The sequence below is a fragment of the Aeromonas aquatilis genome, assembly GCF_054052405.1.
The window spans coordinates 1-55,133 of record NZ_JBSTYP010000024.1 but is presented as its reverse complement, the minus strand read 5'-3'; the positions used below and the strand labels follow the sequence as shown (position 1 = coordinate 55,133).

Annotated in this window: 61 protein-coding genes and 3 tRNA genes (1 of these 64 running past the window's edge); 36 read left to right on the top strand and 28 right to left on the bottom strand. The window is 55.6% G+C overall.

The features are described from left to right. The 3 genes from ACW5W8_RS11630 to ACW5W8_RS11620 all read right to left on the bottom strand — a co-directional run. Positions 1-1,328 carry the 5' portion of a methyl-accepting chemotaxis protein gene (locus ACW5W8_RS11630; RefSeq protein WP_498628018.1) on the bottom strand. Its footprint begins 649 nt before the window's first position, so the window shows 1,328 of its 1,977 coding nt (coding positions 1-1,328); its start codon is at positions 1,326-1,328; its stop codon lies off the left edge, out of view. Between the two features lie 226 nt (positions 1,329-1,554). Continuing rightward, complete coding sequence (glpK, locus tag ACW5W8_RS11625; protein WP_139746556.1) at positions 1,555-3,057, bottom strand: glycerol kinase GlpK; 1,503 nt, start codon at positions 3,055-3,057, stop codon at positions 1,555-1,557. Between the two features lie 54 nt (positions 3,058-3,111). Beyond that, positions 3,112-3,960 (bottom strand): MIP/aquaporin family protein, encoded by an 849-nt coding sequence (locus ACW5W8_RS11620; protein ID WP_005350866.1) that lies wholly within the window; start codon positions 3,958-3,960, stop codon positions 3,112-3,114. A 489-nt stretch (positions 3,961-4,449) separates the two neighbouring features. On the opposite strand from ACW5W8_RS11620, the gene glpT reads away from it, so the two are divergent. The 9 genes from glpT (at position 4,450) to ACW5W8_RS11575 (ending at position 14,364) form a co-directional block, all read left to right on the top strand. Continuing rightward, on the top strand, positions 4,450-5,808 hold the full coding sequence (gene glpT, locus ACW5W8_RS11615) for a glycerol-3-phosphate transporter (RefSeq protein ID WP_005337540.1): 1,359 nt from the start codon (positions 4,450-4,452) through the stop codon (positions 5,806-5,808). Positions 5,809-5,910: 102 nt separating this feature from the next. Then, the gene (locus ACW5W8_RS11610) at positions 5,911-6,669 is read left to right on the top strand and encodes a DeoR/GlpR family transcriptional regulator (protein WP_498628014.1); all 759 of its coding nucleotides are present in this window, start codon (positions 5,911-5,913) and stop codon (positions 6,667-6,669) included. A gap of 317 nt (positions 6,670-6,986) precedes the next feature. Continuing rightward, positions 6,987-8,474, top strand: a complete 1,488-nt coding sequence (gene glpD, locus ACW5W8_RS11605; RefSeq protein ID WP_005350869.1) for a glycerol-3-phosphate dehydrogenase — start codon at positions 6,987-6,989, stop codon at positions 8,472-8,474. Between the two features lie 106 nt (positions 8,475-8,580). Beyond that, positions 8,581-9,669 (top strand): glycerophosphodiester phosphodiesterase, encoded by a 1,089-nt coding sequence (gene glpQ / locus ACW5W8_RS11600; RefSeq protein ID WP_498628012.1) that lies wholly within the window; start codon positions 8,581-8,583, stop codon positions 9,667-9,669. Between the two features lie 218 nt (positions 9,670-9,887). Continuing rightward, a complete protein-coding gene (gene eco / locus ACW5W8_RS11595; protein ID WP_139401359.1) occupies positions 9,888-10,370 on the top strand; it encodes a serine protease inhibitor ecotin in 483 nt (160 codons plus the stop codon). A gap of 298 nt (positions 10,371-10,668) precedes the next feature. Further along, entirely contained in the window at positions 10,669-11,043 is a 375-nt protein-coding gene (locus tag ACW5W8_RS11590) for a MaoP family protein (RefSeq protein WP_350236548.1), read from the top strand. Beyond that, entirely contained in the window at positions 11,043-11,915 is an 873-nt protein-coding gene (gene hdfR, locus ACW5W8_RS11585; protein WP_498628009.1) for an HTH-type transcriptional regulator HdfR, read from the top strand. Before ACW5W8_RS11590 ends, hdfR begins: the two co-directional genes overlap by 1 nt. A gap of 171 nt (positions 11,916-12,086) precedes the next feature. Further along, a complete protein-coding gene (locus ACW5W8_RS11580; RefSeq protein ID WP_498628007.1) occupies positions 12,087-13,028 on the top strand; it encodes a hypothetical protein in 942 nt (313 codons plus the stop codon). Positions 13,029-13,173: 145 nt separating this feature from the next. Further along, positions 13,174-14,364 (top strand): amino acid aminotransferase, encoded by a 1,191-nt coding sequence (locus tag ACW5W8_RS11575; RefSeq protein ID WP_498628005.1) that lies wholly within the window; start codon positions 13,174-13,176, stop codon positions 14,362-14,364. Positions 14,365-14,478: 114 nt separating this feature from the next. On the opposite strand, the gene ACW5W8_RS11570 is transcribed toward ACW5W8_RS11575, so the two are convergent. Then, complete coding sequence (locus tag ACW5W8_RS11570; protein ID WP_498628049.1) at positions 14,479-14,982, bottom strand: DUF2062 domain-containing protein; 504 nt, start codon at positions 14,980-14,982, stop codon at positions 14,479-14,481. Further along, the gene (locus tag ACW5W8_RS11565) at positions 14,976-15,494 is read right to left on the bottom strand and encodes a DUF2062 domain-containing protein (RefSeq protein ID WP_498628004.1); all 519 of its coding nucleotides are present in this window, start codon (positions 15,492-15,494) and stop codon (positions 14,976-14,978) included. The genes ACW5W8_RS11570 and ACW5W8_RS11565 overlap by 7 nt, the downstream gene beginning before the upstream one ends. Positions 15,495-15,521: 27 nt before the next feature. Here ACW5W8_RS11565 and ACW5W8_RS11560 point away from each other — a divergent pair, with 27 nt between their 5' ends. From ACW5W8_RS11560 to ACW5W8_RS11510, 11 genes are all read left to right on the top strand, one after another. Beyond that, complete coding sequence (locus ACW5W8_RS11560; RefSeq protein WP_498628003.1) at positions 15,522-17,723, top strand: DNA internalization-related competence protein ComEC/Rec2; 2,202 nt, start codon at positions 15,522-15,524, stop codon at positions 17,721-17,723. 104 nt (positions 17,724-17,827) lie between these two features. Then, positions 17,828-19,591 carry a lipid A ABC transporter ATP-binding protein/permease MsbA gene (gene msbA, locus ACW5W8_RS11555; protein WP_498628002.1) on the top strand — a complete coding sequence of 588 codons (1,764 nt, stop codon included), beginning with the start codon at positions 17,828-17,830 and terminating at the stop codon, positions 19,589-19,591. Further along, positions 19,591-20,586, top strand: a complete 996-nt coding sequence (gene lpxK / locus ACW5W8_RS11550; RefSeq protein ID WP_498628001.1) for a tetraacyldisaccharide 4'-kinase — start codon at positions 19,591-19,593, stop codon at positions 20,584-20,586. The genes msbA and lpxK overlap by 1 nt, the downstream gene beginning before the upstream one ends. 121 nt (positions 20,587-20,707) lie before the next feature. Then, positions 20,708-20,896, top strand: coding sequence for a Trm112 family protein (locus ACW5W8_RS11545; protein ID WP_498627999.1), 189 nt, complete (start codon positions 20,708-20,710; stop codon positions 20,894-20,896). After that, entirely contained in the window at positions 20,893-21,642 is a 750-nt protein-coding gene (gene kdsB, locus ACW5W8_RS11540; protein WP_498627998.1) for a 3-deoxy-manno-octulosonate cytidylyltransferase, read from the top strand. The genes ACW5W8_RS11545 and kdsB overlap by 4 nt, the downstream gene beginning before the upstream one ends. Positions 21,643-21,854: 212 nt before the next feature. Next, a complete protein-coding gene (uvrY, locus tag ACW5W8_RS11535) occupies positions 21,855-22,499 on the top strand; it encodes a UvrY/SirA/GacA family response regulator transcription factor (RefSeq protein WP_005337448.1) in 645 nt (214 codons plus the stop codon). Positions 22,500-22,626: 127 nt separating this feature from the next. Further along, positions 22,627-24,480 (top strand): excinuclease ABC subunit UvrC, encoded by a 1,854-nt coding sequence (gene uvrC / locus ACW5W8_RS11530; RefSeq protein ID WP_498627996.1) that lies wholly within the window; start codon positions 22,627-22,629, stop codon positions 24,478-24,480. Between the two features lie 201 nt (positions 24,481-24,681). Next, positions 24,682-25,236: a CDP-diacylglycerol--glycerol-3-phosphate 3-phosphatidyltransferase gene (gene pgsA / locus ACW5W8_RS11525; RefSeq protein WP_031227442.1), complete on the top strand. Its 555-nt coding sequence runs from the start codon at positions 24,682-24,684 to the stop codon at positions 25,234-25,236. Between the two features lie 181 nt (positions 25,237-25,417). Next, positions 25,418-25,493: transfer RNA gene (locus ACW5W8_RS11520), tRNA-Gly, on the top strand. Positions 25,494-25,528: 35 nt separating this feature from the next. Continuing rightward, positions 25,529-25,602 (top strand) — tRNA-Cys (locus ACW5W8_RS11515). A gap of 41 nt (positions 25,603-25,643) precedes the next feature. After that, a tRNA-Leu gene (locus ACW5W8_RS11510) sits at positions 25,644-25,730 on the top strand. Between the two features lie 24 nt (positions 25,731-25,754). On the opposite strand, the gene ACW5W8_RS11505 is transcribed toward ACW5W8_RS11510, so the two are convergent. From ACW5W8_RS11505 to ACW5W8_RS11430, 16 genes are all read right to left on the bottom strand, one after another. Beyond that, positions 25,755-26,630, bottom strand: a complete 876-nt coding sequence (locus ACW5W8_RS11505; RefSeq protein ID WP_498627994.1) for a tyrosine-type recombinase/integrase — start codon at positions 26,628-26,630, stop codon at positions 25,755-25,757. Positions 26,631-26,824: 194 nt separating this feature from the next. After that, positions 26,825-27,013: a DUF4224 domain-containing protein gene (locus tag ACW5W8_RS11500; protein ID WP_498628048.1), complete on the bottom strand. Its 189-nt coding sequence runs from the start codon at positions 27,011-27,013 to the stop codon at positions 26,825-26,827. Next, positions 26,928-27,413: a hypothetical protein gene (locus tag ACW5W8_RS11495; RefSeq protein ID WP_498628051.1), complete on the bottom strand. Its 486-nt coding sequence runs from the start codon at positions 27,411-27,413 to the stop codon at positions 26,928-26,930. The genes ACW5W8_RS11500 and ACW5W8_RS11495 overlap by 86 nt, the downstream gene beginning before the upstream one ends. A 147-nt stretch (positions 27,414-27,560) precedes the next feature. After that, positions 27,561-28,352, bottom strand: a complete 792-nt coding sequence (locus tag ACW5W8_RS11490; RefSeq protein WP_498627993.1) for a hypothetical protein — start codon at positions 28,350-28,352, stop codon at positions 27,561-27,563. Positions 28,353-28,664: 312 nt separating this feature from the next. Continuing rightward, positions 28,665-29,243, bottom strand: coding sequence for a phage N-6-adenine-methyltransferase (locus tag ACW5W8_RS11485; protein WP_498627992.1), 579 nt, complete (start codon positions 29,241-29,243; stop codon positions 28,665-28,667). Between the two features lie 19 nt (positions 29,244-29,262). Then, positions 29,263-30,351, bottom strand: coding sequence for a hypothetical protein (locus tag ACW5W8_RS11480; RefSeq protein WP_498627990.1), 1,089 nt, complete (start codon positions 30,349-30,351; stop codon positions 29,263-29,265). Positions 30,352-30,410: 59 nt separating this feature from the next. After that, the gene (bet, locus tag ACW5W8_RS11475; protein WP_498627989.1) at positions 30,411-31,382 is read right to left on the bottom strand and encodes a phage recombination protein Bet; all 972 of its coding nucleotides are present in this window, start codon (positions 31,380-31,382) and stop codon (positions 30,411-30,413) included. Continuing rightward, positions 31,379-32,221, bottom strand: a complete 843-nt coding sequence (locus ACW5W8_RS11470; protein ID WP_498627987.1) for a PD-(D/E)XK nuclease-like domain-containing protein — start codon at positions 32,219-32,221, stop codon at positions 31,379-31,381. The genes bet and ACW5W8_RS11470 overlap by 4 nt, the downstream gene beginning before the upstream one ends. Then, entirely contained in the window at positions 32,218-32,583 is a 366-nt protein-coding gene (locus ACW5W8_RS11465; protein ID WP_498627985.1) for a hypothetical protein, read from the bottom strand. Before ACW5W8_RS11465 ends, ACW5W8_RS11470 begins: the two co-directional genes overlap by 4 nt. Before the next feature lie 2 nt (positions 32,584-32,585). Continuing rightward, positions 32,586-32,777, bottom strand: coding sequence for a hypothetical protein (locus tag ACW5W8_RS11460; protein ID WP_498627984.1), 192 nt, complete (start codon positions 32,775-32,777; stop codon positions 32,586-32,588). Between the two features lie 289 nt (positions 32,778-33,066). Beyond that, positions 33,067-33,564 carry a hypothetical protein gene (locus ACW5W8_RS11455; protein ID WP_498627982.1) on the bottom strand — a complete coding sequence of 166 codons (498 nt, stop codon included), beginning with the start codon at positions 33,562-33,564 and terminating at the stop codon, positions 33,067-33,069. Beyond that, positions 33,561-33,845 carry a helix-turn-helix domain-containing protein gene (locus ACW5W8_RS11450; protein ID WP_498627981.1) on the bottom strand — a complete coding sequence of 95 codons (285 nt, stop codon included), beginning with the start codon at positions 33,843-33,845 and terminating at the stop codon, positions 33,561-33,563. Before ACW5W8_RS11450 ends, ACW5W8_RS11455 begins: the two co-directional genes overlap by 4 nt. Before the next feature lie 101 nt (positions 33,846-33,946). Then, positions 33,947-34,423 (bottom strand): DUF4411 family protein, encoded by a 477-nt coding sequence (locus ACW5W8_RS11445; RefSeq protein WP_498627980.1) that lies wholly within the window; start codon positions 34,421-34,423, stop codon positions 33,947-33,949. Continuing rightward, positions 34,410-35,558, bottom strand: coding sequence for an ImmA/IrrE family metallo-endopeptidase (locus ACW5W8_RS11440; protein ID WP_498627978.1), 1,149 nt, complete (start codon positions 35,556-35,558; stop codon positions 34,410-34,412). Before ACW5W8_RS11440 ends, ACW5W8_RS11445 begins: the two co-directional genes overlap by 14 nt. A gap of 363 nt (positions 35,559-35,921) precedes the next feature. Then, complete coding sequence (locus ACW5W8_RS11435; RefSeq protein ID WP_498627976.1) at positions 35,922-36,167, bottom strand: hypothetical protein; 246 nt, start codon at positions 36,165-36,167, stop codon at positions 35,922-35,924. 437 nt (positions 36,168-36,604) lie between these two features. Beyond that, positions 36,605-37,225 (bottom strand): helix-turn-helix domain-containing protein, encoded by a 621-nt coding sequence (locus ACW5W8_RS11430; RefSeq protein ID WP_498627975.1) that lies wholly within the window; start codon positions 37,223-37,225, stop codon positions 36,605-36,607. Between the two features lie 133 nt (positions 37,226-37,358). Here ACW5W8_RS11430 and ACW5W8_RS11425 point away from each other — a divergent pair, with 133 nt between their 5' ends. The 4 genes from ACW5W8_RS11425 (at position 37,359) to ACW5W8_RS11410 (ending at position 40,800) form a co-directional block, all read left to right on the top strand. Further along, positions 37,359-37,574, top strand: coding sequence for a Cro/CI family transcriptional regulator (locus ACW5W8_RS11425; protein ID WP_075115294.1), 216 nt, complete (start codon positions 37,359-37,361; stop codon positions 37,572-37,574). A 38-nt stretch (positions 37,575-37,612) separates the two neighbouring features. After that, positions 37,613-38,011 (top strand): hypothetical protein, encoded by a 399-nt coding sequence (locus ACW5W8_RS11420; protein WP_498627974.1) that lies wholly within the window; start codon positions 37,613-37,615, stop codon positions 38,009-38,011. 553 nt (positions 38,012-38,564) lie between these two features. Next, entirely contained in the window at positions 38,565-39,398 is an 834-nt protein-coding gene (locus ACW5W8_RS11415; protein ID WP_498627973.1) for a replication protein, read from the top strand. Continuing rightward, on the top strand, positions 39,388-40,800 hold the full coding sequence (locus ACW5W8_RS11410; protein WP_498627971.1) for a replicative DNA helicase: 1,413 nt from the start codon (positions 39,388-39,390) through the stop codon (positions 40,798-40,800). The genes ACW5W8_RS11415 and ACW5W8_RS11410 overlap by 11 nt, the downstream gene beginning before the upstream one ends. A gap of 712 nt (positions 40,801-41,512) precedes the next feature. Here the strand turns inward: ACW5W8_RS11410 and ACW5W8_RS11405 are convergent. The 5 genes from ACW5W8_RS11405 to ACW5W8_RS11385 all read right to left on the bottom strand — a co-directional run bounded on the left by ACW5W8_RS11405 (position 41,513) and on the right by ACW5W8_RS11385 (position 45,895). Then, on the bottom strand, positions 41,513-42,520 hold the full coding sequence (locus tag ACW5W8_RS11405) for a DUF4917 family protein (protein ID WP_498627970.1): 1,008 nt from the start codon (positions 42,518-42,520) through the stop codon (positions 41,513-41,515). A gap of 107 nt (positions 42,521-42,627) precedes the next feature. Then, positions 42,628-43,182, bottom strand: coding sequence for a hypothetical protein (locus ACW5W8_RS11400; protein ID WP_498627968.1), 555 nt, complete (start codon positions 43,180-43,182; stop codon positions 42,628-42,630). Positions 43,183-43,328: 146 nt separating this feature from the next. Further along, positions 43,329-43,907, bottom strand: a complete 579-nt coding sequence (locus ACW5W8_RS11395; RefSeq protein WP_498627966.1) for a hypothetical protein — start codon at positions 43,905-43,907, stop codon at positions 43,329-43,331. An 80-nt stretch (positions 43,908-43,987) separates the two neighbouring features. Beyond that, positions 43,988-44,950 carry a hypothetical protein gene (locus ACW5W8_RS11390; protein WP_498627965.1) on the bottom strand — a complete coding sequence of 321 codons (963 nt, stop codon included), beginning with the start codon at positions 44,948-44,950 and terminating at the stop codon, positions 43,988-43,990. A 141-nt stretch (positions 44,951-45,091) separates the two neighbouring features. Next, positions 45,092-45,895 carry a hypothetical protein gene (locus ACW5W8_RS11385; RefSeq protein ID WP_498627962.1) on the bottom strand — a complete coding sequence of 268 codons (804 nt, stop codon included), beginning with the start codon at positions 45,893-45,895 and terminating at the stop codon, positions 45,092-45,094. A 676-nt stretch (positions 45,896-46,571) separates the two neighbouring features. Between ACW5W8_RS11385 and ACW5W8_RS11380 the strand changes: the two genes are divergently transcribed. Beyond that, on the top strand, positions 46,572-46,940 hold the full coding sequence (locus ACW5W8_RS11380) for a hypothetical protein (protein WP_498627961.1): 369 nt from the start codon (positions 46,572-46,574) through the stop codon (positions 46,938-46,940). Between the two features lie 43 nt (positions 46,941-46,983). On the opposite strand, the gene ACW5W8_RS11375 is transcribed toward ACW5W8_RS11380, so the two are convergent. Both ACW5W8_RS11375 and ACW5W8_RS11370 read right to left on the bottom strand, forming a co-directional pair. Then, positions 46,984-48,093 carry an HD-GYP domain-containing protein gene (locus ACW5W8_RS11375; RefSeq protein ID WP_498627960.1) on the bottom strand — a complete coding sequence of 370 codons (1,110 nt, stop codon included), beginning with the start codon at positions 48,091-48,093 and terminating at the stop codon, positions 46,984-46,986. 263 nt (positions 48,094-48,356) lie between these two features. Beyond that, complete coding sequence (locus ACW5W8_RS11370; protein ID WP_498628050.1) at positions 48,357-48,593, bottom strand: hypothetical protein; 237 nt, start codon at positions 48,591-48,593, stop codon at positions 48,357-48,359. A 116-nt stretch (positions 48,594-48,709) separates the two neighbouring features. On the opposite strand from ACW5W8_RS11370, the gene ACW5W8_RS11365 reads away from it, so the two are divergent. From ACW5W8_RS11365 to ACW5W8_RS11315, 11 genes are all read left to right on the top strand, one after another. After that, positions 48,710-49,351 carry a Rha family transcriptional regulator gene (locus tag ACW5W8_RS11365; RefSeq protein WP_498627959.1) on the top strand — a complete coding sequence of 214 codons (642 nt, stop codon included), beginning with the start codon at positions 48,710-48,712 and terminating at the stop codon, positions 49,349-49,351. After that, positions 49,348-49,791, top strand: a complete 444-nt coding sequence (locus ACW5W8_RS11360) for a recombination protein NinB (protein WP_498627958.1) — start codon at positions 49,348-49,350, stop codon at positions 49,789-49,791. Before ACW5W8_RS11365 ends, ACW5W8_RS11360 begins: the two co-directional genes overlap by 4 nt. Beyond that, positions 49,788-50,105, top strand: a complete 318-nt coding sequence (locus ACW5W8_RS11355) for a Ref family recombination enhancement nuclease (protein WP_498627956.1) — start codon at positions 49,788-49,790, stop codon at positions 50,103-50,105. The genes ACW5W8_RS11360 and ACW5W8_RS11355 overlap by 4 nt, the downstream gene beginning before the upstream one ends. Continuing rightward, entirely contained in the window at positions 50,102-50,527 is a 426-nt protein-coding gene (locus ACW5W8_RS11350) for a hypothetical protein (protein ID WP_498627955.1), read from the top strand. Before ACW5W8_RS11355 ends, ACW5W8_RS11350 begins: the two co-directional genes overlap by 4 nt. Next, positions 50,490-50,828: a BRO-N domain-containing protein gene (locus ACW5W8_RS11345; protein WP_498627954.1), complete on the top strand. Its 339-nt coding sequence runs from the start codon at positions 50,490-50,492 to the stop codon at positions 50,826-50,828. Before ACW5W8_RS11350 ends, ACW5W8_RS11345 begins: the two co-directional genes overlap by 38 nt. Next, positions 50,825-51,601 (top strand): phage antirepressor KilAC domain-containing protein, encoded by a 777-nt coding sequence (locus ACW5W8_RS11340; RefSeq protein ID WP_498627953.1) that lies wholly within the window; start codon positions 50,825-50,827, stop codon positions 51,599-51,601. Before ACW5W8_RS11345 ends, ACW5W8_RS11340 begins: the two co-directional genes overlap by 4 nt. 12 nt (positions 51,602-51,613) lie before the next feature. Then, on the top strand, positions 51,614-52,312 hold the full coding sequence (locus tag ACW5W8_RS11335; RefSeq protein WP_498627952.1) for a TIGR02642 family protein: 699 nt from the start codon (positions 51,614-51,616) through the stop codon (positions 52,310-52,312). Positions 52,313-52,540: 228 nt separating this feature from the next. Continuing rightward, positions 52,541-52,867: a helix-turn-helix transcriptional regulator gene (locus ACW5W8_RS11330; protein ID WP_498627950.1), complete on the top strand. Its 327-nt coding sequence runs from the start codon at positions 52,541-52,543 to the stop codon at positions 52,865-52,867. Continuing rightward, entirely contained in the window at positions 52,861-54,177 is a 1,317-nt protein-coding gene (locus tag ACW5W8_RS11325) for a type II toxin-antitoxin system HipA family toxin (protein WP_498627948.1), read from the top strand. Before ACW5W8_RS11330 ends, ACW5W8_RS11325 begins: the two co-directional genes overlap by 7 nt. Before the next feature lie 159 nt (positions 54,178-54,336). Then, a complete protein-coding gene (locus tag ACW5W8_RS11320) occupies positions 54,337-54,546 on the top strand; it encodes a hypothetical protein (protein ID WP_498627946.1) in 210 nt (69 codons plus the stop codon). Continuing rightward, positions 54,546-55,037 carry a lysozyme gene (locus tag ACW5W8_RS11315; RefSeq protein WP_498627944.1) on the top strand — a complete coding sequence of 164 codons (492 nt, stop codon included), beginning with the start codon at positions 54,546-54,548 and terminating at the stop codon, positions 55,035-55,037. Before ACW5W8_RS11320 ends, ACW5W8_RS11315 begins: the two co-directional genes overlap by 1 nt. Positions 55,038-55,133 lie beyond the last annotated feature (96 nt).

The following is a 55,133-nucleotide window of genomic DNA, read 5'->3' as shown; positions in this document are numbered from 1 at the left end:
TGGGTCACGTCGTTGACCCCTTCCGAGCGGCTGGCGATCTGCTCGGCGTTGTCACCGATGGTGGTGACCACAGTGGTCAGCTCCTGAATGCTCTGGGCCTGCTGGCACGCTTCTCCTGCCAGTGCCTGGGCCTGTTGCATGGATTGGGACGACTGCGCGGAGAGGGCGCTGCCTGACTGCTGGAAGCGGGAGAAGCTCTGGTTCAGGCTCTGGATCAGCCGATTGAAGCTTTGGGCCATCAGCCCCAGCTCAGACTCGTCAGAGAAGTCGAGTCGGGTCGCCAGATCCCGATCGGCAGTGATGTGGTGCATGCCATCGGCAGCCTGACGAATGGGGCGGCTGATGGAGTGGGCGAGCCAAGCCGAAGCCAGCATTGCCAGGGTGCCGATGGCGAGAGAGACCATGATGATGAGCTGGCGGGATTCCTGCAGGCCCTCTTCCAGCTCGGCGCTGTTGATCTCGCCAATCAGCAGCCGGTTGAGGGTCGGGATGTAACGCACCGCGATGAGGTAGGTTTGCCCCTCCAGTGTTAGCGCCTCTACGGCCACCTGTTCCCGGGCATTGGGAATAAGCCGTTTGACGGTATCGAGGAAGGATTGCTGGTGGTGGGCGGCGCCTTCCACCTCCTGCTCGGGGTGGATCTCGATATTGCCCTCCATGTCCGCCAGATAGACCTGACCACTCTTGCCGATCCGGTAGCCGCTGATGAGCTTGCTCAGGGCGCTCATGTTGATGGAGGTGCCTGCCACCGCCAGGGTCTTGCCCTCGTGGGTGACGGCGGTGTTGATATAGAGGGAGGCGTGCTTGTCAAAATCGGAGATGTCGAGGTTCAGCTCATAGGGTTTGCTGCGTTTGAGAAAGCCGAAAAACCACCCATCTTTCGGATCCGATTCGCTCAGCGATTTCTGGGCGGTGGGGCCGCCGCTGAAGTTGATCAGGGTGTTGCTCTGGCGGGGGGCGATAAAGACGTTGCCGCCGATACGCCGTTGCAGATCCTGAAAGTAACGCTCCATGGCGGGCCACTCTTGCTCTGGCATGCCAGCGGTCAGCCAGTCGATGACAAAACGGTTGCTTGCCAGCGCCTGCGCTTCGGTCAGGTGCTGGATAAGCTGGGCGGTCAGCTGGTTGGCAATGCGATCCACGCTGCTTGGCAGCTCGTAGCGTTCGACCCGCTGCTGGGCCTGATTGTGGGATATCTGCTCGAGGATCAAGGTGATGCAGCTGATGGCGATGGCCATCAGTATCGCCACGCCAGCGAGGATCCGGGTGCGGATCCCGAGCCCTGACCAGAGTGATTGCAGTGTAAAACGGTGTATCGCCCTCTCCATATCGCTCTCCTCATAAATAAGGTCGCATATGCGACCCAGATGATGATTATAGATAGAGAGCTCAATTGTGTTGTGGCGGATGGTGACAACAGAGGGCTGCAGAAAAACAGGAGGGAGCAATGAGGAGGGAAGGGGGTAGAAACCGGCAAGGGAAAGCATAAAAAGAGAGGCCGACATAGCGGTCGGCCTCTTGGGGGTTTCTCTCAAAGGAATGTCGGGCGCCCGATCAATCCTCTTCAGCCCAACGGCGTGAACGCTCAACCGCTTTTTGCCAGCCGCTGTAACGTTTGGCGCGATCGTCTCTGTCCATCTGCGGGATGAACTCGCGGTCCACGCTGAACTTGTCTTCCAGCTCGTCCGAGCTCTTCCAGAAGCCGACGGCCAGACCTGCCAGGAAGGCGGCGCCCATGGCGGTAGTCTCGATGCGGGTCGGACGCACCACCGGGGTGTGCATCATGTCAGCCTGGAACTGCATCAGGAAGTCGTTGGCTACGGCGCCGCCGTCTACCTTGAGAGCTGCCAGCTTGATGCCGGAGTCCTGCTGCATGGCATCCAGCACATCGCGGCTCTGATAGGCGATGGATTCCAGCGCGGCACGGATGATGTGGTTGCGGTTGGCGCCACGGGTCAGACCGACCATGGTGCCGCGAGCATAGGGATCCCAGTAGGGTGCGCCCAGACCGACGAAGGCCGGTACCAGATAGACGCCGTTGGTATCGCCCACCTTGGAGGCGAAGTAGTCGGTATCGCGGGCATCGTGAATGATCTTCAGCTCGTCACGCAGCCACTGGATGGTGGCGCCGCCCATGAATACGGCACCTTCCAGCGCGTAGTTCACTTCCCCTTTCGGGCCGATGGCAACGGTAGTCAGCAGGCCGTTGCTGGAGCGAACCGGCTCGGTGCCGGTGTTCATCAGCATGAAGCAGCCGGTGCCGTAGGTGTTTTTGGCCATCCCTTTTTCAAAGCAGAGCTGGCCGAACAGGGCAGACTGCTGGTCACCAGCGATACCGGCGATGGGGATGCGGGAGCCGCCACCACGGGTGGTGTAGCCGTACACTTCGGAAGAGGGTTTCACTTCTGGCAGCATGGACATGGGGATGCCCAGCTCGTCCAGCATGCGCTGATCCCACTTCAGGTCGCGGATGTTGTAGAGCATGGTACGGGAGGCGTTGGTCGGGTCGGTGACGTGCACTTCGCCATTGGTCATCTTCCAGACCAGCCAGGTGTCGATGGTGCCGAACAGCAGCTCGCCGTTCATCGCCTTCTCGCGGGCACCTTCCACGTTGTCGAGGATCCACTTCACCTTGGTACCGGAGAAGTAGGCATCCAGCACCAGACCGGTGTTCTCGCGAACGTACTCTTCCAGACCGCGTGCTTTCAGCTCTTCGCAGATGGCGGCGGTGCGGCGGCACTGCCAGACGATGGCGTTGTAGATGGGCTTGCCGGTGGCCTTTTCCCAGACAACAGTGGTTTCACGCTGGTTGGTGATACCGATGGCGGCGATCTCTTCGCTGCGCAGGCCGGTCTTGGCCAGCACTTCGGTAAAGACGGAGGATTGGGTTGCCCAGATCTCCATCGGGTCGTGCTCTACCCAGCCCGCTTTCGGGTAGTGCTGGGTGAATTCGCGCTGGGAGGTGCCAACGATATTGGCATCCTGATCAAACACGATGGCGCGGGAAGAGGTGGTTCCCTGGTCCAGAGCGACGACATATTTCTTTTCAGCAGACATGATGTTCTCCACGTTTCTATTTTCCACGTTTTTATACGTTGGAGGGGGCCGCTCTTATGCGGCAGCCTCTTCTTTGGCGGTTTGGGTAGCTTGCTCGGTGGTGACGACACGGTTGCCCGGGACGCAGGGAGCCAGCACTTTGACATACAGAGCGGTACCAATCTGAGCGCCAACGATGGGGCCAAGGATCGGAACCCAGAAGTAGGGGTTGTCACGACCACCGGTCAGGGCAACATCACCCCAGCCAGCAAAGAACGCGAACAGTTTCGGACCAAAGTCACGGGCCGGGTTCATGGCAAAACCGGTTAACGGGCCAAGGGAGGCGCCGATCACCGCGATCAGGATACCGATCAGCAGGGCGGCCGCGAAGCCTTTGGGGGCGCCGTTGTTGTTGTCACCCAGCGCCATGATCCCCAGCATCAGCACGGCGGTGATCACCAGCTCGACGGCGAAGGCTTGCATGTTGGTCAGCAGGGCATTGGGGTAGGTGGAGAAGATCCCGGCGGTGCCGAGGCTCTCGACGCTGCCGCGCACCACGTTATGGGTCACTTCCCACTGGGTGAAAAGGTTACCATAAAGGAAGTAGACAAGGGCGGCGAAGCAGAAGGCACCGGCCATTTGGGCGATGATGTAGGGTACCACCTTGCGCTTGTCGAACCCGCAGAAGGTCATCAGCGCCAGGGTTACAGCCGGGTTCAGGTGGGCACCTGAAATGCCGCCGGTCACATAGATAGCGATGGCTACACCCAGACCCCAGGTAATGGAGATTTCCCATTGCCCGAAGTTGGCGCCTGCCAGCACCAGTGCCGCCACACATCCGACGCCGAAAAATATCAGCAGGCCGGTTCCGATAAACTCGGCGATGCACTCGCCAAGCAGGGTATTGGGTCTTTGTATGCTCATACTCTTGTTCCTTATATCCACCCGTAGAGGTTTGATGTTCCGTTTTATCTTTTTGTGTCTATCCGTTGCTGCCGAAAACGTTTCCTTGTTGTTTTTGCGTCTTGCGCAAACGTTATGCTCGTTTGCGCTCGTTATCGGCCGTGACAGAAAATAACCCTTCCCAATAATTTCACCATCCCCCCTCCATAGGAAATGTGGACAAGATCCCACTCATTGCTAAGAAAATGTGACGTAAAGCATCTTGATAACTACCAGTTACCACTTAGGGGGTAGCTTGCAACCCTTGCCACACAAGGGTTGGCGCTTGCTGAGTGATTTCTCATTTGGAGCTTTTATTTGTAATAAAACTGCAATATTTGAGCATGCATCACAGATTAAATGAGCGCATATGAGCACAATAGGCTCGCTTACGAATCAGCGGACTCACATGATTCGTTGGAATGGTCAGGGCATCCTCAACCGCCCATAACAACAATAAGGAAGCAGAACATGCTTAGTCTCTTCAGGCCTGCGGCGCACATCGACAGGCTCCCGGCTGACAAGGTCGACCCCTTCTACAAACGCATGCGTTGGCAGGTGTTTTTCGGGATCTTCTTCGGTTACGCCGGCTACTATCTGGTACGGAAAAACTTCAGTCTGGCGATGCCCTATCTGATCGAGCAGGGCTTCTCCCGTGGTGATCTCGGTTTCGCGCTCTCCGGGGTCTCCATCGCTTACGGTTTGTCCAAGTTCCTGATGGGGAACGTCTCCGACCGTTCCAACGCCCGTTACTTCCTCTCCGCCGGTCTGCTGCTCTCGGCTGCCATCATGTTCATGATGGGTACCATGCACTGGGCCACCTCCAGCATTGCCATCATGTTTGTGCTGTTGTTCCTGAACGGTTGGGCACAGGGTATGGGCTGGCCGCCCTGCGGTCGCACCATGGTGCACTGGTGGTCACAGAAAGAGCGCGGCGAAGTGGTTGCGGTCTGGAACGTGGCACACAACGTGGGTGGCGGCATGATTGGCCCGCTGTTTATCCTCGGGATGGGCTGGTTCAACGACTGGCGCAGCGCCTTCTATGTGCCTGCGGCAGCTGCGGCCGCCATCGCGGTGATCGCCTTCTTCGTGATGCGTGATACCCCGCAATCGGTCGGTCTGCCTCCTATCGAGGAGTACAAGAACGACTATCCGAAGGATTACAACGAGAGCCACGAGCAGGAGTTCTCCGCCAAGGAGATCTTCGTCAAGTACGTGCTGCACAATAAACTGCTGTGGTACATCGCGATCGCCAACGCTTTCGTTTACCTCATTCGTTACGGTGTGCTGGACTGGGCGCCAACCTACCTGAAAGAGGCCAAGCACTTCACCGTCGACAACTCCTCCTGGGCTTACTTCCTCTACGAGTGGGCCGGTATTCCGGGCACCCTGCTGTGTGGCTGGATCTCTGACAAGATGTTCCAGGGCCGCCGTGCCCCGGCCGGTATCCTGTTCATGGTGCTGGTGACTCTGGCTGTGCTGGTTTACTGGTTCAACCCGGCCGGCAACCCGACCATCGACATGATGGCGCTGGTGGCTATCGGCTTCCTGATCTACGGCCCTGTCATGCTGATCGGCCTCTATGCTCTTGAGCTGGCACCGAAGAAAGCAGCCGGTACTGCGGCAGGTTTCACCGGTCTGTTCGGTTATCTGGGCGGCGCCGTGGCAGCCAACGCCATGCTGGGTTATACCGTTGACCACTTCGGTTGGGATGGCGGCTTCATGGTGCTGACCGTCTCCTGTGTGCTCTCCATCATCCTGCTGGCGATGACCCTCAAGCACGAGAACATTGCTGTTGCGGCCAAGAAAGCGGCTGCCCATAAGGCATAAAACGTGATCCTCAGCTTATTGATCCCAAAGGGGATCAGGTAAACTGCCAAAAGGCCCCGCATCTGCCGGGGCCTTTTTTTGTCTCATCATCGGAGTGCAAGCGTGAAGCAAACCCAACGACATCTGGAGATCCTGGACGTCCTGACGCGGCAGGGATTTGTCTCGACCGACGATCTGGTGACCCACTTTGACGTCAGCCCCCAGACCATTCGCCGGGATCTGAACGATCTCGCCGAACAGAACAAGGTCCGGCGCCATCATGGCGGTGCCTCCCTGCATTCGAGTACCGTCAATACCGCCTACAGCGCCCGTAAAGTGATGCAACTCAAGGAGAAAGAGCGCATCGCCCGCGAGGTCGCGGCCAATATTCCCGACGGCTCATCGCTCTTTATCGACATAGGTACCACCACCGAGGCGATCGCCCGCGCCCTGCTCGATCACCGTGAGCTGCGCATCGTCACCAACAACCTCAACGTGGCCAGCATCCTGACGGCGAAGGATGACTTCACCGTCATCATCGCCGGTGGCGAGATCCGCAACCGCGATGGCGGTATCGTGGGGGAGGCGACCCGCGACTTTATCGGTCAGTTTCGCATGGACTATGGCGTCATCGGGATTTCGGGGATCGACAACGACGGCTCCCTGCTCGATTTCGACTATCACGAGGTGAAGATTGCCCAGGCCATCATAGCCCACTCCCGTCAGGTGTTCCTGGCCGCTGACCACACCAAGTTCGGTCGCAATGCCATGGTCAACCTGGGCAATCTCAGCCAGATCCACGCCCTCTTTACCGATCAGGAACCACCGGAAAAGCTGGCGCGATTGATGGCGCAACACCAGATCGCCTGCCACATCTGCTGACGGCGAAACACGCCAAGGCTGTGCCGGTCGCCCGTCAGGGCGGCCTCCTTTCTCTTTCTCTCCCCTATCCCTGCACCCATCTCACCCCTTTATGGGTATTGCCAAAACCACTATTCAATCTGGTTTTTTTGGCTATTAACCCGCCGATGTTGACCCGACGCCATTTGCTCCGCTGACCTGTCCCCTTTGCCACCTCTGGCTGGCTGTGGCGATCACACTTTCGCCATAAAATGTTCGTTTGTTGTATTTTCATGTTCTAAAATGAGCGAAATCAAACATTGCTGTTATAGCAATCATAAAAATGAAAGTAGGTGAACATGAGCGAACATTATGATCTGGTCGTCGTCGGTGGCGGCATCAACGGGGTTGGCATCGCAGCCGATGCGGCAGGACGGGGTCTGAAAGTGGCCCTGTTCGAGGCGCAAGATCTCGCCTCTGCCACCTCGTCCAACTCCAGCAAGCTGATCCACGGCGGTTTGCGCTATCTCGAGCATTACGAATTCCGGTTGGTGAAAGAGGCGTTGGCGGAGCGGGAGGTGCTGCTCGGCATGGCGCCTCACATCGCCCGTCCCATGCGTTTTCGCCTGCCGCACCGCCCGCACCTGCGTCCGGCCTGGATGATCCGCGCCGGTCTGTTCCTCTATGACAATCTGGCCAAGCGCGACAAGCTCAAGGGGAGCTGCGGCGTGCGCTTTCTGCCGCAAGATGGTTTGACCGCGGGGATCAACAAGGGATTTGAATACTCGGATGCCTGGGTCGACGACGCCCGGCTGGTGGTACTCAACGCCATGATGGCCCGTGACAAGGGGGCCGATGTGCAGACCCGCACCCGCTGTATCAAGGCGGTGCGCGGATCCAAACACTGGACGCTCACTTTGGAGCGGGAAGGGGGCGAGCAGTTCACCGTCACCTGCCGTGGTCTGGTCAATGCGGCTGGCCCCTGGGTCAAGACCTTCTATGACGAGAGCCTGCACGAGAAATCCCCCCGCGGTATTCGCCTTATTAAAGGCAGCCACATGATAGTGCCGCGCATCCATGAGCGCGAAGAGGCCTATATCCTGCAAAACGAAGACAACCGCATTGTCTTCGTCATCCCGTATCAGCAGGACTACTCCCTCATCGGCACCACGGATGTGGAGCATCACGGCAGCCCGCGGGAAGCGAAGATCAGCGAGGCCGAAATTACCTACCTGTGCAAGGTGGTCAACGCCCACTTCACTCGCCAAATTGCGCCGAAAGATGTGATCTGGACCTATGCCGGGGTGCGCCCGCTCTGTGACGACGAGTCAGATTCACCGCAGGCGGTGACCCGCGACTACACCCTCGAACTGTCTGGCGAGTCTGACGGTGCGCCGCTCTTGTCGGTGTTTGGCGGCAAGCTCACCACCTATCGCAAGCTGGCGCAGGCTGCCTGCAACAAGCTCAAGCCCTGGTTCAGCCAGATGGGGGATGACTGGACTGCGACCAGCCGTCTGCCCGGCGGCGAGTTTGACTGCTCGGTACGCGAGCTGGCCCGCGCCTTTGCGCTGGAGTTTGACTGGCTCGATGATCGCAGTGCCCTGCGCATTGCCGAAGCCTATGGCGCACATGCCCGTCTCTGGCTAAAAGAGGATCGTGGCATTCACTTCGGTGGTGGCCTCTACGAGTCTGAAGTGCGCTATCTCATCGAGCGGGAGTGGGCCTGTTCACTGGATGATATCCTCTGGCGCCGCAGCAAGTTGGGGCTGCGCCTGAACGAGTCAGAGCAGCAGATGCTGCAGATCTGGCTCGACCAATACCATCAGGCTCTGCGCAAGGCGAGCTGATGTGTGACGGTGGGCAGTGCGCTGCAGCCCACCGCTTTCCACCGTAAATATGCAACAAACCTCTGATAGAACAATTACCTACACACAATAATAAAGAGCATCACATATGAAAAAACTCGCCGTTTCCCTCATCGCCTTGAGCCTTGGGGCATCCCTCTCATTACCCGTGTTGGCTGCCGATGAAGGCAAGATAGTGATTGCTCACCGGGGCGCCTCCGGCTACCTGCCCGAGCATACCCTGGAGTCCAAGGCGCTGGCCTATGGTATGGGGGCCGATTATCTGGAGCAGGATCTGGTGATGACCAAGGATGACCAGCTGGTGGTGATGCACGATCACTTCCTCGATGGCATCACCGATGTGGCGGCGCGCTTCCCCGGCCGTGCCCGTCCGGACGGCCGTTACTATGTGGTGGATTTTACCCTGGACGAGGTGCGTTCCCTGCGTATGACCGAGCCGTTCCAGCTGGTGGATGGCAAGCAGGTGCCGGTCTATCCGGCCCGCTTCCCGCAGTGGAAGTCCAGCTTCAAGATCCATACCTTCCAGGAGGAGATCGAGATGATCCAGGGGCTCAACAAGAGCACCGGCAAGAACATCGGGATCTACCCGGAGATCAAGGCGCCCTGGTTGTTCCGTCACGAAGGCAAGGATATCTCCAAGGCGGTGCTGAAGGTGCTCAAGGAGTACGGCTACACCGGGAAGGATGACAAGGTCTATCTGCAGTGCTTCGATGCCGATGAACTCAAGCGCATCAACAGCGAACTGATGCCCGCCATGGGTATGGATCTGAAACTGGTGCAGCTGATGGCCGAGACCGACTGGAACGAGACCATGGTCTACGACGCCAAGGGCAAGGCGACCCCCTACAACTATGACTGGATGTTCAAGCCGGGAGCGATGAAAACCATCGCCAGCTATGCCGAAGGGATTGGCCCGTGGAAACCGATGATCGTCACCGAGCCGGGCACTTTGGGCAAACCGGTCTTCACCGGCATGGTAAAAGAAGCCCATGCGGCGGGCCTGAAAGTTCACCCCTATACCTTCCGTCAGGATGAGGGGCAGATCCCGGCCTATGCCAAGGACTTTACCGATCTCCTTAACATCTTCCTCTATCAGGCTGATGTGGATGGGGTGTTCAGTGACTTCCCTGACAAGGCGGTGGCCGTCATCAAGGCCCATCAAGAGGCGGCCAAATAGCACTCTGGCGCCATTTGAATGCAAAGCGAGGCCAATTGGCCTCGCTTTTTGTTTCAGGTTCCCGTAACGGGAGTGTGCGCCCTGTCAGAAAATAGCCAGGTCACGTCATGGTGTGCCGGATCTGCATCATTTTACGCAGTTTTTACGTAGCAGATCGCTGGCATGAAATCGGCAGAGCGGTTAGTCTAGCGGCGTTGAACCAACCCCATGAGGTACAGATGAAAACCGTATTGCGTTTTAGCCTGCTGGGCGCCTTGTTGCTGGGTGGCCATGCCTTCGCCGCCGAGCCGAAAAAATTTGATATCAGCATGTTCCCAGCCGCTGACGTGAATCAGGAACGTGTGGTGATCCGCCTGCCTGAAGTCGAGAAAGAAGCCGACATGATGGTCGAGCTGCAGGTCGGCAAAAAGATGATGGTTGATTGCAACGTACCGCGTTTTGCAGGCAACCTGGAACAGCACAGCGTCAAAGGCTGGGGCTACAACTACCTGAAACTGGGCAAGGTTTCCGACCCCATCAGCACCCTGATGATGTGCCCCGATAGCCAGCAGAAAGAGACCTTCGTCCAGATCTACGGTCAGGGCTTCTTCGTGAACTACAACTCAAAACTGCCGTTCGTGATCTACGTGCCGCAGGAGTATGAAGTGCGCTACCGTCTGTGGCGTGCCGACAACCTGGCCCAACCGGCCATGATTGAGTAAGCATGTTTGAACCAAAGGTTCAGCTGGTTCACCTGATGTGATAAATAAAGCGCCGTATGGCGCTTTATTTTTGCCTGAACAGTCCAGAAAGTGACGTGCAAATTGGCTGCACGTTTACATAAGTTTATTATTTATCAACGTTTTTTGTGTGTTATGCCACAAAATCGGCGTCAGCGATGGGGCAAAGTGACTTCGATAAAAGATATTTATTAACATAGTGAGAAAATTGATTTTGCACTCGGCGATGGCCTGATGATACTTGCCCGCAAAGGTCAAACTAACCAGAAAAAAGAGCACTATGAGCTTCGAATCAGACAAGCGTTTCAACGACTTCAAACATTTTCCCCGTGGCCTGCGTCGCAGTGGCGAATTCACTGTGGCCGAAGCGGACAGTCTGGAAAAGTATGGTACCGCCATGCTGGCACTCTACCAGGGTAACCTGGCACCCCGTGACGATGTCGAGTCCGCCTTCGTCGAGCAGGTCAAATCTGGCGCAGCCGGTGCCAATCCTCACGCCAAGGTGTGGTTCAAATACCTCAAGGTGATCGGTCCCAAGCGCGTTCATCGCCTCTGCACCGTCGTTGGCGGCGCCAGCGAAGAGAGCAGCGGTGGTGGCAGCTTTGATGTCGGTGGTGGCAGCGGCGGTGGCAGCAGTGACGAGTCCATCGATTAATGGATACCGAGCTGCTTCGGACCTTTATCGAGGTCAGCAAGACCCGGCATTTTGGCCGGGCTGCTGAAAATCTCTACCTGACCCAGTCGGCGGTGAGTTTCCGGATCCGCCAGCTAGAGCAGCAACTGGGTGTCAGTCTGTTTGCCCGTCATCGCAACAACATCCGTCTGACCGCCTCCGGTGAGCGTCTGCTGCCCTACGCAGACGCCATCTTGCACACCCTTGGTCGTGCCAAGCAGGATGTGGCGCTCTCGCCAGGATTCAGCCAGCAGTTGGCCATCGGCGCGCCCGCAGTGTTCTGGGAGCTCGATTTCAACGACTGGCTCAATCACATCTATGCACTGGCGCCCGGTTTGGCGGTACGGCTGGAAACGGCTTCCCGCGAGCACCTCTGCCGCCAGTTGCTGGAGCGCTCCCTCGATCTGGCCCTGCTCTCCGAGCCCACCAAGATCGACGAGATTGCCCTGCATCCCATCGGTGAGCTTGTGTTCGAGCTGGTGAGCCGGGATCCGGCGGCCAATGCCGACAACCTGATGCAGATGCCGCATATCCACCTCGACTGGGGCACCAGCTTCGAGCCGCAGCCGAGCCGGTTGCAGAGCCTGCAAAAGACCCCGGTGCTGCACTCCAGCTCTGCCAGCATGGCGTTGCAGTTTGTGCTGGCCAACGGTGGTGCTGCCTACCTGCCACGGCGGATGGTCAGCCCCTTCCTCGAGCAGGGGGCGCTCCATCTGGTGGAGGGGGGCCAGCCGCTGAGCCGTCCGCTCTATCTCGCCTATCTGGAGAAATCCGATCGCCGGGAGCTGATCGATCAGCTGCTGACCCTGCCACTGGGTTGGCACGACGCCGAGTTGCGCCTCAACGCCGAATAAGCATCGAGTGTTATCCAAGGAAGAGCCCACCCCACGGTGGGCTCTTCTGTTTGGGGAAAATTGCAGGGAGCGAGGTCACGTAATTGGCGCGGGAGGCTTGGCGTCATCGGCCTGTAACGGTACCTTTTCAGGCTGTTTATCCGATTGAGCACTGACAGGGATGGATTGTAATTGATCGACTTTAGTCACCCCGAATGGCGGGCGCTGGCTCAGCAGTTGCTGAATCACTCACCCGTGGTGATCCGTGGCCGCCAGTGGCAACCGCTGGTGGGGCTGCTCAAGGATAACCAGCTGCTGCTCGCCCATGGCCGCCACAGCTATGAGCTCACTCCGGCCGGACGGCGCTATCTTACTCGCGAGCTGATGCTGGCCGAGATCGCCACCGCGCCCCCCGAGCCCGAGGAGTGGTTGCATGCTCAGGGCTGGCAATTGGGGGAGCAGGTCAACGAGCGGGTGCTGGCGGCGCTCTATCGCAAGAGCGAGGTGAACTTCACCCCCAACGAGCAGATCGATTTCGAGGACAAGGGGATCCGGCTCTGTGCCGATCAGCTGTTGCGCTTGCGCGCCGCCCAGCCGTTCAGCCTCTTTTTCAGCGGCGGCACCCTGATCGACGCAGCCCCCTGGTTGCAGGCGCTGGGGGAGGTGGCGCTGCCCGAGCGCACCCTGGCGGGTCTTGGCAAGATCCTCTGGGGGGAGGGGAGTATCGGGCGGGTGATCACCACAGATAGCGTCGGCGCCTTTGCCGAGTTGCCCCTTGAACCCGGCACCTTGCTGGTGTGGGCACCCCCATCGGCTCCTCTAGCCTTGCAGCAGGTGGTGGCCGCCTTGCCCCCCAATGTGCTGTGGAGTCATCTTACCGCCCTCGACCCTGCCGGGGTGGATCGGCTGCAGGCGCTGGCCCAGCGCTTGGGCCGTCCGGCCAGCTGGTGGTTGCCCCGTGATCTGGCCCCCATCCTTAGCGCGTATGGTCAGCCCTTGACGGACCCTCGGCCCTGGGAACCGAGCCGGATCCCCAAGTCATTGTTAGCAGTTTGTAGCGGTTTGGTTGAGTCCAATGGTGGCTTGTCGGCCGAGGTGTGCGCACTGGCGCCAGCGTGGCATGCCGTTGGTTGAAATTGGCCCGAACGCGAGCTAAAAAGCGGTTTTCCCCCATTGAACGCGGTGATATAAAGAGTTGACGAAGCGCTCGCCAGATGAGCGCTTTTGTTTATCAAGCCGCTTTGCCACCCAACGAACTCAACGGAATACAGGGAATACCATGTTTGAAAAGGTTGTTGCCGCCCCAGCGGATCCGATCCTGGGCCTGACCGAAGCCTTCCGCGCTGACTCTCGCAGCCACAAGATCAATCTGGGCGTAGGGATCTACAAGGACGAGTCCGGTGCTACCCCCATTCTTCACTGCGTCAAGAAAGCCGAGCAGAAGCTGCTGACCGACGAGAAGACCAAGAACTACCTCGGTATTGAAGGCAATATCGAATATGGCCGCATCGTACAGCAACTGCTGTTCGGTCAGCACTCTGCGCTGGTTGCCAGCGGCCGCGCCAAGACCGCGCAAGCACCGGGCGGCACCGGCGCCCTGCGTATCGCGGCCGAATTCGTGGTGCGCAACGGGCTGGCCAAGACCATCTGGATCTCCGATCCCACCTGGGCCAACCACGTCAGCGTATTCCAGGCCGCGGGCCTGACCGTCAAGTGGTACAAGTACTACGACGCCGCCACCAAGGGGCTCGACTTTGCCGCTATGCAGGCTTCGCTGGCCGAAGTGCAGCCGGGTGAGCTGGTGCTGCTGCACGGCTGCTGCCACAACCCGACCGGTATCGACCCTACCTGCGAACAGTGGCGCGCACTGGCCAAGCAGAGTGCGGCCGCTGGTTGGCTGCCGTTGTTTGACTTCGCCTATCAGGGTTTTGCCCGTGGTATCGAAGAGGATGCCGAAGGTCTGCGCATCTTCGCCGAGTGTCACGACGAGCTGCTGGTAGCGAGCTCTTTCTCCAAGAACTTCGGCCTCTACAACGAGCGTGTCGGCGCTTTCACCCTGGTCAGCGCGACCAAGGCGATTGCCGACGTGGCCTTCACTCAGGTCAAGACCGTCATCCGCGCCAACTACTCCAACCCGCCGTCACACGGTGCCGCTGTCGTCACCGCCGTGGTGAGCGATCCGGCTCTCTATGCCGAGTGGGTCGACGAGGTGGCCGCGATGCGGGTTCGTATTCGCGAGATGCGCGAGTTGCTGGTAGAGAAGTTGGCGGCCCTCGGCGTGAGCCAGGATTTCAGCTTTATCCGCGAGCAGAACGGCATGTTCTCCTTCTCCGGTCTCTCCAAGGATCAGGTTGAGCGCCTCAAGAGCGAATTTGCCATCTACATCGTCGGCTCCGGTCGGATCAGCGTAGCCGGTATTACCCGCGCCAATATCGATCCCCTCTGCGAGGCGATCGCCAAGGTGCTGTAATCGCATTGCCTTGCGCTCTGGTTCTATGCCATGAAAAAGCCCGTCACCTTGGTGACGGGCTTTTTTGATCGCCAACGGCTGATCGTCAAACAGTCAAACAATGGGAAGGGGGACTCACTGTTGGCGGGCACCTTGCCACAGCTTGCGCAGTTGCAACAGCAGCGCAGTCAGGGCGCCGCCGCTCAGGGCGGTGAGTATCGCCAGCAGCAGGCTGCCGAGCAGGAAGGGAGGCACCAGGGTGGCCGCCTCCTGCTCCAGCCAGTGCAGGGTCCAGCTGAGGTGGAAAGGCTCCGGCGTCTTGTGCAGCACCAGACAGCCGGTGCGATAGGCGTAGAGATACATGAATGGCAGGGTCAGCGGATTGTTGAACCAGACTGCCAGCAGTGCCAGCGGCAGGTTGAGGCTGAATGCCAGCGCCAGCCCGACGGCGATGAGCGAGTGCATCGGGATGGGGAACCAGCAGGCGAAGATCCCGGCCGCCACCGCGCCACTCAGGGCGCGAGCACCCCCTTGCCAGAGGGCCGGAGCGAGCAGTCGCTCACCAAACAGGGCAAACCACTTCTGCTGGCGAAGCGTGTCGGGATCGAGCTTGAAGCGGGCAAACCAGCGACTCAGCATGGGCGGGCCATCTTGCGTTTTTGCCACTGGCGCACCGTGCTGATCCGCCAGAAGGTACGGATCAGGGTGTAGCCGATAAGGGAACTGAGCAGGGCCAGCACCAGAGAGCCCAGAAGCAGGGGCGGCGCGACCGTCTGGAACACAGAGGCGAGCCACTGCCAGGTAAATTCAATCTCTATCTGCTGCATCGGGTGGCCCAGCAACTGGCAACCTACCAGATAGGCACCATAAAAGAGCGGTGGCATGGTAAAGGGGTTGGAGAGCCAGACCAGCGCCACCGAGAGCGGCAGATTAACCCGGCACAGGATGGCGCCACCGGCCGCCAGCAGCATCTGGCAGGGGAGCGGCACCCAGGCCATGAAGAGGCCCACCGCAAATGCCCCGGCGGCCGAGCGGCGGTTGAGGTGCCAGAGGTTGGCATCGAGCAGCAGTTTGCCGAACAGCCGCAGGTGCTTGTGTTCTTTCAGGGTTTGCTGATCGGGCATCCAGCGTTTAATGAGTCGTTTGGGCATATTGAAACCTTGCTAAATACTTGCTCCATGGATCTGCGTCTGTTGTCGTTTGCCCTGGGGGCAAGCTCCTCACTGCTCTGGCCATGGTTACCTTCACTCGCATGGGGGGGCCTGTTGCTGTCCCTGCTGATCCCCCTTGCATATTGCCGTGCCTGGCGGTGGCTGTTTCTCCTGCTCGGCATCCTCTGGATGCAGGCCAATCTTGCCTATCGGCTGGCCTGGCTGGAGCGGTTGGGCGATCAGACGAGCCACATGATAACCGCACAGCTGCAAAGTGCAGAGCCCGAGGGGGATAAATTTGTCCGGCTGCTGCTGCGGGTGAGCACCCTCGACGAGCAACCGGTGACACCTGAGCCCCTGATCCGGGTCAATGCCTATCAGGCATTACCCGCCATGACAGTGGGCAGCCGGATCACCCTGGTGACCTCGTTGAAACCGGCTCACGGTCTGGCCAACGAGGCGGGGCTGGATGGGCGGCGTCTGCTGCTGGGCAAGGGGATCACCGCCACCGGCAATTTGCGTCGGGTGATAGATATTCAACAGGCACCTGCGGGGTGGCGTGAACGCTGGTTGGGGGCCGCGACCGAGAGTTGGCGTCCGCTTGATTATGCTCCCTTGCTGGCGGCGCTCACTTTTGGCGAGCAGAGTGGAATCACGGATGCCCAGTGGGAGCTGTTTCGCGGCAGCGGACTGACCCATATCATCGCCATTTCAGGGCAACACATTGCGCTGGTGGCGGTGCTCGGGTGGTGGTTGGGCTGGCTGTTTGGCCTGCGTGGCGCCATCATCACCTCCCTGCTGTTTGCCGCCGTCTACAGCGCGTTGGCCGGGTTTGCGGTGGCCACCGAGCGGGCCCTGATCATGGTACTGGTGTGGAGTGTGCTGCGCTGGAGCCGGCGGGAGTGGCCGGCCTGGCGCATCTGGCTGTGGGCCTTTGTGGTATTGACCCTCTGGGATCCCTTCGCACTTTATTCGGCCGGCTTCTGGCTTTCGTTTCTGGCGGTGGCCATCTTGCTGCTGGTGGGATATGTCCACGACAAGCCGGGGCTCTGGCAGATCCAGCTCTGGCTGTTGCTCGGTCTGCTGCCGCTGCAACTGGCGTTGTTCGAGGGGATCGCGCCCCTCGCCATGGTGATCAACCTGTTGGCGGTGCCGCTCTTTTGTATCGCCATCATCCCGCTGGCCCTGATCGGTGTGCTGCTTGCGCCGCTTTCCACCTCGCTTGCCTATGTCCTGTTCTGGCTGGCGGATTTGGGGCTCGGGTGGGTGCTGACCATCCTGAGCTGGCTTTCCGATCAACTGCAACTGTGGTGGCCACTACCCGCCTGGTGGCTGCCACTCTGCACCTTGCTGTTGCTGCTCTGGTTCGCCGCACAGTGGCGCCCGGCACGCTGGCTCTGGCTACCGGGTCTGTGTGTGCTGTTGTTGGCGCTCTGGCCAACGCCAGTCCGCTGGCAACTGCGGGTGCTGGATGTGGGGCAGGGGCTGGCGGTGCTGATCAGCAAGGGGGAGCGTGCCATCCTTTATGACACCGGTGATCGCTATCCCGGAGGCTACAACATGGCGGACGCGGTGATCCTGCCCCAGCTGAGCCATCTGGGGATCCGGGTCATCGATCGTCTCATCATCAGCCACAAGGATCGGGACCATGCCGGCAATCGCAAGCGACTGCTCAGCGCCATGCCGGTGCGCTACGAGCTCTCCTCTTATCCCTTCAGTGAGGGAACGACGCTCTGCCAGCGTGGGCAACAGTGGCGCTGGCAGGGGCTCTCGTTTGCAGTGCTCTGGCCCGAGCGCCCCGGTGGCGGGCGCAATAACGATGGCTGCGTGGTGCGTATCAGCGATGGGCTGCGCAGCGTGCTGCTGAGCGCCGATATCGAGCGGCAAGCCGAGCAACGGCTGGTGGCACTGGAGGGAAAGGGATTGGCCAGCACCTTGTTGGTGAGCCCCCATCATGGCAGTCGCACCTCTTCCACGCCCTCGTTTGTCGCGGCGGTGGCGGCGCAGGAGGTGATCCACAGCGCCGGTTTTATGAATCAGTGGGGCTTTCCCCGTCCCGATGTGGTGGCCCGCTATCGGGATGCCCGCCAGTGGATCACCGGCCAGCAAGGGGCGATGCTGGTCGAACCCACAGCAGCGGGCTTGAGCGTCACCGCCGAGCGAGAGCTGGGGCCCTGGTACCGACGTAGTGGCGACTGGTGGAGACCGCGAGTGTGGTTTGAACAATAATCCGCCATTTCTGCCGTGTAGGAATGCGATATAGGTGGCGGCGCTTGGTGTAAGCCTGCGCTTTGGCTAGAATAGCCCGTCATTTCCATTACTAACGGCTATTCATGCAACAAGAAACCTCACAAGAGAGCTGGCCAGTATTCAAACGCCTGCTCGGTTATGTCCGTGATCGCAAGCTGGGCCTGGTCGGTGGCATCATCGGGATGCTGGGCTACGCCGCCGTGGATACCACCTTTGTCTACTCCATCAAGCCGCTGATCGATCAGGGCATTAATGGCAACGACAGCACCGTTTTGAAATGGATGCCCTTCTTCGTCCTCGGCATCGTGGCCCTGCGCGGTGTCGCCAACTTTCTCTCCAACTACTGCATGGCCTGGGTCGGCAACCACGTGGTGATGCGTCTGCAACAGCAGGTGTTCAATCACATGGTGGCGATGCCGATGAGCTTCTTCGACCGTCAGAACACCGGTCATCTGCTCTCCAAGGTGACCTATGACGCCAGTCAGGTCTCCTCGGCGGCGAGCACTACGCTGGTGACCCTGGTGCGGGAAGGGGCGACCGTGGTCGGTCTGCTCGGCCTGATGTTCTGGCACTCCTGGCAGCTGTCGGTGATTTTCCTGGTGGTGGGCCCGTTGGTGGGCATTATCATCGGCCTTATCAGCCGCCGTTTCCGCCAGATCAGCCGTCACATCCAGCAGGCGGTAGGGGATATCACCACCTCCACCGAGCAGATGCTCAAAGGGCACAAAGAGGTGCTGATGTTTGGTGGCCAGAAGGTGGAAGAGAAGCGCTTCTTCCAGGTCAGCAACAACATGCGCCAGCAGACCATGAAGATGGTCGCCGCCGATGCCATCGGCAGTCCTGTGGTGCAGATGGTTGCCTCCATCGCGCTGGCGGCCTTCCTCTATGTTGCCACCATCGACAGTGTGCGCAGCGAGCTGACTGCCGGTACGTTTACCGTCATGATCACCTCCATGATGATGCTGCTCAAGCCGCTGAAAAGCCTGACCGACGTCAACAACCAGTTCCAGCGCGCCATCACCGCCTGTCACAGTCTGTTTGGCCTGCTCGACAGCGAGCCGGAGCAGGATACCGGCACCCGCACTCTGGAGCGTGCCCGCGGTGAGATCGAGTTTCGCAACGTCACCTTTACCTATCCGACCAAGGACACCCCGGCGCTGCATAACGTCAGCTTCAAGGTGGAGGCGGGTAAATCGGTGGCGCTGGTGGGCCGTTCCGGCTCTGGCAAGAGTACCATCGCCAGCCTGCTGACCCGCTTCTACGACATCGATCAGGGGGAGATCCTGCTCGACGGCATCAACATCCGCGAATACAAGTTGAGCGAGCTGCGCAAGCAGTACGCACTGGTCTCCCAGCATGTTCACCTGTTCAATGACTCGGTAGCCAACAACATCGCCTACGCGGCAGAAGAGAAATACAGCCGCGACCAGATCGTGCAGGCCGCCCGTATCGCTCACGCCGACGAGTTCGTCAGCAAGATGAGCAACGGGTATGACACTGTGGTTGGCGAGAACGGGGCATCCCTCTCCGGTGGTCAGCGTCAGCGTGTTGCCATCGCCCGCGCTCTGCTGCGCGATGCGCCGGTTCTACTGCTGGATGAGGCCACTTCGGCCCTCGATACCGAGTCCGAGCGCCACATTCAGGCGGCTATCGATGAGCTTTGCAAGGCCCGTACCTCGCTGGTGATCGCCCACCGTCTCTCCACCATCGAGAAGGCGGACGAGATCCTGGTGATCGACGAAGGCCATATCGTCGAGCGCGGCAACCACGAAGCATTGATGGAGCAGCGCGGCACCTATGCCCAGCTGCGCGCCATTCAGTTTGGCAACGCGGGAAGCAAGGCCTGATGCTGGAACGGCTCTGGTATCGCAAAAGTGGCTGGCGCTGGTTGCTGGCCCCCTTTGCCCTGCTGTTTGCCATCATCAGCGGCATTCGCCGTTACGCCTATCGTCATGGCTGGCGCAAGGGGTATCGCTCCTCCTTGCCGGTCATTGTGGTGGGCAATATTTCGGTGGGGGGCAACGGCAAGACGCCGGTGGTGGTCTGGCTGGTGGAGCAGTTGCAAGCCCGCGGCTATCGCCCCGGGGTGGTGAGCCGTGGTTATGGTGGCAAGGCGCCCCATTACCCCTATCGGCTGGATAAGACTAGCACCACTGCGCAGGCCGGAGATGAGCCGGTGCTGATTGCCCGGCGCTGCGGCTGTCCGGTGGTGGTCGCCCCGCAACGGGCCGACGCTGTACGACTGCTGGAGCAGAGCGGCGAGGTGGATATCATCATCACCGACGACGGCCTGCAGCACTATGCGCTGGCCCGCGACATCGAACTGGTGGTGGTGGACGGAGCGCGCCGTTTTGGCAACGCCTGCCTGTTGCCGATGGGGCCGCTGCGCGAGCCGGTCACCCGGCTCAAACGGGTGGACGCCATCATCTGCAATGGCGGCGAGCCGGGCAAGGGGGAGTACCCCATGCAACTGGTCGCCGACACCCCGCGCCGGGTGCGTGACGATGCACCGCTGGCCGCCCCCTTGTCAGAGCCGGTCGATGCGCTGGCGGGGATTGGTCATCCGCCCCGCTTCTTTGCCACCCTGGATGGGCTCGGCTATCAGCTTGATCAGCAGGCCGCCTACGGCGATCATCACCCCTTCGATCGGGATGAGCTGGTGGGCCGCTTTGCCAGCAAGCCGCTGCTGATGACCGAGAAGGATGCGGTCAAGTGCCGCCCGTTTGCCCTCGATAACTGGTGGTATCTGCCGGTCAGCGCCGAGTTGCCCGCCTCCCTGCTCGATACCCTGCTGCACAAGCTGGGGGGGAAGGCGAAGGGCGCGACCAAGGCACAAGATTAATCTCTCTCGCCTCGGCGGGGGAGCAGGGGGGTGATATGCCCCGTATGGAATAGCTGGTTGCTCGACATCCATCGCTGGCGTGATGAAGCCGCCAGCGCGACATCGTTGAAGGAGTATCGTTTTGGCTTTGGACATCAAGTTGCTCGACATCATCGCCTGCCCGGTCTGCAAGGGTAAGCTGCACTACAACAAAGCAGTTCATGAGCTGGTCTGCCGCTTTGACAAGCTGGCCTATCCGCTGGAAGAGGGGATCCCGGTGCTGCTGGAGAACCGCGCCCGTCCGCTCAATAGCGAAGAGCTGCCGTCATGAGTTTCGTCGTCGTCATTCCGGCCCGCTACGCCTCCACCCGGCTGCCGGGCAAGCCGCTGGCGGATATCCATGGCAAACCCATGGTGCAGCACGTGGTGGAAAAAGCGCTGCAATCGGGTGCCGATCGGGTGATCGTCGCCACCGATGACGATCGGGTGCAGCAGGCACTGCTGAGCACCGGCGTCGAGGTGTGCATGACCTCACCGGATCACCAGTCCGGCACCGAGCGTCTGGCCGAGGTGTGCCGTCACTACGGCTTTGCCGCCGATACCATCATCGTCAATGTGCAGGGGGATGAGCCGCTCATTCCACCCGCCATCATTCGTCAGGTGGCGGACAATCTGGCTGCCGCCACGGCGCCGATGGCGACCCTGTCGGTGCCGATCAAGGATGCCGAAGAGGCGTTCAATCCGAACGCAGTGAAAGTGGTGACTGACAAGGATGGCTACGCCCTCTACTTCAGTCGCGCCAGCATTCCCTGGGATCGGGATCGCTTTGCCAACAGTCACGAGCAGATTGGTGACCACTACCAGCGTCATATCGGTATCTACGCCTATCGCGCCGGCTTTATCCAGCGTTACGTAGACTGGGCACCGAGCGTGCTGGAGCAGGTCGAGGCGCTGGAGCAACTGCGGGTGCTCTGGTACGGGGAGAAGATCCACGTCGCCCAGGCCCTTGAAGCGCCGCCGGTCGGGGTGGATACCCAGGCCGATCTGGAGAAGGTGCGCGCGTTCTTGGCCAAGTGATGGTCACTGCACGAAAGTCACGAAAAACGGTGTCGCAAGGCACCGTTTTTTGTTTTGAAATTTTATATAATTATTTGATTTTAAACGCTAAACATGGGTTTTCTCAAACTTTTGGCGTGCATGGTTTGCCAAAGCGACGAGTTTGGTTATGATGCAAGACGCCCTGTTAACCCTAACCGGGCGGCTAAAACGAGATAAAACGGGGTGTTTGGGTGATAAATGTATTCCTGGTCGATGATCATGAGCTGGTGCGTACAGGGATAAGACGCATTCTTGAAGATGTGCGTGGGATCAAGGTGGTGGGCGAAGCACAGAGCGGCGAGACCGCAGTTACGTTTTGTCGCCAACACCATCCGGACGTGATCCTGATGGACATGAACATGCCGGGTATTGGTGGTCTGGAAGCGACCCGCAAAATTCTGCGGATCCGCCCCGATGTACGCATCATAGTGCTGACCATTCATTCAGAAAATCCGTTCCCCACCAAGGTGATGCAGGCGGGCGCCGCCGGTTACCTGACCAAGGGGGCAGCCCCTGACGAGATGATCCAGGCGATCCGACTGGTGCACTCCGGTCAGCGCTACATCTCCCCGGAGATTGCCCAGCAGATGGCACTCAGCCAGTTTGCCTCAGCTGACGAGAATCCCTTCAAGTCCCTCTCCGAGCGCGAGCTGCAGATCATGATGATGATCACCAAGGGGCAGAAGGTGACCGATATCTCCGAGCAGCTCAACCTGAGCCCGAAGACGGTCAACAGCTACCGCTATCGTCTGTTCAGCAAGCTGGGGATCAACGGTGACGTGGAACTGACTCATCTGGCCATTCGCTATGGCATGCTGGATGCCGATACCCTCTAATCGGGTGGCGTGTGGTCACAAAGGCGGCGAGTGCCGCCTTTTTGCTTTTTTGCCCCTTTGCTTTTCAGGTGGCGAGGGCAGTATGCTCTGCCCGTCAATTTTTGCCTTTGTGTGAGCCGAGTAGCTGATGACCCTCTCTCCCGAACCTCTCTTCGACAGCAAGGCGTTTCTGAGCGCCGTCACCCATCAGAGTGGCGTCTACCGCATGTATGACAGCGGTGGCATCGTGATCTATGTGGGCAAGGCCAAGGATCTGAAAAAGCGGCTCGCTTCCTACTTTCGCACCAACGTCGACAGCATCAAGACCCGTACCCTGGTGCGCCAGATCGCAGATATCCAGGTCACCGTCACCCACACCGAGACCGAGGCGCTGATCCTCGAGCACAACCTGATCAAGCAGTACCAGCCCCGTTACAACGTGCTGCTGCGGGACGACAAATCCTACCCCTGGATCATCATCACCGCGCACCAGCATCCACGCATCGGTGTCCATCGCGGTGCCCGCAAGGTGAAAGGGGAGTACTTTGGCCCGTATCCTTCCGGTGGCGCAGTGCGCGAGAGCCTGTACCTGATGCAGAAGATCTTTCCGGTGCGTCAGTGCGAGGATGCGGTCTATGCCAACCGCACCCGTCCCTGCCTGCTCTATCAGCTCAAGCGTTGCGCCGGCCCTTGCGTGCCCGGACTGGTGAGCGAGGCCGAATATGCCCAGCAGGTGGAGCTGGCCAAGCTGTTTCTGGCGGGCAAGAACCAGCAGGTGATTGGCGAGCTGGTGGGCAAGATGGAGTCCGCCAGCGGCGATCTGCGCTTTGAAGAGGCAGCCCGCTATCGGGATCAGATCCTGGCGCTGCGCCGGGTCACCGAGCAGCAGTCGGTGAGCGGCAACGTGCTGGACGAACTCGATGTGGTGGGGGTCGCCTTCCAGCAAGGTGCTGCTTGCATCCACGTGCTCTTTATCCGTCAGGGCAAGGTGCTGGGCTCTCGCAGCTACTTCCCGAAAGTGCCGGCCGACACCCCGCTCGACGAGGTGGTGCAATCCTTCCTGCTGCAGTTCTATCTGTCGGGGCAGGGGGGGCGGCAGATCCCGAGCGAGGTGCTGCTCGATGTGGCCCTTGAGGACGAAAACGTCATCGCCGAGACCCTGAGCCAGACCGCAGGCTACAAGGTGCGGGTGGTGAGCCGAACTCGCGCCGAGCGGGCCCGCTTTATCAAGCTCGCCTCCATCAACGCAGAGACGGCACTGCGATCACGGCTGGCTCACAAGAGCACCATGACTGCTCGCTACGACCAGCTGGAAGAGCTGCTGGAGCTGGAGCGCCCCATCGCCCGCATGGAGTGTTTCGATATCTCCCACACCATGGGGGAGCGCACGGTAGCCTCTTGCGTGGTGTTCAACCGGGAGGGGCCGCTCTCATCGGAATATCGTCGTTTCAATATCGACGGTATCACCGGCGGTGATGACTACGCGGCGATGGAGCAGGCGCTGGAGCGCCGCTTTGGCAAGCAGCAGGAGCCGGACAAGGTGCCGGACGTGCTGTTTATCGACGGTGGCCTCGGTCAGTTGCGCCGCGCCGAAGAGATCCTGGCCCGACAGCTGGAGTTCCTCGGCGGCAAATATCCGCTGCTGGTGGGGATTGCCAAGGGGGTCACCCGCAAGGCGGGGCTGGAAACTCTCATCATGGGGGAGAGCCACGAAGAGCTGCATTTGCCGGCAGATATGCCCGCTTTGCACCTTATTCAGCATATTCGCGATGAATCCCACCGTTTTGCCATTACCGGTCACCGGGCCAGACGGGCCAAGGCCCGCACCAGCAGCAGTCTGGAGGATATTCCGGGGGTGGGGCCAAAGCGGCGGCAGGCGCTGCTCAAATATCTGGGCGGCCTGCAGGAGGTCAAAAAGGCGAGCGTGGATGAACTGGCCAAGGTACCTGGCATCAGTCAGGAGCTGGCCCAGACCATCCACGATGGCTTGCACAGCGCTTGAGCAGGGTTAGCGGCATGGCAACATCGCTAACTCCTTGATGCACAAGAGCCGTGACGCGGGGGGGCCGTAAATGCCATAATGGCCCTCGCATTTTGAGAAGATTGATGGATTAAAAAGACCAAGACGGGCGCCAGTGCGGTTGCATCGCAAATCGGCTTTGGCGCACTATGTAGCGACGTACAAGAAGTGGCTGAAAAAATAATGACAAACATACCTAACCTGTTGACGTTTTTCCGGATTTTGCTCATTCCCGTCTTCGTCATCCTGTTCTATCTGCCTTACCAGTGGTCCTATCTGGCTGCCGCCATCATCTTTATTCTGGCCGCTGCCACCGACTGGTTTGATGGCTATCTGGCCCGCAAGCTCAATCAGTCCACCGCCTTTGGCGCCTTCCTCGACCCCGTTGCCGACAAGATCATGGTCGCCGCCGCACTGGTGGTCATCGTCGAACACTACAACACCATCTGGGTCACCATTCCTGCCATGACCATGATTGGCCGCGAGATCATCATCTCCGCCCTGCGCGAATGGATGGCCGAGCTCGGCAAACGATCCTCGGTGGCGGTCAGCTGGATTGGCAAGTGGAAGACCATGATCCAGATGGTGTCACTCACCGGTCTTATCTGGCAATACAACGTCTGGATGGTGTGGCTCGCCTATGTGATGCTCTATGTCGCAACCGTGCTCACCTTCTGGTCGATGTTCCAGTACATGAAGGCTGCCTGGGGCGATTTGACCCACCACGCCAACCTGTGAGTCACATGCGCCGCAAGGTGAGGTTTCCGCTGATTTGAGGCAGGAAACGGCCAAAGGCGCTAAAACTGTTCAAAAAGGGCAAAAAATGCCCGAACGATCAGGTAATTAAATATTTCTGGTTGACTGGGCGAGGAACATCGCTAGAATGCGTCCTCGTAGTCAGGCAGTCAGCCAGACCAATGCGGGAATAGCTCAGTTGGTAGAGCACGACCTTGCCAAGGTCGGGGTCGCGAGTTCGAGTCTCGTTTCCCGCTCCAAATTCAGACAATAGAGAGCCAACTCTCTTTTGTATGGCGCGTTAGCAAAGCGGTTATGCAGCGGATTGCAAATCCGTTTAGTCCGGTTCGACTCCGGAACGTGCCTCCATATTGACAAGCCCGCCACGCGAGCTTGATACCGATTGCGGTGCCCGAGTGGTGAAATCGGTAGACACAAGGGATTTAAAATCCCTCGACGTTCGCGTCGTGCCGGTTCGATTCCGGCCTCGGGCACCATTAAAATCAAAGACTTACCAAGCATTAGCCCCCGCCCTTAACTCCTTGGGGAATATCGGGGGAATATGGCGAGGGAATATCAGGCACATTTTTTCTGGCGGTTTCTACTGTCGGCACGCGCTTGATTGACCTGTCATACACCTGCACTTGCCCCTCTGTTTTGTGTCCGCTTATCTGCTGTTTATCCCTGCTTGAACCACCCAGATCTGAAATGGCTTTTGCCTTGATATCGTGGAATGTGAAATCAAGCGGCATCTTCGTTATCTCTCTTGCCCGTAACATTGTGTTGCGCCAAGCGGCATCAAACCCATTGCTGGTATAAGCCTGCCCATCTGGTTTAGACAATACGAACCCAGCAATGCTGTGCTTCGCCAGATTGCCAGCTGCCTCTATGGCAGCCTTGAGCCTCGGTGACCACATCTTTACCTGCCTGACGGCAGTTTTTCCTTGCTGGATGAAGACACCATCATCAAGAATGTGCTCCCATCGCATGGCCAGAACGTCTCCCTTCCGTGCCACGCACAGGTAAGACAGCTCCATGGCGATCTGGATCATTGGAGGAGCCAGATTGTAAACAGCTTGATATTCCGTGTCTGTGATGTAGCGCGTTCGCGCCTTCTCTTTGAACTGTCTCACTCCCTGGCATGGGTTGATTTTTACCCGCCCACGTTCATATGCCCAGCGATATGCCCGTGAAAAAAATGCCTTTTCTCTATTAGCCTGAATGCGGCTCTTTAGCCCGCACTTATCCAGGTACGCCCTGACATGTTTCGGTTCTACCGCATCGGCCGCCATTTTTCCGAATACCAGCAGCACCGGTTTGCTGTGCTTCCGATAGTCCAGCTTGGTGTTCTTTGCCAGATCGGCAAAATCTGCAGACAGGAAGAACTCCTCGATCATGGCCGCCACAGTGTGTGTAGCCACTCGTTGATCGATCAGCTTTTCGTATGCGGCCCAGACCTCGGATTGTTTTACCGTTGCCGCGCATAACTTGATTGAACCGCCCCCTACGGGGCGGAACACTATGCTTGGGCCCTTGATGTAACAACGTGGTGGCAACCAGTTGTCTGCAGGGTTGGATCTAGTCCTGGCCATCAGCTGAGTGCCTCAAGGTTAAAGCCGTTATTGCTATCATTGTTCACTGGGTGATGGCTTGCGCTTCCCGTGAGCCACTCGCGCGTGGTGGATGGGCGACCATCAGGGCGACGCAAGAACCTGATCCCGGCCTTCTCCAGCGCCTTGCACTGCTTCGATGGTAGCTTGTACCCTGTGAGCTGCTCGATCTCCTGATCGCTTACGATTAGTGGGCTTTCCATGGTCGGTGGTCCTCGTTAGTTTGGTGATTTCATCCCGTCCTGCTCGGTTGTAGAGAAAGCACTCCACCTGCTTTCTGCTGCTGCTCGCCTGGTCAAGGCGATACTCCCCGAACGCGGGGCGTTTAAGGTTGTGCTGGTTGGCCAGCCTGCCGATGGCTTGGGCACTCACCCCCAACTCCTTGCCCAGTTCGGTGGCGCTCCAGAGCTGGCCGGCAACCCTGGGGGCTTCGATAGGCAAATCGAAGTGAGCTAGGATGCGGCCGATCTCACTGAGCTTGGCTGCTTGGGAAAGGGTGGGGGAGAGTATGGTATTTACCAGGTCATCCAGCAGTTGGCTGCTCTGGTCGATGAGTTGTAGTTGTTGCATGGCGTGGCCCTCCTGTCCTTGAGGATGGGGCGCCAATTGGGTTGAAGGAAGAGCCGTTAATCAGCACCTGCTGGCTGTAAATGTGCGTGGAAGGTGCAGCATGTGAGAGTGGATAATGCCTTTATAAACACTGCTGTCACCTTGCCCCTACCCCTCACCGATCAGCTTGCGCAGCTCTTCATTCAGCTTCTCTATCGCATCAAAACAGTCCATCTGCTCTCCTAGCAAGCGCTGACCGATCGCCACGTTACGGGCCAGCTCAATTCGCAGCCGCTTTACTTCGGTCAACACTTCTCTCGCCTTACTTTGTCGATCCATTTCATCGGCTTGCTTGAGTGTCATGTTGAGCGACCGCTTGGGATGGTCTGGCATCTTGCCAGCCAGATCCGCCCGCACATACGGTACCTCGCAGCCAACCACCGAGTCCGCGCACCAGCTCACCTCGCTGGTATCGCTCGGGAATGGCTCGCTGTGGTAGTGGCTCTGGTCGCCAACCTGCAGCCAGATGCGCTCCGGTGCGGTACGGATGGTTTCGGTGACAGCTACTGATTGCTTTGGTCGCTGCCCTGCCATGGTGGTAATGGCGTCATACATCCACGCCTGCACTGGGTTAAGTGCATCCTTCTCAGGCACTTCTCCTGCAAGCTTCATAATGGTAACCATGCGGCTTACCAAGTCGGCCTGTGCCTGCTCGCGTTTGTGGTGATTGGCCAGCAGCTCCAGTCGCGAGCGTATCGGATGCTGATCTGGCACGATGCCGGAGAGAATTGCCTTGTTAATTGCCAGTCCGGTGGTGTTGCGCTCTTCCAGCAGGCCATTGATCTTGGCCTGCAGTTGCTCAACTCTGGTGAAGGGGACGAACTGCCCCTCGCTGCGTGCTTCCATGCAGAGTCCAAACGCGCCACGCTTGTCGTGTATGGTGCAGTCATATCGCTTCATCAATTCTCCTTACCGCTTAGGGTGGTCAACTCGAACGGGCTGGTGAAACGGTGAGTCTTTAGGTTCGCAAATCTCATGGTCGAGTCCTTTGGGTCGGTTAGATGCTGGCTTTCTTGGCTGCCTCTTCAGTTTTTTGGCGATTACATATAATCCCACCCGGCAAGACGAACTTCCCGGGTTATGATGAAAGGGGCATGACGACACCTAGCCCGGCGATCACGGCGCCGGGGTAGGGCGATTCAAGGTTTTTCATGGTGTGCCTAAAAGTTATCCACTGTTTCTGTGTGCCTGGCAGTGGATGATTTGGGGGTATCAGGCTGCGGCGCCGATGGGCTCTGCTCCGGCGAGCATTAGGGATTGCTTACTTACATCTGAAATCCGGCAGGTGCCTCGCCAGTTCGGGGCGAAGATGAGCAGCATCGATCCTTTGGGGTTTCCCTTCATTTCCTTGCCAGTGGCCTGGTTGATGAAGTTGATCCGGCCATTGCGCCATTTGCCATGTTCATCGTGGTAACCCTTGATGTGGCGAACCTCGCTGGCCAAATCCCCCGGGTACCACTCAGTGCTGGTGTCCTGCGGTACCAACATGACGGTACCGATCCCCTTACGTTGCTGCTCGATGGCTTTATCTACCCATGGACCGATATCGGAATAGGGTGGGTTGAGCCAAGCCCAGGGCGCGCGTAGAAAGGGGCTGATGAAGTCACCCCAATCCACGCTGAGGGCATCAATGCCGGGCGTCAGGTAGTGCTGGCATAAGGCTGTTTCTGGCAGGGCAGCCGCATCGAGGGCAAAGTGGAATTCCCGATCCAACGCTCTAAAAAGGAACATGGGAGTCTGGGTGAGATCTCGGGTACCGGAAGGAGTGGTTGAACCTCGGAAATCAGCCATCAAGGTACCTCCTCTGTGTTCAGTAGTTGATGCTCAGGTGCGCGATCTGGTTCTTGGCTATGTGGGCGATGAGGCTTATAGCGTTCTCTTCCTCAATGCCGAGCCCCATCATGTCCATCATGATTGAGCCGTGGATCCGGCCGCGGTGATCACGGTCGGCAAGGCGGCGGGCATCATCTTCATCCTTGAGACGCTGTTCATCGGCAATACGTTGGCGTTCCTGTTCCGCTGCGCGGGCTGCAGCTTCTTCTGCCTGACGTGCAGCATTGTCTTCTGCTTGCTGGCGGGCCAGCTCGGAGGCTTCGGCATCACGTTTGGCTTGAGCCTCGCGCTCGAGTGCCTCATTGGCTTGGCGAAGCGCCTCTTGCTCACGGTGTTGTGCAGCTTCACGCTCGAGGCGTTGACGCTCTTCTTCCTGGATACGGGCGTTTTCAGCAGCTTGCTCTGCTATCAGGCGTTCGTGGTCGATGCGATCCTGCTCGGCCTGCTTCTTGCGCAGCTCCTCCAGCTCTGCTTGCTCGGCCTCATACTTCTGACGGGCCGCCAGCTTCTCACTCAGTCGTTTGGTTGCCAGCTCCCTGGCTACGGTCGCCTGCGGCAGCAACTCCTGCCAGCTGTTATCCAGCTCGGCTTGCTCCACCTCCAGCAGCATGGCTTGCAGGTCTACCGATGCGATATCGCTGCTGGCTGCGGCACCCAACGCATTGAGACGGGCGAGGCGGGCATTGAGGCCGGCAACCCGGGTTGCTTCTGCCTCTTCAAATTGCGTCAGAGGTTTGCGTACATCGTCTTTCAGGGCATCCAGGGTGTCGCGGATCAGCTTGCGGTTGGCATCGATGCGTGCCGGGATTTCCTTGTACTTGGCGGTCAAATCCTTGCCGAGACCATCCAGATAGGTTTTGGTCTTGGCTACGGCATAGGCGACGCTGGCAATCTCCTTGCGCCCCTTGGCGGTGGTGACATCAGGCACCAGGCTGGCTGCTTTCTGGCGAATGTCTGCCAGCATGGCGTTGATGCCATCTCCCTCGGTGAACAGGGCAACTGCGGTGGTGGGGTCAATTACAACCAGCTGGGTCTGGGCGGTGTCGGTCTTGGCTTGTTCGGTCATGGCGGGTCCTTCGGAATAAAAAAGCCCGCGGGTTGGCGGGCTGGTGAGAGTGAGTTGGGTTACATGGCCTTCTTGAGCTGGGCTTTGCGCTCGCCAGCAACCTGCTTGATGCCGTCGGCAATGGCTTGGTCGCCGGTTTCGCTGGCCCATGCCCAGGCGCTGGTATAGGCCTGCTGCCATTCGACGGTATCGCTTGCTGCTTCGATAGCGGCGCAGTGGTCGGCGTAGGCGTTGGCGTGGTCAACCGGCTCGCTGGTATCAAGGGGTTGCTGCGCTTCGGCTTCGATGGTGATCGGCTGCTCCACGCTACCTTTCATGGCTGCGAGCGTGCGATTGGTGGCCTTCGGCTGCTGGACTTGAGAGCCCGGGATCTCGTTGATGAAGATCTCCTTGCCCTCCATCTCTTCGGCGGTCGGCTCGCTGCCAATCTCTGGCCACGCCTTACGCAGTGCCTGCGCCTCGGTACACTTGGCCAGCTGGGCATAGGGGCGCTTGCGCCACATGGAATTGGGGCATTCGCTCTTGCTGCTCTGGGTGGCGTAGTTCTCCTTCCAGCGCTCCAGGGCGTGGAAGGCAACCCGCTGACCGTCAATCATCTTGTAGACGGTGTACTTGCACCACTGTGGGTAGGTGAAGGTGATCTTGTTTTGTGTGTTGTAGGGGTCTTGGAACTCCTCAACTACATCCGGGCCAAACACCGGCTCATCGGCACCGGCGTAGTTGCCAGAGCGATCAGCCTGAATGCGGTACATCCCAATACCTGGCATCGGCACATCGCGCCAAACCTTCTCTTTGGTACGCGCATCGGTGACCTGCATGGGCACCAGATGAACCGGCTTGAGCAGGATGTCGAGCCCACGCGCCTTACAGTAGTCGATGGCCATCACCACAGAGTCAGGGTTGGCGCCCGGGTAGATGGTGTTGCACAGGGCGTTCCAAGTCGGCTCGTCAATGCCGCGCTGGGCCAAGATGGGGAACTGGCCGGCGAAGTTTTCGGCCGCCTGTTGTTTGATGGTTGCGAGGTTACTCACGCTGCCTTCCTTGCCCATTCTGGGCGGTTAAGTGGTATCAGGTCGTGCCAGTCGTTGTTAACTCGGCACTCGTGGAATTTGCGTAGGTCGCGGCGGTAGAGGTCAAAGCCTGCCTCTTTCCACTCCTGCTCCAGCGGGCGAACCCGCACCGGGTAGCGGCCGCACTCAATGGATGAGCTGACCGCGATAAAGATGAAGTCCGGTATCTCGCCGTAGATTTCCCGATATCCATCGGAGTACATGGCGTCCTGAACGTGGTAGCGGAACTCCTCGACATGGCGCCTAAGGCGACCCATGTCGTCCACCTTCTTCACATCGGCAAGAATAGGGTGGCCGGTCAGCATCCTGTCTGGGCGGCAGCGACAAAGCTCTTCTGTCTCGCGGTCAGTCCAGTAGAGCGACCCCTCGCAGATCCCGTCCTGCTCCAGCAGCCAGCGTGCATCCGGGTGGGCGAATACGCTTTCGCGCATCAGCTGCAGTTTGCGGTCATCCTCGAACGAGATGATGGTCTTGCCCAGCTCGACGCAGTTGGCCAGAAACTCCTTTTCTTCGTCCTTGCCAGCGTTGGTGCGGCGGTTGAATTCAGGGGCGATAATGAAGCGGTCCTTGAACTCTTCCGGCTCTAGCAGCAGGCAGTGCAGGGCGGAGCCCATGTCCAGCGCCTTGAGCTTTTCCTCATCGACCGGCGCGCTTTTGCGCCAGAGGTAGGTGGCCGGACTCTGGGCAATGTCGTCCAGTTGAGACTTACTGACGCCCGGGCCAGCGTGGTACTCCTCATTGGAGAGACCCAGCACCATGCCGTGTGGGAGGGTTTGTCTGGTATCAACAAGGGTGTTCATGCTGCGCTCCTCTGCTGGTATTGCTCCCACTGCTCGGCGTTCATAGTGTCCTGTAGTGCGGCAACATGGTCATTCCATGCGCTCTGTGCCAGCTCGGTCAGCCCTTCTTCCAGAAGTAGCCGGATATGGAGAGCGATCGACACTTTGTCGCCAGTTACCATCAGTAGGTAAACGGCTTGATTAAAGCGAGTTTTCTGGTCGGGATTCGCTTCGGCCTGCAGAGTGTCTACATCGATATCGAGCTGGCCTGATAGCAGCGGGAGGCTATTAGCCTCTACCCACTCGGCAATCCATTCAGCCTTGGCGTTGGCTTCGGCCTCTTTGCTGTCAAGCAGGGCAAGCAGTGTGGTTTCACTGGTCATGGTTACAGCTCCATTTCAAGGCGCAGGGCGCGCTGTGCGTGATACTCCTCGATGGCACGGCGGGTGCTCGTACTGCGGCTTGCTTCACTGCGGTCTATGTTGGAAGGGGCATGGTCGAGGGGGTAGGGGTGGCGGCTCGGTGGCAGCATGGCGCAGCGAAATGCCTGCACCTGGGCTTCGGTGAGTTGTTTCATGGTCTGGGTCCTGTGGTGGTATTCAGAGACTAGAAGCGTTAATTTGGTATCATTTGACGCTTCGTTTGCTGGAGGAGTTATGGCGTGGTTTAAGGTGGTTACGGACAGCACTAGTAGTGCCGAATACAAGCAAATTACTCAGTGGGACAGTGTGTTAATTGGTCAAGGCACTTTTGGGCACAAGGTGTTCTCGGTTCTCAGTGATGACCATAAGCAGGTGACTTACTTTCTTTCTGATGAGTTTGAACCGATAGCGTTGGCGCTTAATGCGGAGCCTTGCGAGATGCCATCAAAAGCCAGCGAAAATTCGCTCAAGCTCGTCATCGGGGATCCCTCGGTCCTTCACCCGAGCGAGTAACCCTCTGATCGCATCGAATCGAGGGGTGAAGTAGTTCCTGACGAAGCCAAATTCGGCAGTTCCATCACCGTCGATGAAGCCATTGCTGTAGATGTTGATGACTCTCCCGTCACGGCTCCTTACCTGAAATACCAGGAGCGGTAGGTTTTCTTCGGATTGGGCTTTCTGTTCAACCACACTGGCGCCCATGAAAAGGCTATATCCGTGAATGGTGATTTCCGTCCCTCCGGAGCTCCTTACAAAGTCCGCGGCTTCGTTACCAATGAGGCCATCGTCCAGAGCTTGTGCAATCTCGCGAAGAGCTTGTGCAACTTCGGGAAAGAATCGGCGATCGCCAATCACATCATTCTGCATGTGGATGGATACCACTCTGCGCTGGACCGCGATGTTCTCGATGCTGCGAGGGTTACTGAGGCCAAGCACCTTCATTTCGATGTCTCCAATTTAACAGGCTCATTCCCCTGGCCGGTGAGCAGCCACTGGAAGTGAACTGATAGCTCTGGATGCTGGGCGAGCAGCAACAGAGTGCCGCCGCCAATCTCCCGGTAGTTCAGTTCGTAGTTCTTGAGCGTTGTTGCAGGGATCCCCAGCAGGTCGGCAAATTTCGGCCGGCTGAGGCCAAGTCGTTCCCGCAACTGGCGCAGGCGCTTGCGGCATTCGTCATTGAGTTGGGGGATAGTCTCGTTGCATTGCTCGGTACGTTTGCTCATGGTTGGGTCCTGTGGTGGTGAAAAAAGAAACCCCGACGCGAGGGTCGGGGTTGCTAGGAGAATCTGGAATTGTCAGATTGAGAATTGAGGATGTATAGCTATCAACCGAAGACTGCTCCAGATTTCTTTAAGTAATTAAGGAAACTGGTACATGTGACGTTCACGTCACTCATTCTACAAACGGCGGGGATTTTCCAATTAGCTTTCAGTTTGTTGGGCGTGAGCTGAAAACTCTCATCAGTTACAAGTTCACAGGCATGAACCTTAGCAGTGGCAATAATGAAAAGGTCATTCTCATCCACACCACTACCATATTTATCGTTAATGCCTAATAACTGCTTTATATGTAATGCTTGAAACAAAATTTGCTGGTTGACCGGGGTTTTATGAAGGCCAGCTTTGGTAAGCCAAATTTCACATTCAGGGTATTTATGTCCCACTTCTTCGATAGCTACCTGAGACATAATGATCAGGCCTTTCTGGACTCGCTCAGCCATCCATTCCCATAATGCAGGAAATTGGTCTATTGGATAGTTGTCCCATGCATAGATTATGGATGACGCATCAAATACCTGCATAGTATTGCTCCAGCTTATGCAGGTCGGCGATCTTCAAGTTATCTAGGTAATTACTAGCTTTAGCCAAGGTGATGCGGCGTGAGTTCAACGCATCAAGCACAGTGCGAACATAACCATCACCGAATACATGGATCGGTTCACGACTGCGATAACTGCGGCTTCCGCCCTCTTTTTCTGGCCATATCTGTTTGCTGATCCAAGAGCGATATGCTGCATAGTCTTCGGCATGAAGGCGCCCTGAATCCAATAAACGTCTCAGGATCATTTCCCCACTGACACCCCAAGCATCACGTTGAGGTTTAAGCCAATCATCGTAGCCAATCACATCGTCAGGGCGCAGATCGTCAGCGATACTCGATAGAAACTCATCAGGTACAAGCAGGTGTCCGGCAAACGCATTTGCTTCGCGTTCTGCTCCTCCCGAAGCATGCAGGTCACCGTCATCGTCAATCGAACTGGTACGGTGCAGTAGCAGGTGGCCGAGTTCATGCATCAGCGTGAAGTTTTGACGAGATTCGTGATCCTGCTTTTTGACAACAATAACAGGACATTCCGGGTCGTAGAGCGAAAATCCGAGGATTGGGCTTTGCTTGGCGATCTGCCACTTCCCGTGGTAGCCGTTACTACGGAAGACCAAAATGCCGCAGGCTTCTATCGCCTTGCGGTAACGGTCAAAATCGTTGCGATCCTTTAGGTCAAGCCATTGTCTGACAACCTTAGCTGCCTTTGGAATACTCAATCCTGCTAGGTCTGGCGGCGTAAACGTTGTGACACCTTCTGGTGAAAGTTCTTCGCGCAAAGCCAGGAATGTTGCCTGTTGTTGTTCAACTCGTTCAATCAACAGCCTCACCTGATTGGAGAGCTCAGGCTTTTGGTTGGTGAGAGTCCGGAATTGTGGCGAATGTACTTGTTCCGCGTTGACATCACCTGGTTCCATAAAGAACAGGACGCCACGCCCAAAGAAGGCTGCCAGATTACGTAACTGATTGAATGTAAGACCCGCTTCACCTGTCATCGTTTTTGCGAAGGCGGCCGGGGCAATACCTAATTCATGGGCGAGTTCATCCTCTGCCACACCGCGATCGGCACAACACCATTTAATTCGAGCGAGGTTGAGTGAGTGAATACGTTCCATGACCGGATTAATCAGACCTATATGCAGTTGGGTTTAGTCACTTGAAGTCTATCTTGTGGGGGGGAAGGAAGCTATCCCCCAAAGCAATCTGGTATCACCCAGCCTGCAACCCCCTGTTGCAAGGGGCTCCAGGCTGGCCACTGTTGCTAGTGGCCGCCGTTCACATTCACACACTGCATTCCGGTTCTACGGGTTATCAGCGCATCCCTACCGGCATCGGGATTTGTGGTTGTGAGCCGGGTTCTGGTTGTTAAAGAGCGATGCAACGCTGAATTCAGGTTGCAGTTAGCCAAAGCATCCTTGCGGTGCTTGAGAAAGAGGCTTTGGCTACGGCGCTATGAGGGAAGCGCCAGACCCGAGAAATCAGACCGCGTTGCGGCGGTAATCGATGCGCCAGTGGAGGAGGGCGCTGTGCCTGGTGAAGCTGGTGATGCGCTTCTGGGCGGCGCGGGCGGCAACAATGTGGTGTTGCTCTGCGGCCAGCATGGCCACATGGAGACGCTGCTTGATGGCGCAACGGCGAGCAGCATTGCCGTTCAGCTGATCGGCGATAGTCGCAATAATCTGGTCTGCACGTTTTGCAGCTCTGGATAACATGCTCTTGGCCATGGTACATTTACTCCTGTTGACGGGTTGGTCCTCGTTAACTCCTTCCGCGCTTTGGCGTGGTCGGGTCCTGTTGCCGGGGTTGGTCCCCTGGCACACCGACTGGGGGTTGGTCCCCTCGGTCCTTCGAAGCCCGCCTTGTGCGGGCTTTGTCGTTCTTACGCGCTGGTGAGGCGCATGCCCTGGTTAAAGGGCGGGTCCTGTTGCTGGTGGCCGATGATTCGTTTCAACCGGTTGAGCACTGAGGCAATGCTCATGCGGTTGATTGCTCAGTTGTTTGTTGTCAAGCTGCCGTTCTCTTAAGAGTACGATATGGGCATCGTAGTTCATAAAGAGCGAACAGGCAATATCGATCTCCAAAATAAACGATACTTTTTTGAACAACAAAAAACCCGCCTAGGCGGGTTCGTGTGAACTGGACTTGGAAAGTCAGTAGGCTGTTACTTGATCTCGCTACGTCTCAGTTCGGATAATTTACCTAAAACAGTAACCTCGTTAGAGGTTACTGTCCCAAGTCTTGGGTCATCAACACCATATACCCAGCCGTCAATGCCAGCCATCGCGCGTAACAAGCGAGCCTGGCCACTCTTGGCTAGTTGGATCAGCATTACGGCACCATCTTCAGGGGTCCGGTCAGCCAAATTGATAATGCATATGTCCCCTACGACTATCCCAGATTTTGACAGATGCTCATTGCTGGACTCGATAGCAATGCTATGACTCTGATTTTCGGCGACTACATACCTACCACTATCCATGTTAGGTAGCATTTCGGTAGCCAGATTTTCCACATCTGAAAGCGTCCAGACAGGAACTTTGTCAGAGTTAAACTGAATGTCGTTTAGTAAATCACCGCTACTTCGACCTGAGTAAAGCCAAATAGGGTCAACCTTTAGCACTCTTGCAATTGAAATCAGAGATGAAACGCGCATTTCACGATTCGGGTTATTGATCGTGTTGCTGATCACGCTCTTGGATAAGCCCGTGCGTCGTGCAAGTTCAGACATGCTGATGTTTAGATCCTGCAGCTTTTCTTCAAGGCGTTGCCCAAATGTTTTCATCAATAACCTCTTGTTCTCTTTAGAGACTAAATTGTAATTCCATGGTCGATCTCTTTGGGGGACGCTTGTGATTGACATCGTTCTCTGCGGGGGACACTATTTGGATCTATTTACCAATGACAGGACCCGACCAATGAAGAAACGTGAAGTGATTGAGCATTTCGGCAACATGGCCCGCGCCATGAAAGCGATTGGCATCTCCCGCAGCCTTGCCGTGAAGTGGGGTGATGTGATCCCGGCCCAGCATGCCGTCAGCTTTGTTATCGCCAGTAATGGTGAGCTGCGCCTGGGGCTGGACGATTATCCCCTGGACAAGGACCAAGACCATTCCGCTCAACAGGCCGCCTAACCACCGGCTTTTATGACCACACCAAAAGGACCTGACCAATGGGACGACCAGCACTGCCCGATCACGCAAAAATGGACTCTATTTCTCCACTACGCCTACGCGGCAACCCAGCACAACGCTGTGTGTGGCAAGAAGTCGGGGCCGAATTTGGCATGACTGAGACCGCCTTCGCGCGCACCTCACTTCTGATCTTGCTCAATTCCATATCGAAACATGAACCCCTGATCTTGGCGAGAGCCGTCAAACGGGCCAATCGGAGCCTTATCGAGCAGGGATTCCCTCCTGTAACCGTCGAAGAAATCCTGAACGGTACTGGCCTTCCTGAGCGGGGATTACTGGTCTTTTTACCCTCCGACGAGATCACCTATGACGAGGAGCGCCCCAAGAAGCCGCTCCAAAAGCTCGTTGGCCTGATCAATTTCATTCTTGGGAGATAACAACATGCCCACTTCTACCCGACCGCCACGTCCGGCATCAGAACGCGTCAACGAACGAGACAACATCGTGTTGAAAGCGGTTATGCATGAGCTGGCATTAGCAATTGATGAACCCTTGATCTCAACGGCCCAGGCTGCAGGGACTGACCGGCAGGCATTGCGCCTGGCGCGGGAGCTCCAGGCCCGCGCAGTTGAACGAGCAGAGGGACAACCTAGCGCGTAACCAATCTGCCCGGCTCACCACCGGGCAGCAAGACACACAGGATCCGACTATGACCAAATTCACTCTGGCCCGTGGGGGCCACCTCATGACCCTTGATCTCGAGCATTGCCCGCTTTATGGAAGTGGGCAGATCTCTGGCACCGGCGACCGTAACTGTGGATGCCTCGTCTGTGAGTACAGCGAGCAGGAGGTGGCTAATGGCTAATCCTTCATCCCCGTCAACATGGGAGCTCTATGAGCTCAGGAAGCTCGAGTTGCAGCGCCAGGGCCTTACCCAGCGCGAATACGAATTGGCTGTGCGCCGGTTAGCTGATGAACTGGAGGTCTGAGATGGCAGTCTTACTTCAATTCCCTGATGTTCGCGCCAAGGCAGAGCCTCGGGAGGTGCGTGTGGCAGACCTTGATGATGGATATACCCGTATTGCCAACGAGCTGTTCGAGGCACTTATCGGCGCTCCGATTACCCGTAATCAGGCCAAGGTCGCTTTTGCCGTTGTACGCAAAACCTATGGTTTCAACAAGTCCACGGACAGGATCAGTGATACCCAGATAGGGAAGATTGTCATGCTGCCTCGGCAGAAGGTGAACAAGGCGAAGAACGAGCTGATAGCGATGGGCGTGTTGATTTCTATCGGTCGGGAGATAGGAGTCAATCGGGTGATTTCTGACTGGAAAATAGAGTGTCACCAAAACGGTGATAGTGTCACCAATTTGGTGACAAAAACTGTCACCAAAACAGTGACAGGGGTGTCACCAAAACAGGGACACACAAAAGACACTATTCAAAAGACAGTAAAGACAACTACTGATGGGGCATCAGCTTGCGCTGAACCCCCAGCAGCAATCCCCGAAAAGCGAACAGTAAAAAACACGCCGTATCAGGCAATCCTGGATGCCTACCACGAAATACTCCCTGAGATGCCAGCCATCCGTGAGTTGACCGATTCGCGCAAAACCAAGATCCGCAACTTCTGGGGCAAGTTCAAATTCGATGACACGCGCTGGCGTGCTTACCTGACGTTCATCGCCACCAATTGCCGCTGGATGTGCGAGAGCCGCCCGCGCCGAGATGGAGGGTCAGCCTGGAAACCGAAGAACCTAGATTTTTTGGTGACAGAGCGCTGCTACCTGGGCGTGCGGGAGGGCCGATTCAATGACGAATGACGCCATTGGTTTTATCCCGCCCCACAACTTCGAGGCAGAGCAGTCTGTTCTTGGTGGCTTGATGTTGCGCAGCGATGCCTTCCACGACCTCGGCTTGTCGGATCGTGATTTTTACAGCCGGCCTCACCAGATTATTTTCAGTGCGATCTCCCAGCTGGTCACAGCCAGGCATCCGGTAGACCTCATGACCTTGCAAAACCGCATTGAGCAGGATGGACAGCTCGATGTGGCGGGTGGGGTTGCCTATCTGGTTGAGATCGTCAAGAACACCCCGAGCGCAGCCAATATTCAGGCTTATGGCTCGATAGTGCGCAGTACTGCAGAGCGGCGATTTGCTGTGGCCAAGTTGCATGACTGCATTGCCGCGATGATGGAGTCCGGATTCAGCACTGCCGATGAACGGTTTGCCACCATGGGGTCACTCCTGTCGGAAGTCGATGCCAAGCGCTCTGGTGGGGTTACCGGTCTTGCCATCCCTGCCAGTGAGATCGTGAAGGAGTGGTGTGATGAACTGGATCGCAGAGCGAGCCGACGCCCTGGGGAGATGACCGGCTATGCCACAGGGATAGCGTCACTCGATGAACTGCTTTACCCGAGTGGGATCAGCCCCACGGCGCTGGTGTGTATCGGTGCCAGGCCAAAAATGGGCAAGACCACGCTGATGGCGAGCCTGTGCAACCACACATCGTTGGTCAAAAAGCTGCCCGTCGTCGGGTTCTCGCTTGAGATGACGCGTGGAGAGTTGTTCGAGGTCATGGTATCGCAGGCGTCTGGCGTGTCAGGCCGAGACCTGAAGACGATGGATGATCAGTGCAAGATGGACAAGGCCTATGCCGTTGCTGCGGAACTTGGCTACTCCAAATTGCACATCGCAGATCTGCCAGGCTTGACCATTCATCAGGTTGTGCGAGAGAGCCGGCGTCTACGTCGCCAGTTTGGCCAGCTGGGCCTGATTGCAGTGGACTACCTGACGCTGATGACGGCAGAAAAAGCGGAACGAAACGACTTGGCGTATGGCGCCATCACCAAGGCACTCAAGATGCTCGCCAAGGAGATGGGCTGCCCAGTGGTGCTGCTCACACAGCTGAATCGAGGTCTGGAGCAGCGAGCGGATAAACGGCCGATGCCGAGCGATAGCCGTGATACTGGCCAGATAGAGCAAGACTGCGATGTGTGGATAGGGTGCTACCGGGATGAGGTCTATCACCAGGATTCGCCATATCGAGGGATGATGGAGTTGCTGGTACGCCTTAATCGGGCGGGCAAGAGCGGCACAGCTTACTGCCAGTTCCATGATGGGGTGATCTCGGATATCAATGCGGAGGAGGTCGCGCGTAAACACCATTTGGCGGAACTGGCTAAGGGCGATAGCAAACCACGCAAAGGCGGCTGGGATGGGTGAGATGGCGCGGATCCTCACCGACCGCCGCCAACGCGGCTACACCATCACAGGGAGGATATAGGGATGAGAATAACCCAAGACGAAATGATCCAAATCGCCATCGTGATGGAGTTCCACCTCGATTGGCTTGGACACGGAACCACAGACCTACCTGGGCTGCCAGATGGTTGGTGCTGGGTTGAAAAGGGGGATGGGGAGCAATTCTGGATGGATATTGGCTGCCCATGGCCTGATGCAGACGCGTCCAGCGTACACGAGAGATCTGACTGGGTTACCAAGCTGATGGTTGCTGAGCGAGCCTCTCTGCTCAGTTCAAATCGAGGCCTTCTGGAGGTGATGTGATGTGATGTGATGTTCAACCAAGATGTGCTCGCAGCAGTCAAGTCTGCGGAATTCTGCCGGGTGGTGATCTATCCGGCCTTTCGGGGATGGTGTGGGGAGCGGGTGCTGCTGGAAGTTGCAGACAAGATCGCCGTGCTGGGGTACACGGATTGCCAGCGCGGGGCAGGGCTCTGCTTCGGGGGGCCTGCTCAGGGAGTTCAATGCGCAGCAGATCCGCGAGGCGGTGCTGCAACTCGGTTCGCAGTCGATGTAACGCCTGGTTAAGGGGCTGGCAACGCATTACCACTAAACTCAAACACAGCAACCGTAACCACCGCGGCTCAATGGGACTGGAAACGCCACGCGTTGACAGTCCCTCTTGAAGCGTTTGTTATGCTACAGGTTCATTTAAGTCTGATGTGCCAAGCGGATGCGTCGTAGAATCAAAGAAGTATAAATCTTTACCTTGTAAGCATTGGGATAATCGAGATTTAAACGAAACAATTTCTGTGCTATTGAGAAGTGGCCAAACACTGATAGCAACACGAGATATTTCACTGTCGTTAATTGCATCAATTATATGTTGGTCGTAATCCTTATGTAGCGAGTGCCCCAATACAACTAAACCACCCTTAGTTTTGGTTAGTTTTTCAAAACAGAAGCGTAAATAATCGTTACGCTTAATTCTTGATAACTTCCTTTCAGAACTTCCCTCAGAAATGAATAGCGGGAATCGTTCAGGGTGAGCAAGATCAAATAGGTCAGTTAAACGTTCTAACCGATTAGCAGTTAGCTTTTGGATTTTTCCGTCACTGCGTTCAACCAAATGTATAGCTCCATGAAGATAGTGAAGCTTAGTTCTATCGGCAGGCACTTCTGTGTCTGAAACATCAAAACAATTTCCCTCTCCCCAGAAATAGTCTTTGAAGCGCCACAAATCTGAATCCATGACTGCCCAATATGGAATTAAATCATAATTTGTCGTGAATACATTTTTGTACGATCGTAACTGTCTATTTATTTCGGCCACATCCGCAACACCTGGTGCAATATGAGCGTAGTTAACAGCCGATCCGAGCGCATTTTTTGTGTTTTCATATAGACGTTGGATATTCTCTTTCTGAGGTTCACCAAGCTGCTCATCGACTAATTTTGCGTGATATAGAATCCGCAATACATCTTCAAAGTTTGAACTATTGAGGTGATCAAATAGCGCTAAGCCCTCGGTTTCAAGTTGAACATCAACACGGTCACTTTTGGCTAGGTCAAAGAGTGTTCCATAACCAAATCTTTCCCATATATTGATACTGAAGCCATTTCCTAAAAGTAAATTTTTCCAGCCAAGTTCGGAAAGTTCATCCCACTGTACTAAATTTTCATCAATCTTTAATTCAGCCAATTTAGCATCCTAATTTGATATGTAGCGCCCCAAGCAGAGGCTTATTTTGCGTTTTGGAGCGAAGCGACAGCAAAATAAGTCCTGCTGGCTTGGCTTGTTACATTTTTCTATTTTAAACCTATTGCCGTAACAACTGCTGCTATAGCAACACCAATTATTACTTTCCCCCAACCTGTATTATGCCAAGCTGGGTCATTATTGGTCGCGTTACTTATTACAACATCTATGCTTGCGGACTCACTCAATGTTTCTAGTCCTGCATCTTTTCGCATTTCACGTAGAGCTAGTTCTTTTTCGATTTCTGCTTTAAGTTCATAGAATTTAGATCTTAAAGCGCGATAATCAGTTATGAACAATGCGCAAATACCAAATACTACAGCCGGAGGAATAATGATTTTATAGAACGAAAGAATATCTCTGCCTTCAAATGGTATTGCCGGTATCGCTTCCCAAAGGCTACTTATGGGGAATACCCATGTTTTAGCGAATAGCCATTTAATACCTGAGTTTATGCCCTCGGCTAGCGGAAAACCGCTTCCATCTGTCCAAAAGTAAACTCCCTTAATACCTGTCATCAAAAAATACGAAATAGCTAAGAAAGCAACTACATAAGCCAATCTAGATCGATTTTTAGATTTTTTGAGTTTATCCGTAAATTTCAATCAAACCTCCTTATGTGGATAGAAATGTAACGCCCAATTAAGGGGTGAACAACGCCATTACCCAACCTAAAGCATTGTACCGTAAACACTAAAGTTGAAGTAGAAGCAAAAATGCCAAGCGTTGAGAATCCCTCTTAAATTGTTTGTTAGGGTAATTTACCCTCGTACTTCAAACCCGTAGCGTCTATTGAGTCAATTAAAAGGTTGTCCTCATAGATGTAGAGGTCGTCAAAATCCAAATTATCCAAGAAATGCTCGTGAAAAAAATGCACCATTAAAGGATCGATAACTTGGATACAAAAACGGAATACTAGATCATTGAAATCATCATCAGGTACAGCTAAATGCTGAATACGGTTTCGCTGTTCACCCATTTCTCTATAAACATCGAGATGCTTGATTTCATAACCAGTAGCAGCCCATAACAAATCCGGAAGCTTACTATATTGAACAGTTTTCGCTTTTGCCATCAACTGAGAAGTTGTAAGCCGTTCTTCGGTATTTTGAGATGGTTTCGGCAAATCCGTGAAGATTAACAGCGGATGCTCTTGAGCCATTGCCGACTTTATTAAAATCTCAGCAGCCTGAGCAACATGTAAGACACCCATCGATGACCAAAATGGATTCCTCATGCCAGTAAAAATCACATGCTCTATGCCGTGAGCCAATAGGTATTTTCCAAGGCCATACATGTGGCCTGATATTTTTCGCACTTCAACGTCCATACGACTTCCAACAATTACCCTAACGCTCGCGTAATAGGCGCGAGCTTGCGAGCGTCCTAATTGACGCGCTTGTTATAAGCTTAGCGAATGTGGCCAAGTTCTTTTTCTGGCGACCAAATAACGCCATTCCAAGTAATAGGGGAAATTTTCATACCTTCCTTTACACCACCATAGCGATTTTCTTCTCCGTCATGCACAGATAGGAACTCAGAGTATTTCTTAATAGTTAAATTAAATTCATCTTTAAGCCATTCATATTTACTTAAAACACCGCTGCTGCCACCATCAAAATTCAAATCCCAACCATAAACTTCCTTCCAACAACAAAATTTATCCAAGTTTTTCAGTTCAGGTCCAAAGCCAGAAACTCTCGAGTCATAAGCGTTTAGATGGTAAAGGATTCTGCTTTTTATTCTAAGCAAGAAATCTAGCCATGATGGAGTATATTGAGGGTGATAATTAAGTGGGAAATTTGCCAAATAGCTAACTGCATCTTTATCTTTAACTATTGCGTGATCGTTTAGCGGGAACACCCCCTTTCTTTCGGACAATTCTTCAAAGACGATATCATCAATGATAATCCGAGGATGTACGGCATTTTTAGACTCTAGCTCGTAAGCTCTTTGGTAAGCCGAACCAAAGAGCATTGGACCATGATGGTAAATTTTTCCATGTGTAATTGCCCCACGCATGAATATTCCATCACACGCAATGTCCGTCGAGAACTTTGTTAGCTTATTACAAAGAGCTTTAAATCCGTCAAATGTGCTTTCTGTGGAGATTATGACGCAGTCAGATATATAGCTGATACGCGGATCTCCCAACTCTTTCTCTAAGATGTAATCTTCTTTTTTCTCATAAATGGGCAAGTCATGCTGGCCATTAGACTCGACAGACTCTTCGTGCAAAAAGTTTAAAACTGACCTTACCCTTTTGAAATCGGAGCTTTCTTCTCCTTCATCTTCAATTTTGTAGATCAACTCTTTAAAACCTAGAATATCTAGGAAAGCTACAAAACGATTTTCATATCCTTCGATGTTCATCGATTCCTCATAGGCTTATAACGCCCGCTTAAGGGGCTGACAACGCTACTACCAACTTACCGCATAACACCGTAACCACCGAAATCAACGCACAGTAAAAATGCCACGTGTTGCGAATCACTCTTAAACAGGTTGTTAACACTACAATAGCGCAGTTAGCCCAGCGATAAACGGTGTAAAGACTGTAATATGAGCAGATACGTTTTGCATGAAATCTTTGTATGCGTTAGAAAAAGTACCCGTTTCATGGCTAGTTGCCAGCATGTTTACATTTTCTGTCAACATCTGGGCAGTTGTTTCATCAAGACCACTACCTTTGACACTCTCAAGCATTTCAGCAAAGATCGCTGGTTCGTTATATTGAGTGTGGGTAGTAGCTTGTGCAGTTGCACCGCTTGAATGAATGTTAATCGCAGAACCACTTACACCTGACACATTAATTGTTGAACTTACTTCTTTCACGATTTCGATCCCATTTTCTTTTTTATATAAATCACTTTCTTTGAGCATTTGAAGAGTAACCTTTACCGCTGATAACGAGCGCTCCTGATTACGAAACAGTTCGATCATCTGATTTACTGACCAAAGGTTCTCTCCATACTTATCACAAACACTTTTTGCTACATCGGGAACATTTGCGTCGTATGCACCATAAACCCAAGTACCCTCAAATTTATCAATGATTGACGTTAATGTAGGAAAGTCTGCATAAACTTCATTCGTATCTCCGATAGTCCAGGCCATAAACTGAGCCATATCTCGACCATTAGCATAGACCGCCTCGACCAAATGACGCTCGTTAAATGGAATTCGACAAATGAACCTAAAGTCCTCTTTGTTCTTCAAGTGGCTCCAATAACCAATATTCTTGGAAAATGCCTCTCCAATTGATAGCAACCTATGCATCAACGCTTCTACTTCAATTAAATCTTTTCTTACTTCCACAAAACTACCTTATTTGTAGTGTTAACAGTGATTAGATAGACGGCGGTACTAACACGTTAGTAGTGCCTTCCATCTAACTCCGCTCCGCCCTGATACAGGGAATCAATAATTATATTTTTAAATCAATCTATTACCTACTGGTCTCTGAAGCTGAACGTGTTCGCTTGACTTCCTCTTTTTGCTCCAGCATTACGACTGTGTATAACAACAGTGATGGGGCAAACGCATTGGCTACCGCCCCTAGGTTCCAGCCCCCAGATTGCTGCTTTTAACCGGTGATCTCATGGCTGATTGTGCCGCCATCGTCAGGTCCTGCGTGAGACATAGGAACCGGTTGAGGAGCATACCAATCGACACTCATAAAGTTGAGTGATTTCTCTGTGAAATGTGTGAGATTGGGCATGTCTTTGATATTAATCATCAATTGATTAATAAGGTGAAAGTTATCAATTAGGAATGTGGTGAAAGGACGGTACTTCGAAAGGGGAACTGGAGTCGCTACGGTAAGCAAAGTGCCTGGAACCGGCTATGCGCCGGTCTGTTTCAAGGAAGAGATAACGGGTGAGATGGTTAGCGAGTGGAGGGGTAGGCGGATGGTTGGGAAAGAGAGAAAAACTGCTATATAAGATATAGGTATCTTATTGGAACTTGAGCTGTGTGCTTTCGGGAGGCAAGGATGTCAACAGAAGAACTCTTTGAAGAGGCCGCAGCCTGGGCGCTGCAGAAAGGCCGGTTCATCACCAGCCTGCAGCTGTGTGACCAGTTCAATCTCTCGTTAGCTGCTGCAAGCAGGCTTCTCCGCAAGTTAATCACCCACCCCCGTATCACTGCTGAGTTCAAGCGGGAGAGGTGTATCATCAGCGATGGACAAGCAAAGACTATGCTTATGGTACGGATCATCCAGGTGGTCAAAGTGCCTCTCGGGCCACCCAAGCCGGTCAAGCTTTCCAAACCATCCAAACCCAAAGTCGTGGTGCTTCCTAAGCCAAAAGATGAGGTCGAAGTTGAGAAGCTGAGGGGGCTGGTAGCTAGAATGCCTCGATAATAGCGGGATCCGGTATTAGTCTGAGCAGCTTACTGTATTGGCCCTATCCAGCGCCCTCTGCCGAAGTGACCGCCTCGTCTTGATATTGCAGATAGATTGCGTGAAATTCAGCCTTGTTTTGCAGCGCAGCCGCGACACAGGCAGGATCAAGATGACTACCTGCATTTTCTTCCAGATAGGCAAACGCCGCATCAAACGACCAGGCACGTTTGTAGGGGCGTGCGCTGCTCAGGGCATCAAACACATCGGCCACCGTCACGATGCGTGCCTCCAGCGGAATGGCTTCCCCAGCTAATCCATCTGGATAACCTTTACCATCAAAACGCTCATGATGGTGGCAAATAATGTTCTTGATCATGTCTGTGTGAAGGAGGCCACTGAGGCCAAACTCGTTGAGCATTAGCGTGATCATCTCCCGTCCCTTGACGGGATGGATCATCATGATCTTGAACTCTTCCGGCGTTAGCTTGCCTGGTTTCAGCAAAATAGCGTCTGGCACCGCAAGCTTGCCAATATCGTGTAGCCCGGAGAAGCGGTAGATAAACTCCACCTGTTCATTGCTCAGCCCGTGGGTAGGAGCCACTGTCTTGGCGATCAGTTGGGAGTAAGCCGACATCCTGATCAGATGGTTGGCTGTCTCCTCATCCCGATAACGGCTGAACTCCAATGCGGTTTTCAGTGTGCCACTCAGGATCTGGATGGCCATAAACTCCTTTGCAATGATGCTCGACAGCGATTGGGCATAGGCCGACAGTTCGTTGCAGATTGGTTCATCAAAATAGTCAGTGTCCACCGCATTGCAAAATAGAAAACCGATCAGCTTGTTGTTGAACCACAGCGGTTCGGCATAACTGGAGTTACAACCCGCCTCCAGCAGCTTGCACTGGTAGTCCGAATCGGAGTCGTGCAACGCACTCAGGTTGTCGATCACTTTGGGCTGCTTGTTTGCTACAAGATATTGCAAGGAAGGCACATCGCTTAGCTTGGCTTCATATTGAAGCAGCGGGGAGCGCTCCTCACTGCTGTCGGTAAAGGTCTTGAGCTTATCGGTTTGCTGGTCATAAATTGCGACAGACACCCGGTTCACTTTGTCAAAGCGCTGTTTTAAATGGACATGCATAATCTGCATTTTTTTATCAAATGTGTTGTCCATTGCGCTCTCCGTGTAGACCCGCCATTGAAAGGCCATAATGAATCCAACTATGACGATAGCCATAATTAATGAGCAGATCAATACTCGATAGGTTGGTGGCCTGCGTCGTCGGGTTCGAGGCCAGCAGCCTTGCCTTAAAGCGTCATCATCGCCAAATCTGGCTTCATGTCAGCAAAGGGTAACTGGATTTGTTGTTGTTTTTTTTGCATATAAAAACGCCAGCTTTGCAGCTGGCGTTTTGTTCCGGGCAATTTCCGTATCGCTTACTTCAGGTCGAAGCGATCGTTGTTCATCACCTTAAGCCAGGCCTTGACGAAGTCGCGGACAAATTTTTCTTTGCCGTCGTTCTGGGCGTAGACCTCGGCATAAGCGCGCAGCACCGAGTTGGAGCCAAAGACCAGATCGACCCGGGCCAATATTGGAAGTGGTGAAAGACAGGCCGGTTGAAAGAGAGACGTAGGTGATATGCAGCTAAAGCGGTAGATAACCCGGGAGCCCATCAATGGTTTCCCTGATTTGTGAGTTGCTGCTGCGTGACATTGCTCAAAGTTTGGTCGTAACATGGTCATGCCGGAACTAGACCACCCGGCTGTTTATGACCTAAAGGACCCAGACCATGACCAAACCACATACCCGAGATCTATCCGCAGCACGCCCGTGCGGCAGTGCCTGTCTTTCTGCCCTGGAGGCTGAGCGCTTGATCCACAGCATCAAGTCTATCGCCCCTCGGTTCAGCCCCGAGCAGATCAAGCTATACCAGAAACTGGTGAGTGCCCAGGAAGGGGAGGTGTTTACTACCTCCCGCAAGGTGGCCGAGCTGTTTGGCAAGAGCCATAACAACGTTCTCCGGGCCATAGACAGACTTGAGTGCGATGACGCATTTGCAAAGCTCAATTATGAGTTTTGCTTTGAAAACAGTGAATTACAGAACGGAAAGCCATTGCGCTATGTGACTATGACAAAGGACGGCATGGTCTTCCTAGTCATGGGGTTCACGGGCAAGCAAGCCGCGCAGTTCAAACTGCTCTACATCCAGGCCTTTAATTGGGCGCTCGATCAGCTTTACGAGAAGCTGGAAGTGCAACATCTCCAGCACGACTTCACCAGACGCTCAGCCATCTCTGTATCCAAAGGCACTTTTCATGGGCAAGGCCTGGCCCGCCGTCGCATCGAGAAGCGGGCGCTGAGCCAAGAACAAGTCCAGCTCCAAGCCAGATCACAACTGACCCTTGAACTGACAGGGGAGGTTGCGGCATGAGCGCCTACCCCAAGTATTTCCTCCGCAGCCCCGAAATCCGGTCCCGCGCTTGCCAGTTGGTCGCTGGCCTGCCGGTTGACCAGGACAAGCCGCTGGTTATCGAAATCAAGGAGATGACCCGTTCCCTGGCTCAGAACGCCATGTTGTGGGCGGTACTGACCGATATCGCCGAGCAGGTGAACTGGCACGGCCGAAAGCTCGCCAAGGAGGACTGGAAGCACGTCCTAAGCGCAGCCCTGTACCAGCAGGACGTGGTGCCGAATATCGATGGCACCGGCTTCGTGGTGCTGGGCAAGTCCACCTCCAAGATGACGGTGCGTGAGATGCGCGACCTCATCGAGCTGGCCCAGGCCTTCGGCGCCCAGCAGGGCGTGAAGTTCGGGGATGAATCCCGCCGCGGCTTCGACTGGGTGGCGGCATATGGGAGGGCTGTGGCATGAGCAAGACCAAGGCTGATAAACAGTGGCTTGATGACGTTGCATCATTGGGTTGTGTGGCTTGCCGCAATGCTGGCATGGGGCCGAGCCCTGCGGAAATCCATCATGTGCGCTCTGGGTCTGGTATGGCCCAGCGTGCTGCGCACACCAGAGTGCTGCCATTGTGCTCCCGGCATCACCGTGCCTGCTACGCCACTGGCTTCCATGCCGCTCCCAAGAGCTGGCAGGCTGAGCACGGCAGCGAGGAGACCCTGCTTGCCCAAGTGGTTAGGGAAGTGGCCGAGCTGCGCAAGAACACCATCGGGAGGGCTGCATGATCCACCTCTCTTCCCTGGAGGCTGAGCGCTTGCTCGGGGGGAACCCCAAGGTCAAGAACGTTGCCCACCAGGTACGTAAGTCCCAGCAGGTGGCTACTTTGCACGATAGGGTGCTGGCCCAGCTGGTCGGCTTCCCCGACCCGGTTACCGAGTTGCTGTTCCATCCCAAGCGCAAGTGGCGGTTCGACTATGCCTGGGAAGAGCAGATGATCGCACTCGAGATCCACGGCGGGATCCACTCCGGTGGCCGGCACACCCGGGGGAGGGGGTTCGTAGAGGACCGTTGCAAGATGAACGAGGCCGCCCTGCTCGGGTGGACAGTTCTGGAGATTACCCCCGAACACATCAAGACCAGCCAGCTGCGTGCCTGGCTGCTGAAAGCATTTGACCAGACCAATAACCAACCAAGGACCCGACCATGACCAACATGAGTCGCGATTTGGAAGGGCATCAGCAGGGTATTCAGAATGTGAGTATCCCTTATGGAACTCAGAAAATAGCTACCCCGCCGAAACGACGGGTCAGGTTAGACACCTATCCGCAATCCCCGAGCGTGATGTCTATCGACTCATCATGCGCTCTAAGCTCGAGAGTGCTGAGCGCTTTGAGGTGTGGGTAGTGAGTGACGTACTACCCAGTATTCGCAAGAACGGCGGCTATATCGCTGGTCAGGAGCAAGATACGCCAGAGCTAATCAGTAACCAACCAAGGACCCGACCATGACCAACTTGATCAGTAAAGCCTTTGAAGGACACAACATCCGTATCGTCACCGATGAACAGGGTGAGCCCTGGTTTGTGGCTAGCGATATAGCGACGGTATTGGGATATGCCCAAACCAATAGCATGAACAAGCTGATTGATGAAGAAGACAAGGAGAAAAGGGTACTCCAAATTGGAGGAAACTATGTAAATCAATCTCTTATAAATGAGTCTGGTCTTTATCAAGCCATATTCAGCAGCACCAAGCCGGAGGCTAGAGTGTTTAAGCGCTGGGTGACAGTTGAGGTTATCCCGAGCATTCGCAAGAACGGCGGCTATATCGCCGGTCAGGAGCAAGATACGCCAGAGCTGATCATCGCCAAGGCGCTGATGGTGGCGCAGTCAGTGATAGACAGAAAAACCATGGAGCTGCAGAGAGCTCAAGAACAAATCGCTATCCAAGCACCGAAGGCTGACTTTGCCGATCGGGTGGCCGGTGCCGATAAGGGCGTCCTTCTCGGTAACTTTGCCAAAACCGTGGGGATTGGTCCCAAGAAGATATTCGTCATTTTGCATGAGCTGAAGATCCTGATGAAGGGGGGACGTCGTCACAATCTGCCTTTTCAGCAGTATCTCGAGCAGGGTTACTTCGAGGTCATCGAAAAGCCATACGATGCCCATGGTGAAACTCGTCTCGCTTTTTCGCCCACGATCACCGGCAAAGGGCAGCAATGGTTGGCGCAAAAGCTGATCACAACCGGTCATTTGAGCGCTGGCATTGGCTTCGGATCCTGAGGAGGACTGAGTATGAGCAAATCACTGGAAATGGCACTGCGCCTGTTTTCACCGAAAGGGGCTCTTCACGAGCCCACATATAGCAATGCCGGTTGCATCGGGCGGGATGAGTTCATCGGTGCCCTGCAGATGGCGGCCAAGGACAATCCCCTGGGCCTGCAGTATCTGATGGCCGATCACCTGGTAGACCAGCAAGCCATTGAAGGGTTGCTGGCCCACTTCGGTTGCGCGCTGGGGAATGGAGAGGCCGGGGGAATGGCGCTGGCTATCCTGCTGCGCCGCCCACTGCCAGAGCAGTTGGACCGGCTGGTGTTGTCCCACCCACACTATGACAAGGAGCGCCGCCGGGCTGCCGTGGTGATGGAGAAGGCCAAGCGTGCCCACCGGGCTGGCAATGACCACGAATACCAGCGCCTGCTGGCCGAGCGTAACGGGATCCTGTCTCTCGCCCATGACACCTGTGTCGCCGAGATGCTGCAGTCCGGCCGGTGCCCGCACTGTAAGGGGACCGGGATCCGCCCCCGCATGGGCGATGAGTGCCCCAAGTGCCACGGTACCGGGCGAGTAGTGCCGGATATGGATCTGGTATCGCGCCGGTTCGGGCGGGAGATGCGGATAGAGTTGGAACGGGTAGTTGATGAAGTGATCCACCAAGCCTCTGACCTGGCCAGGATCATGGACCGGCAGGTGAGGGAGATGCGGGTGGGATAAATCAGGCTGCAGGTGGCTGCCAATGCTCAGTTTTACGTTGTTAGGGTTAGTAAACCCAATGTGGCGTTAAAGTTCATTTATCTGCACATTAATGTCGTAAATCCTAGTTAATGTGCCAATACTGGGTCATTAGCCGGTAAGGCCTAATCGCTTTGCGTCTGGCAAGGCGCTATATTTGGGACATTATAGGTTTAAACCCCATTTAATGTGACATTTTAGGGATTTTGCATGATTATCGATATGTCGCCTTCTGCCATTACAGAAGAGCTTGGCGGGCGTTTGAAGCAAGCTCGGTTGAACTGCGATCTGACACAATCCGAGGTGGCAAGCCTGGCTGGGGTGTCACGAAAAGCGGTGTTAAACGCTGAAAAAGGGATGGCGCAATTAGAGACCTTCGTTGCGATCATGATCGCCCTGGATCTGACAGCCCAGCTGGATCTCTTTCTGCCAAAGCAGATCATATCGCCATTGCAACTGGCCAAGCTGCAGGGAAAAAAGCGTGAAAGAGCATCAAGGCAGCGCACTGTAAAGGCAGAGGATAAATCAGAATGGTAATGGAAGTCGTCAAAGTCAGATTTCAAGGCCATGATGTTGGCGCGGTGAGCTTTGACCCTGCAAAAGGGGTGGGTGCCTTTGAATACGATCCTGACTTCATCAAAACAGGGATCGAGCTATCCCCTTTGAAGATGCCATTGTCGAAAAAAATCTTCAGTTTTCCCGAGCTTGATTTTCATACGTTCAAAGGATTGCCGGGTCTGATTGCCGACTCTCTGCCTGATGACTTCGGTAATGCGGTACTCAATGCCTGGGTTGCAGCCCAAGGTCAGTCTCCCGATATGATCACCCCCTTGCAGCGACTCCAGTACACCGGTACACGAGGTATGGGGGCCCTTGAATATGCGCCAGCCACGAGAGTGAAAAAGCTCAATGCCTCAACCGAGATCGAAATCAAATCCCTTGTTTTGATTGCACAAGAGATCCTCGATTCGCGTGGAAACTTTGCTGTAGAACTGAACAGAGACGGGCAGGATGATCGGGAAGCGATGATGGCCTTGCTGTCAGTCGGGATGAGTGCCGGTGGTGCGAGACCGAAAGCCGTTCTTGCATTCAACGATGATTTTTCCCAAGTGCGATCCGGTCAGGCAACAATCCCAAAGGGCTTTACCCACTACCTGATGAAATTCGATGGGGTGAGTGAACATAACAAGAATAGTGAGACGTTTGGAGACCCCCTTGGCTTTGGTGCAATGGAGTATGTCTATTACCTGATGGCCAAATCTTGCGGCATTAACATGATGCCATGCAAATTGTTGAACGAAGGCCATCGACGGCATTTCATCACGCAACGGTTTGACCGTTCAGGCAATGATAAGATCCATGTTCAAACGCTCAATGGCTTGGCACACGTTGATTACAAGAAACCGGGCTCATACTCTTATGAGGAGCTGTTTGGTATTGCACGGAAGCTGCGCCTGCCAGCCATTGAGGCTGAAGAAATCTTGCGCCGAATGGTCTTTAATATCATTGCCAGAAATCATGATGATCACGCGAAGAACTTTGCCTTCCTCCTGAACGGGAAGCAGTGGGCGTTAGCGCCAGCCTATGATTTGGCATACAGCTACAAGCCTGGCAGCAAGTGGGTAAACAGCCATTGGATGACCCTGAATGGGAAGAGGGATGCGTTTACCAGAGAGGATTTCTGGGGCTTGGAGAGGATCAGCCCGCTGTTCAATCGCAGTAAAATCATCAATGTCATTGATGAAACTATTGAGAACGTATCGAGATGGCAAGACCTCGCTCAGCAGTCGCAGGTTCCACAATCCCTCATTGAGGAAATCGGTTCAAATTTGCGGTTGCATATCTGAGGACTGCCATCCAACCGATGCCGACATCGTGCTCAGTGATTGAATCCCCGCCGCACCAGCGTTAGTATCTATCAAAGATGGCCAGAGTCCCCGTGACCCTGGCCTTTTTTATTTCTGGCCCGCCTCGTGCGGGCTTTGTCGTTTCTGGGGGGAGGGCGCATGGCCAAAGAGGAAGGGTTCGCGACGGCTGCCGCTGCTGCAGGGGTAGCCAAGACGGCGCCGCCTGTCGTGGTGTCAGGCATGACATTGGCAGGGTACTCGGTCAATGACTGGGTACTGGTTGCTACGCTGATGTGGATTGCCGTCCAGATGGGATGGTTCTTGTGGCAAAACATCATCCGACCCCGGTGTCGGCAGGATGGTGAGTGATGAGCAAGGTCCGCATCGCAATCGCAGCGCTCACGCTGAGTGCCGCTGGCTTTGTGGGGATCCTGAATCGCGAGGGGTATGAGCCGGTGGCTTACCCCGATCCGGTACATGGCACCAAACTCCCCACCATCGGATTCGGCAGCACCGAGGGGGTAAAGATGGGTGACACCACCACGCCCGTCGCGGCGGTGAACCGGAGCCTGCGGGAGGTGCGAGCGTTCGAAAACGCCCTCAAGGCCTGTATCAATGTTCCCCTCCATCAGTATGAGTATGATGCCTATGTCGAGCTCTCCCACAACATCGGTCCCAGGGCGTTCTGCCGTTCTACTATCGTAACGCGCCTGAACGTTGGCGATTACTCGGGAGCCTGTGAGGCCATCTTGTTGTTCAAGAGATCTGGAAAGCAGGACTGCTCTTCGCCGGGTAACCGGGTCTGCGCTGGATTGTGGAAAGACCGGCTGCGCCTCAATGCTAAGTGCAAGGGGGAGTGATGGACCTGTTCCCGCAAAGCAGAGCGCTGCCATTTCTGGCCGGTGCTTTGCTGATTGCTGTATTGGCCGGTGGCGGAATCGCGCTGTACCAGTCAG

Excerpts from the sequence above, each read along its gene's own strand:
- uvrC (WP_498627996.1), top strand. The coding sequence starts at position 22,627 with ATGACCCTCTCTCCCGAACCTCTCTTCGACAGCAAGGCGTTTCTGAGC.
- glpD (WP_005350869.1), top strand. The coding sequence starts at position 6,987 with ATGAGCGAACATTATGATCTGGTCGTCGTCGGTGGCGGCATCAACGGG.
- ACW5W8_RS11435 (WP_498627976.1), bottom strand. The coding sequence starts at position 36,167 with ATGGCCAAGAGCATGTTATCCAGAGCTGCAAAACGTGCAGACCAGATT.
- ACW5W8_RS11505 (WP_498627994.1), bottom strand. The coding sequence starts at position 26,630 with ATGATCGAGGAGTTCTTCCTGTCTGCAGATTTTGCCGATCTGGCAAAG.
- ACW5W8_RS11470 (WP_498627987.1), bottom strand. The coding sequence starts at position 32,221 with ATGAACACCCTTGTTGATACCAGACAAACCCTCCCACACGGCATGGTG.
- lpxK (WP_498628001.1), top strand. The coding sequence starts at position 19,591 with ATGCTGGAACGGCTCTGGTATCGCAAAAGTGGCTGGCGCTGGTTGCTG.
- msbA (WP_498628002.1), top strand. The coding sequence starts at position 17,828 with ATGCAACAAGAAACCTCACAAGAGAGCTGGCCAGTATTCAAACGCCTG.
- eco (WP_139401359.1), top strand. The coding sequence starts at position 9,888 with ATGAAAACCGTATTGCGTTTTAGCCTGCTGGGCGCCTTGTTGCTGGGT.
- ACW5W8_RS11560 (WP_498628003.1), top strand. The coding sequence starts at position 15,522 with ATGGATCTGCGTCTGTTGTCGTTTGCCCTGGGGGCAAGCTCCTCACTG.
- ACW5W8_RS11365 (WP_498627959.1), top strand. The coding sequence starts at position 48,710 with ATGACCAAACCACATACCCGAGATCTATCCGCAGCACGCCCGTGCGGC.
- ACW5W8_RS11370 (WP_498628050.1), bottom strand. The coding sequence starts at position 48,593 with ATGGGCTCCCGGGTTATCTACCGCTTTAGCTGCATATCACCTACGTCT.
- ACW5W8_RS11375 (WP_498627960.1), bottom strand. The coding sequence starts at position 48,093 with ATGGACAACACATTTGATAAAAAAATGCAGATTATGCATGTCCATTTA.
- ACW5W8_RS11590 (WP_350236548.1), top strand. The coding sequence starts at position 10,669 with ATGAGCTTCGAATCAGACAAGCGTTTCAACGACTTCAAACATTTTCCC.
- ACW5W8_RS11380 (WP_498627961.1), top strand. The coding sequence starts at position 46,572 with ATGTCAACAGAAGAACTCTTTGAAGAGGCCGCAGCCTGGGCGCTGCAG.
- ACW5W8_RS11320 (WP_498627946.1), top strand. The coding sequence starts at position 54,337 with ATGGCCAAAGAGGAAGGGTTCGCGACGGCTGCCGCTGCTGCAGGGGTA.
- ACW5W8_RS11395 (WP_498627966.1), bottom strand. The coding sequence starts at position 43,907 with ATGGACGTTGAAGTGCGAAAAATATCAGGCCACATGTATGGCCTTGGA.
- ACW5W8_RS11570 (WP_498628049.1), bottom strand. The coding sequence starts at position 14,982 with ATGCTGAGTCGCTGGTTTGCCCGCTTCAAGCTCGATCCCGACACGCTT.
- pgsA (WP_031227442.1), top strand. The coding sequence starts at position 24,682 with ATGACAAACATACCTAACCTGTTGACGTTTTTCCGGATTTTGCTCATT.
- ACW5W8_RS11340 (WP_498627953.1), top strand. The coding sequence starts at position 50,825 with ATGACCAACTTGATCAGTAAAGCCTTTGAAGGACACAACATCCGTATC.
- ACW5W8_RS11440 (WP_498627978.1), bottom strand. The coding sequence starts at position 35,558 with ATGGAACGTATTCACTCACTCAACCTCGCTCGAATTAAATGGTGTTGT.
- ACW5W8_RS11350 (WP_498627955.1), top strand. The coding sequence starts at position 50,102 with ATGATCCACCTCTCTTCCCTGGAGGCTGAGCGCTTGCTCGGGGGGAAC.
- ACW5W8_RS11445 (WP_498627980.1), bottom strand. The coding sequence starts at position 34,423 with ATGCAGGTATTTGATGCGTCATCCATAATCTATGCATGGGACAACTAT.
- glpT (WP_005337540.1), top strand. The coding sequence starts at position 4,450 with ATGCTTAGTCTCTTCAGGCCTGCGGCGCACATCGACAGGCTCCCGGCT.
- glpQ (WP_498628012.1), top strand. The coding sequence starts at position 8,581 with ATGAAAAAACTCGCCGTTTCCCTCATCGCCTTGAGCCTTGGGGCATCC.
- ACW5W8_RS11495 (WP_498628051.1), bottom strand. The coding sequence starts at position 27,413 with ATGCAACAACTACAACTCATCGACCAGAGCAGCCAACTGCTGGATGAC.
- kdsB (WP_498627998.1), top strand. The coding sequence starts at position 20,893 with ATGAGTTTCGTCGTCGTCATTCCGGCCCGCTACGCCTCCACCCGGCTG.
- hdfR (WP_498628009.1), top strand. The coding sequence starts at position 11,043 with ATGGATACCGAGCTGCTTCGGACCTTTATCGAGGTCAGCAAGACCCGG.
- ACW5W8_RS11325 (WP_498627948.1), top strand. The coding sequence starts at position 52,861 with ATGGTAATGGAAGTCGTCAAAGTCAGATTTCAAGGCCATGATGTTGGC.
- ACW5W8_RS11575 (WP_498628005.1), top strand. The coding sequence starts at position 13,174 with ATGTTTGAAAAGGTTGTTGCCGCCCCAGCGGATCCGATCCTGGGCCTG.
- ACW5W8_RS11330 (WP_498627950.1), top strand. The coding sequence starts at position 52,541 with ATGATTATCGATATGTCGCCTTCTGCCATTACAGAAGAGCTTGGCGGG.
- ACW5W8_RS11620 (WP_005350866.1), bottom strand. The coding sequence starts at position 3,960 with ATGAGCATACAAAGACCCAATACCCTGCTTGGCGAGTGCATCGCCGAG.
- ACW5W8_RS11565 (WP_498628004.1), bottom strand. The coding sequence starts at position 15,494 with ATGCCCAAACGACTCATTAAACGCTGGATGCCCGATCAGCAAACCCTG.
- ACW5W8_RS11335 (WP_498627952.1), top strand. The coding sequence starts at position 51,614 with ATGAGCAAATCACTGGAAATGGCACTGCGCCTGTTTTCACCGAAAGGG.
- ACW5W8_RS11415 (WP_498627973.1), top strand. The coding sequence starts at position 38,565 with ATGGCAGTCTTACTTCAATTCCCTGATGTTCGCGCCAAGGCAGAGCCT.
- ACW5W8_RS11490 (WP_498627993.1), bottom strand. The coding sequence starts at position 28,352 with ATGAAGCGATATGACTGCACCATACACGACAAGCGTGGCGCGTTTGGA.
- ACW5W8_RS11450 (WP_498627981.1), bottom strand. The coding sequence starts at position 33,845 with ATGAGCAAACGTACCGAGCAATGCAACGAGACTATCCCCCAACTCAAT.
- ACW5W8_RS11460 (WP_498627984.1), bottom strand. The coding sequence starts at position 32,777 with ATGAAACAACTCACCGAAGCCCAGGTGCAGGCATTTCGCTGCGCCATG.
- ACW5W8_RS11485 (WP_498627992.1), bottom strand. The coding sequence starts at position 29,243 with ATGGCTGATTTCCGAGGTTCAACCACTCCTTCCGGTACCCGAGATCTC.
- glpK (WP_139746556.1), bottom strand. The coding sequence starts at position 3,057 with ATGTCTGCTGAAAAGAAATATGTCGTCGCTCTGGACCAGGGAACCACC.
- ACW5W8_RS11480 (WP_498627990.1), bottom strand. The coding sequence starts at position 30,351 with ATGACCGAACAAGCCAAGACCGACACCGCCCAGACCCAGCTGGTTGTA.
- ACW5W8_RS11425 (WP_075115294.1), top strand. The coding sequence starts at position 37,359 with ATGAAGAAACGTGAAGTGATTGAGCATTTCGGCAACATGGCCCGCGCC.
- ACW5W8_RS11390 (WP_498627965.1), bottom strand. The coding sequence starts at position 44,950 with ATGAACATCGAAGGATATGAAAATCGTTTTGTAGCTTTCCTAGATATT.
- ACW5W8_RS11465 (WP_498627985.1), bottom strand. The coding sequence starts at position 32,583 with ATGACCAGTGAAACCACACTGCTTGCCCTGCTTGACAGCAAAGAGGCC.
- ACW5W8_RS11455 (WP_498627982.1), bottom strand. The coding sequence starts at position 33,564 with ATGAAGGTGCTTGGCCTCAGTAACCCTCGCAGCATCGAGAACATCGCG.
- ACW5W8_RS11315 (WP_498627944.1), top strand. The coding sequence starts at position 54,546 with ATGAGCAAGGTCCGCATCGCAATCGCAGCGCTCACGCTGAGTGCCGCT.
- ACW5W8_RS11410 (WP_498627971.1), top strand. The coding sequence starts at position 39,388 with ATGACGAATGACGCCATTGGTTTTATCCCGCCCCACAACTTCGAGGCA.
- ACW5W8_RS11420 (WP_498627974.1), top strand. The coding sequence starts at position 37,613 with ATGGGACGACCAGCACTGCCCGATCACGCAAAAATGGACTCTATTTCT.
- ACW5W8_RS11430 (WP_498627975.1), bottom strand. The coding sequence starts at position 37,225 with ATGAAAACATTTGGGCAACGCCTTGAAGAAAAGCTGCAGGATCTAAAC.
- ACW5W8_RS11360 (WP_498627958.1), top strand. The coding sequence starts at position 49,348 with ATGAGCGCCTACCCCAAGTATTTCCTCCGCAGCCCCGAAATCCGGTCC.
- ACW5W8_RS11355 (WP_498627956.1), top strand. The coding sequence starts at position 49,788 with ATGAGCAAGACCAAGGCTGATAAACAGTGGCTTGATGACGTTGCATCA.